Annotated in this window: 44 protein-coding genes (1 of these 44 cut by a window edge); 20 read left to right on the top strand and 24 right to left on the bottom strand. The window is 71.4% G+C overall.

Translation table 11 applies throughout. The annotated features are described in order from the left end of the window. Together K8556_RS26795 and K8556_RS26800 are read right to left on the bottom strand one after the other, a co-directional pair. Positions 1-752 carry the 5' portion of a PspA/IM30 family protein gene (locus K8556_RS26795; protein WP_223742940.1) on the bottom strand. The gene continues 286 nt to the left of window position 1, outside the view, so the window shows 752 of its 1,038 coding nt (coding positions 1-752); it begins with the start codon at positions 750-752; its stop codon lies off the left edge, out of view. Between the two features lie 85 nt (positions 753-837). Further along, a complete protein-coding gene (locus tag K8556_RS26800) occupies positions 838-1,464 on the bottom strand; it encodes a hypothetical protein (protein WP_223742941.1) in 627 nt (208 codons plus the stop codon). A gap of 260 nt (positions 1,465-1,724) precedes the next feature. Between K8556_RS26800 and K8556_RS26805 the strand changes: the two genes are divergently transcribed. Both K8556_RS26805 and K8556_RS26810 read left to right on the top strand, forming a co-directional pair. Beyond that, positions 1,725-2,543, top strand: a complete 819-nt coding sequence (locus K8556_RS26805; RefSeq protein ID WP_223742942.1) for a class I SAM-dependent methyltransferase — start codon at positions 1,725-1,727, stop codon at positions 2,541-2,543. 303 nt (positions 2,544-2,846) lie between these two features. After that, positions 2,847-4,166 (top strand): carbamoyl-phosphate synthase, encoded by a 1,320-nt coding sequence (locus K8556_RS26810; protein WP_223742943.1) that lies wholly within the window; start codon positions 2,847-2,849, stop codon positions 4,164-4,166. A gap of 7 nt (positions 4,167-4,173) precedes the next feature. Here the strand turns inward: K8556_RS26810 and K8556_RS26815 are convergent, their stop codons facing one another. From K8556_RS26815 to K8556_RS26825, 3 genes are all read right to left on the bottom strand, one after another. Further along, on the bottom strand, positions 4,174-5,619 hold the full coding sequence (locus K8556_RS26815) for a pyridoxal-dependent decarboxylase (RefSeq protein WP_370639971.1): 1,446 nt from the start codon (positions 5,617-5,619) through the stop codon (positions 4,174-4,176). Positions 5,620-5,644: 25 nt separating this feature from the next. After that, positions 5,645-6,496, bottom strand: a complete 852-nt coding sequence (locus tag K8556_RS26820; protein ID WP_223742944.1) for a glycosyltransferase family 2 protein — start codon at positions 6,494-6,496, stop codon at positions 5,645-5,647. Positions 6,497-6,760: 264 nt separating this feature from the next. Further along, the gene (locus K8556_RS26825; protein ID WP_223742945.1) at positions 6,761-6,931 is read right to left on the bottom strand and encodes a hypothetical protein; all 171 of its coding nucleotides are present in this window, start codon (positions 6,929-6,931) and stop codon (positions 6,761-6,763) included. Positions 6,932-7,109: 178 nt separating this feature from the next. On the opposite strand from K8556_RS26825, the gene K8556_RS26830 reads away from it, so the two are divergent. After that, a complete protein-coding gene (locus K8556_RS26830) occupies positions 7,110-7,919 on the top strand; it encodes an arginyltransferase (RefSeq protein ID WP_223742946.1) in 810 nt (269 codons plus the stop codon). Here K8556_RS26830 and K8556_RS26835 read toward each other — a convergent pair. Further along, positions 7,906-8,805, bottom strand: a complete 900-nt coding sequence (locus K8556_RS26835) for an alpha/beta fold hydrolase (protein ID WP_223742947.1) — start codon at positions 8,803-8,805, stop codon at positions 7,906-7,908. The genes K8556_RS26830 and K8556_RS26835 overlap by 14 nt on opposite strands. A 422-nt stretch (positions 8,806-9,227) precedes the next feature. Between K8556_RS26835 and K8556_RS26840 the strand changes: the two genes are divergently transcribed. Together K8556_RS26840 and K8556_RS26845 are read left to right on the top strand one after the other, a co-directional pair. Continuing rightward, positions 9,228-10,364: a glycosyltransferase gene (locus K8556_RS26840; RefSeq protein ID WP_223742948.1), complete on the top strand. Its 1,137-nt coding sequence runs from the start codon at positions 9,228-9,230 to the stop codon at positions 10,362-10,364. A 93-nt stretch (positions 10,365-10,457) separates the two neighbouring features. After that, positions 10,458-12,140, top strand: a complete 1,683-nt coding sequence (locus K8556_RS26845; RefSeq protein WP_223742949.1) for a glutamine--tRNA ligase/YqeY domain fusion protein — start codon at positions 10,458-10,460, stop codon at positions 12,138-12,140. Between the two features lie 66 nt (positions 12,141-12,206). Here the strand turns inward: K8556_RS26845 and K8556_RS26850 are convergent, their stop codons facing one another. Further along, a complete protein-coding gene (locus tag K8556_RS26850; protein WP_223742950.1) occupies positions 12,207-12,689 on the bottom strand; it encodes a GNAT family N-acetyltransferase in 483 nt (160 codons plus the stop codon). 114 nt (positions 12,690-12,803) lie between these two features. Next, positions 12,804-13,307: a DUF3592 domain-containing protein gene (locus K8556_RS26855; RefSeq protein ID WP_223742951.1), complete on the bottom strand. Its 504-nt coding sequence runs from the start codon at positions 13,305-13,307 to the stop codon at positions 12,804-12,806. A gap of 168 nt (positions 13,308-13,475) precedes the next feature. On the opposite strand from K8556_RS26855, the gene K8556_RS26860 reads away from it, so the two are divergent. Further along, the gene (locus K8556_RS26860; RefSeq protein ID WP_223742952.1) at positions 13,476-14,309 is read left to right on the top strand and encodes a 3'(2'),5'-bisphosphate nucleotidase CysQ; all 834 of its coding nucleotides are present in this window, start codon (positions 13,476-13,478) and stop codon (positions 14,307-14,309) included. Here the strand turns inward: K8556_RS26860 and mug are convergent, their stop codons facing one another. Next, positions 14,310-14,810, bottom strand: a complete 501-nt coding sequence (mug, locus tag K8556_RS26865) for a G/U mismatch-specific DNA glycosylase (RefSeq protein ID WP_223742981.1) — start codon at positions 14,808-14,810, stop codon at positions 14,310-14,312. Between the two features lie 194 nt (positions 14,811-15,004). On the opposite strand from mug, the gene K8556_RS26870 reads away from it, so the two are divergent. Both K8556_RS26870 and K8556_RS26875 read left to right on the top strand, forming a co-directional pair. After that, positions 15,005-16,264: a glycosyltransferase 87 family protein gene (locus K8556_RS26870; RefSeq protein ID WP_223742953.1), complete on the top strand. Its 1,260-nt coding sequence runs from the start codon at positions 15,005-15,007 to the stop codon at positions 16,262-16,264. Between the two features lie 71 nt (positions 16,265-16,335). After that, complete coding sequence (locus K8556_RS26875) at positions 16,336-16,644, top strand: hypothetical protein (RefSeq protein ID WP_223742954.1); 309 nt, start codon at positions 16,336-16,338, stop codon at positions 16,642-16,644. 19 nt (positions 16,645-16,663) lie between these two features. Here K8556_RS26875 and K8556_RS26880 read toward each other — a convergent pair whose 3' ends face one another. Beyond that, positions 16,664-17,038, bottom strand: coding sequence for a DUF423 domain-containing protein (locus K8556_RS26880; protein ID WP_223742955.1), 375 nt, complete (start codon positions 17,036-17,038; stop codon positions 16,664-16,666). A gap of 102 nt (positions 17,039-17,140) precedes the next feature. On the opposite strand from K8556_RS26880, the gene K8556_RS26885 reads away from it, so the two are divergent. Continuing rightward, complete coding sequence (locus tag K8556_RS26885; RefSeq protein ID WP_223742956.1) at positions 17,141-17,806, top strand: SET domain-containing protein; 666 nt, start codon at positions 17,141-17,143, stop codon at positions 17,804-17,806. A gap of 53 nt (positions 17,807-17,859) precedes the next feature. After that, positions 17,860-18,795, top strand: coding sequence for an acyl-CoA dehydrogenase family protein (locus K8556_RS26890; RefSeq protein WP_223742957.1), 936 nt, complete (start codon positions 17,860-17,862; stop codon positions 18,793-18,795). A 137-nt stretch (positions 18,796-18,932) separates the two neighbouring features. Here K8556_RS26890 and K8556_RS26895 read toward each other — a convergent pair whose 3' ends face one another. Then, entirely contained in the window at positions 18,933-19,640 is a 708-nt protein-coding gene (locus tag K8556_RS26895; RefSeq protein WP_223742958.1) for a hypothetical protein, read from the bottom strand. A 120-nt stretch (positions 19,641-19,760) separates the two neighbouring features. Between K8556_RS26895 and K8556_RS26900 the strand changes: the two genes are divergently transcribed. Then, positions 19,761-20,594, top strand: a complete 834-nt coding sequence (locus K8556_RS26900) for a hypothetical protein (RefSeq protein WP_223742959.1) — start codon at positions 19,761-19,763, stop codon at positions 20,592-20,594. 12 nt (positions 20,595-20,606) lie between these two features. Next, positions 20,607-21,917 carry a M18 family aminopeptidase gene (locus tag K8556_RS26905; RefSeq protein ID WP_223742960.1) on the top strand — a complete coding sequence of 437 codons (1,311 nt, stop codon included), beginning with the start codon at positions 20,607-20,609 and terminating at the stop codon, positions 21,915-21,917. A 76-nt stretch (positions 21,918-21,993) separates the two neighbouring features. On the opposite strand, the gene K8556_RS26910 is transcribed toward K8556_RS26905, so the two are convergent. Further along, positions 21,994-24,126 (bottom strand): M4 family metallopeptidase, encoded by a 2,133-nt coding sequence (locus K8556_RS26910; protein WP_223742961.1) that lies wholly within the window; start codon positions 24,124-24,126, stop codon positions 21,994-21,996. A 372-nt stretch (positions 24,127-24,498) separates the two neighbouring features. Here K8556_RS26910 and K8556_RS26915 point away from each other — a divergent pair, with 372 nt between their 5' ends. Next, the gene (locus tag K8556_RS26915) at positions 24,499-25,083 is read left to right on the top strand and encodes a DUF2378 family protein (RefSeq protein ID WP_223742962.1); all 585 of its coding nucleotides are present in this window, start codon (positions 24,499-24,501) and stop codon (positions 25,081-25,083) included. A 43-nt stretch (positions 25,084-25,126) separates the two neighbouring features. Here K8556_RS26915 and K8556_RS26920 read toward each other — a convergent pair whose 3' ends face one another. The 6 genes from K8556_RS26920 to K8556_RS26945 all read right to left on the bottom strand — a co-directional run bounded on the left by K8556_RS26920 (position 25,127) and on the right by K8556_RS26945 (position 32,475). Beyond that, positions 25,127-26,023 carry a formyltransferase family protein gene (locus K8556_RS26920; protein WP_223742963.1) on the bottom strand — a complete coding sequence of 299 codons (897 nt, stop codon included), beginning with the start codon at positions 26,021-26,023 and terminating at the stop codon, positions 25,127-25,129. A gap of 2 nt (positions 26,024-26,025) precedes the next feature. Further along, positions 26,026-27,213 carry a GNAT family N-acetyltransferase gene (locus tag K8556_RS26925; RefSeq protein WP_223742964.1) on the bottom strand — a complete coding sequence of 396 codons (1,188 nt, stop codon included), beginning with the start codon at positions 27,211-27,213 and terminating at the stop codon, positions 26,026-26,028. Beyond that, positions 27,210-28,478, bottom strand: a complete 1,269-nt coding sequence (locus K8556_RS26930) for a GNAT family N-acetyltransferase (RefSeq protein WP_223742965.1) — start codon at positions 28,476-28,478, stop codon at positions 27,210-27,212. The genes K8556_RS26925 and K8556_RS26930 overlap by 4 nt, the downstream gene beginning before the upstream one ends. Positions 28,479-28,524: 46 nt before the next feature. Next, positions 28,525-29,802, bottom strand: coding sequence for a sterol desaturase family protein (locus tag K8556_RS26935; protein WP_223742966.1), 1,278 nt, complete (start codon positions 29,800-29,802; stop codon positions 28,525-28,527). Between the two features lie 29 nt (positions 29,803-29,831). Further along, positions 29,832-31,133: an aminotransferase class I/II-fold pyridoxal phosphate-dependent enzyme gene (locus tag K8556_RS26940; protein ID WP_223742967.1), complete on the bottom strand. Its 1,302-nt coding sequence runs from the start codon at positions 31,131-31,133 to the stop codon at positions 29,832-29,834. Positions 31,134-31,461: 328 nt separating this feature from the next. Beyond that, positions 31,462-32,475, bottom strand: a complete 1,014-nt coding sequence (locus K8556_RS26945) for a serine protease (protein ID WP_223742968.1) — start codon at positions 32,473-32,475, stop codon at positions 31,462-31,464. Between the two features lie 168 nt (positions 32,476-32,643). On the opposite strand from K8556_RS26945, the gene uvrA reads away from it, so the two are divergent. The 3 genes from uvrA to K8556_RS26960 all read left to right on the top strand — a co-directional run bounded on the left by uvrA (position 32,644) and on the right by K8556_RS26960 (position 39,818). Then, a complete protein-coding gene (gene uvrA, locus K8556_RS26950; RefSeq protein ID WP_223742969.1) occupies positions 32,644-37,947 on the top strand; it encodes an excinuclease ABC subunit UvrA in 5,304 nt (1,767 codons plus the stop codon). A gap of 34 nt (positions 37,948-37,981) precedes the next feature. Further along, on the top strand, positions 37,982-38,542 hold the full coding sequence (locus K8556_RS26955; RefSeq protein WP_223742970.1) for a glutathione peroxidase: 561 nt from the start codon (positions 37,982-37,984) through the stop codon (positions 38,540-38,542). 130 nt (positions 38,543-38,672) lie between these two features. Then, entirely contained in the window at positions 38,673-39,818 is a 1,146-nt protein-coding gene (locus K8556_RS26960; RefSeq protein WP_223742971.1) for a chemotaxis protein, read from the top strand. A 6-nt stretch (positions 39,819-39,824) separates the two neighbouring features. Here the strand turns inward: K8556_RS26960 and K8556_RS26965 are convergent, their stop codons facing one another. From K8556_RS26965 to K8556_RS26985, 5 genes are all read right to left on the bottom strand, one after another. Continuing rightward, positions 39,825-40,400 carry a DUF4136 domain-containing protein gene (locus K8556_RS26965; RefSeq protein WP_223742972.1) on the bottom strand — a complete coding sequence of 192 codons (576 nt, stop codon included), beginning with the start codon at positions 40,398-40,400 and terminating at the stop codon, positions 39,825-39,827. A 127-nt stretch (positions 40,401-40,527) separates the two neighbouring features. After that, a complete protein-coding gene (locus K8556_RS26970; protein ID WP_370639972.1) occupies positions 40,528-41,025 on the bottom strand; it encodes a hypothetical protein in 498 nt (165 codons plus the stop codon). Further along, entirely contained in the window at positions 41,022-41,564 is a 543-nt protein-coding gene (locus tag K8556_RS26975; protein ID WP_223742973.1) for a zf-HC2 domain-containing protein, read from the bottom strand. The genes K8556_RS26970 and K8556_RS26975 overlap by 4 nt, the downstream gene beginning before the upstream one ends. Further along, a complete protein-coding gene (locus tag K8556_RS26980; RefSeq protein WP_223742974.1) occupies positions 41,564-42,136 on the bottom strand; it encodes a sigma-70 family RNA polymerase sigma factor in 573 nt (190 codons plus the stop codon). Before K8556_RS26980 ends, K8556_RS26975 begins: the two co-directional genes overlap by 1 nt. A gap of 150 nt (positions 42,137-42,286) precedes the next feature. Then, the gene (locus tag K8556_RS26985) at positions 42,287-42,763 is read right to left on the bottom strand and encodes a peroxiredoxin (RefSeq protein WP_223742975.1); all 477 of its coding nucleotides are present in this window, start codon (positions 42,761-42,763) and stop codon (positions 42,287-42,289) included. A 123-nt stretch (positions 42,764-42,886) separates the two neighbouring features. On the opposite strand from K8556_RS26985, the gene K8556_RS26990 reads away from it, so the two are divergent. The 4 genes from K8556_RS26990 (at position 42,887) to K8556_RS27005 (ending at position 48,675) form a co-directional block, all read left to right on the top strand. Further along, a complete protein-coding gene (locus K8556_RS26990; protein ID WP_223742976.1) occupies positions 42,887-44,056 on the top strand; it encodes a YcaO-like family protein in 1,170 nt (389 codons plus the stop codon). 164 nt (positions 44,057-44,220) lie between these two features. Next, positions 44,221-45,390, top strand: a complete 1,170-nt coding sequence (locus K8556_RS26995; protein WP_223742977.1) for a TfuA-like protein — start codon at positions 44,221-44,223, stop codon at positions 45,388-45,390. Positions 45,391-45,769: 379 nt separating this feature from the next. Next, the gene (locus K8556_RS27000; protein WP_223742978.1) at positions 45,770-47,644 is read left to right on the top strand and encodes a serine/threonine-protein kinase; all 1,875 of its coding nucleotides are present in this window, start codon (positions 45,770-45,772) and stop codon (positions 47,642-47,644) included. A gap of 143 nt (positions 47,645-47,787) precedes the next feature. Further along, entirely contained in the window at positions 47,788-48,675 is an 888-nt protein-coding gene (locus K8556_RS27005) for a DUF2381 family protein (protein ID WP_223742983.1), read from the top strand. Positions 48,676-48,689: 14 nt separating this feature from the next. Here K8556_RS27005 and K8556_RS27010 read toward each other — a convergent pair whose 3' ends face one another. Then, the gene (locus K8556_RS27010; protein WP_223742984.1) at positions 48,690-49,286 is read right to left on the bottom strand and encodes a DUF3396 domain-containing protein; all 597 of its coding nucleotides are present in this window, start codon (positions 49,284-49,286) and stop codon (positions 48,690-48,692) included. Positions 49,287-49,364: the final 78 nt, after the last annotated feature.

The raw sequence follows: 49,364 nt of genomic DNA on the forward strand, positions 1-49,364 counted from the left end.
TAGTGGCCCGGCGGCACGAAGAACGTGGCCATCAGCAGGGTGCCCAGCACCATCCGGCCCGCGTCGCCGCCGAAGTAGATGAGGGCGCGGGCCTGGACGGGGGTGAGGCCGAACCTGCCCGCTCCCAGCGCCGCGAGCAGCACCGCGCCCACGCCCATCCACGCCCACCGGCGGCGCTCCCAGCCCCGCCACACGAGCGCGCCCAGCAGGCCCGACAGCAGGAGGACCACGAACGTCGAGCGCTCCGGCGACACGTGGGTCACCCAGAGCGTGGGCGTGGCGCTGTAGCCGCAGAACCAGGCGGTGACGGCGTGCCCCAGCTCATGCACCGGCATGGTGAGGAAGGTGCGAATCAGGAAGTGGAAGAAGGGCGACTGGACCGCGAACCACGCGCCGACGAGCGCCACGGGGAGCACCGCCAGCCGCAGCCGCGCCTCCAGGGCGCCATCGCTCAGCTCACCGCCCGGGTGGAAGGTGATGCCCTCCGTGGAGGGCTCTGTCGCGGGTCGGGCCGCGGCCAGGGGCGACGCGAACGTGGGGACGGTGTGCGCCTCCAGCGCCTCGCGCAGGGCGGCCCGCTGGTCCTCGGCCTCCCGCTGCGCGGCTTCACGGGCTTCGCGGTCGCGGGCCTCGGCCTGACGGGTGGCGGCGCGTGCTTCCGCGCGCAGGTAGATGACGCCGCACGCCGGGCACTCGGGCCCCGCCACGCGGGGGGCGCCACAGCGGGGACAGGTCGCGGACGGAGGGCTCACGAACCCCACACTCTAGGTGCGCCGCGGATGGGACGAAAATCGCACCGCCGGGAACCCAGGAGGCTCCCGGCGGCGGAGCGCGGAACTAGAAGCCGTAGTAGCTGCTGTAGTCCGTGCCGAACAGGTCGATGACCGTGACGCCCCACGAGTGCACGATGATGACGATGATGGTCTTGCGGAAGCGCGTGAGGTTCCAGTCGTTGATGGTGTGCTGCTGGATGCCCACCGTCATCGGCGAGCCGTAGCCCGCGGGCTTCATCGCGGAGGGGAAGGTCTCGATGACCGTCGCGCGCTGCGCGACCTCCTTGCCGTCCTTGTCGATGAGGCTGGCGATGGCCTTGTACTTGCCCACCTGGATGTCTTCCGGCCGGGCGCGGACGTTCACGCGGTAGTGGCCCGCCGGGATGCCCGCCTCGGGCGAGTCGATGTAGACGAAGGCCGCGTCCACGCCCTTCGCGTACTCCGCGGCGGGGACCTTCTCGTAGCCCGCGATGCTCGTGGCCACGACGGTGGCCTGCTCCGAGGTGAGGGTGCCGATCTCCGCCTCGTTGAGCGACAGGCCCTGCTCCTTCGCGCCCCGCACCAGCTCGCCCTTGAGCTCGGTGCAGGCGGCCGCGGCGGCCGCCGCGTACGGGGACTCGCCCGCGAAGGCGGAGCCGGAGAGGAGGAGGGCGGCGACGAGGGAGGAACGCACGAAACGGGAGGTGCTCATGGGGGACGGGGAACCAATCTCTAGGAGGGGACTGCGGTCACGGATGTCACGGGACGTCGACACCGGCGGCTCCCCCTGTGCAGCGAAGATGCCAATCCCTCTCAGGGCCGTGTTCCCCCTGGCTCCAGAGGCGAGCCCGCCAGGCCCACGCCAGCGGGTGTGACCTGCCGTGTTACGGCGCGGGCCGGGCAATGACTTCCCGCGCTACAATCCGAGGGGAACCCTTGACGTCCCCGGCCCGGAGCGCCGAAGTCGTGCCCATGGCTCAGGAGCTGGATGCCCACACCCGGGGGAGGACCGCGCGAGGGCGCCTGCGCGCACTGGACGCGTACCTTTGCCACTTCGAGGCCCCGTTGCTCACGCGCGACGACGGCCCCTGGGCCCGCGCCGTCTTCGTGGACGTGGGCTTCGGTGAGCAGCCGTGGACCACGCTGGAGAGCGCCACCGCCTTCCGCGCGCTGAACCCGGGGCTGTCCGTGGTGGGCGTGGAGCTGGACCCCGAGCGCGCCTCTGCCGCCGCGCGAAACCACGCGGACGCACGCACGCACTTCCGCGAGGGCGGCTTCGCGCTCCCGCTGTCACCGGACGAACCCGCCCGCCTGGTGCGCGCCATGAACCTCCTGCGCCAGGGCCCGCCGGAGCGCATCCCGGAGGCCCACCGAGCGATGTCGCGGCACCTGCTGCCCGGCGGGCTGCTCGTGGAGGGCTCTTCCGACACGGACGGCGCGGTGCTGGTGGCGCACCTGCTGCGCCGGACGCACGAAGCGGAAGCCCCCACGCGCGAGGGCCTCCTCTTCCACACCGACTTCTCCCGGGGCTTCGCGCCGCTGCTCCTGCGCGACTGGCTGCCTCGCGACCTGCGCCGCCGCGTCCGCCCGGGCGACCCCATGCACGCCTTCTTCCAGGCGTGGGAGGCGGCATGGAGGGCCGCGCGCGCAGCGGGGCACACCGCGCCTCCGGAGGCCTTCGCCGAGTCGGCCGTGCGCCTCGCGCGGACGACCCCAGGGGTCTCCACCGACGCGTGGCTGCTGACCCGGGGCTGTCTGCGCTGGAGCCCGCCGGGCGGCACTCCGGCGTGAGCCCGGTCACCCCTTGGGGGTGCAATCGTTCAGGGGCCGGTCCCAAGCGCCCCCGGAAAAGGTATTCTGTCGGGAATTGAGCTTCCGGCGGCCCCCCGATTCGCCAGAGGCAGACGGCTCGACATGAACAGGCACCTTCTGACGCTTCTCGCCGCGGGGCTGATGGCAAGCACCTCGTCCGCCGCCGGCCCGTCGAGTCCCGACTTCGGGGGAGGGCGTCTGTCACAGCGCCCCCACCGCCAATCCCGTCGTTCCTCGGCGCGCCCTCGCCGCGAGGCCGACCCCGCGAAACTGGAGCAAGAGATGGAAGAGGCCGCCTACTCCGATGAGGCCCCCGCGGCCGTCATCGCGGCCCGGCCCCCCGCGTTGCTGTTCTCCGCCAACTTCTACGGCACCCTGGCCGCCGCCCGCTGTCTGGGCCGCCACGGCGTGGACGTGACGGTGGCGGACACCGGCCGGTTGGGGCCGGCCAGCTACTCGCGCTTCGTCAGCCGCCGCGTGCAGTGCCCGCCGGAGTCCCAGCCGGAGGCCTTCCTCCAGTGGCTGGTGGACTTCGGCCTGCGCGAGCCCGTCAAGCACGTGCTCTACCCGACGAGCGATGAGCTGGCGTGGCTCATCTCCGCGCACCGCTCCAAGCTGGAGGACCTCTTCCACCTCTACGACCCGGGCGTGGACGCGGTGTACGGGCTGCTCAACAAGCGCCGGCTCTATGAAGTGGGCACGGAGGTGGGCCTGCACCTGCCGCGCACCTGGTTCCCCCAGTCCGAGGAGGACCTGGAGCAGGTGCGCCGCGAGGCGAACTTCCCGGTGCTGCTCAAGCCCACCACGCAGATCCTCCACGCCACGCACCGCAAGGGGCAGCCGGTGTCCTCGCCGGACGACCTGGCGCGCGAGTACCGCGAGTTCGCGCGGGACACCTACGCGCCCATGCTCGTGAAGTTCGACCCGGCGGTGGTCAACCCCATGGTGCAGGAGTTCCACCCGGAGGCCGCCGAGGGCATCTACAGCCTCTCCGGCTTCGTGGACGAGTCCGGCGAGCTCTTCGAGGCGCGCGCCGCGATGAAGGTCCTCCAGCGTCCGCGCCGCCTGGGCGTGGGCGTCTGCTTCGAGTCCGCGCCGCTGCGCGCGGACCTGGTCGCGGGCCTCACCCGGCTGTGCAAGAAGCTGGGCTACCACGGCGTCTTCGAGGTGGAGTTCATCCAGACGAAGGACTCGTACCTCCTCATCGACTTCAACCCGCGCTTCTACGGGCAGATGGGCTTCGACATCGCGCGGGGGCTGCCCCTGCCGCTGCTCGCGTACCACGCGGCCACCGGGGACCGGGACGCGCTCACCCGCGCGGTGGAGGACGCGCGTGACGCCAGCGCCGCGCACGAGGACGCGGTGTTCTGCAACCGCATCGCGCTGGAGATGCTGCTCAACCTCCAGCGGCTGTCCGGCGCGCTGCCGGCGGACGAGGCCCGGCAGTGGCGGCAGTGGTTCAACACCCACAAGGAGACGGCGGTGGATCCGCTCATCGACCGGGACGACATGATGCCCGCGGCGGTGGAGCTGGCCACCATCTCCTATGGGGCCGCGCGCCACCCCCGCGCCTTCCTGCGGATGATGGTCTTCAACCGCTAGGGGACGCTCACCCCGCGGCGCGGGACGCCGGAGGCACCGGATCATCGAAGGTGATGAGGTCCTCGTGCGTCTCCGCCCGGCGCAGCCGCCGCACCTTCCCGCCCTCCACGCCCACGATGGCCGGCTGCGGGAAGGAGAAGGACGTGCCGAAGGGCACGAAGTACGCGCCCGCGTCCATGATGGCCAGCGTGTCGCCCACCTTCAGCTCCGGCAGCCGCACCGCGTGGTACAGCGTGTCCGCCGGGGTGCAGATGGGGCCCACCACCGTGTACGCCTTGTGTGACGGCGCGGCCGGCCGCTCGACGTGGAAGAGCTGGTGGTACTCGTTGCGCACGCATTCGGCGTGGTTGATGCCCATGTCGAGCACCGCCCACGTCCGCTCGCCGCCCTCCTTGAGCGCGTGCACGCGGCCCAGCAGGAGCTGCGTGTTGCCCGTCATCGCGCGGCCCGGCTCCAGGAAGATGCGCGGGCGCTCGCGGCCGTGCTTCGCGTAGTGCGCCTCCACCTGGGACACCACCTTCGCCACGTACCGCTCGATGGAGAGCGCCGCCGCGAAGTCCGGCGCGGGCAGGTCGCGCTGGAAGGTGAGGTTGAGCCGCCAGTCCCGCTGCTCGATGTGCTCCACCGTCGGCGTGCAGAGGCTGCCGCCCAGGTCCAGCACCTCCAGGTCCAGCCCCAGCTCGCGGTGCAACTCGTCCGCGAAGTCCAGCACCGCGCCGACGAAGCCCTCCAGCTCCGCCTCCGTGCGGATGAGCTCGCCCCGGTGCGCGTGCAGGCCCACCACGTCCAGGTGGCCGGAGGCCAGCGCCTGCCGGTACGCGGCCATCGCCTGGCCTCCCGCGATGGGCGTGCCGAACTGCGACGTCCATCCCGACATCGTCGTCACCCGCACCGCCACGCGCGGGCGCTTGCCGACCTCCGCCGCGTGGCGTGAGAAGACGTCCAGCTCCTCGCGGTGGTTCGCGGCCAGCAGGCCGATGCCCCGGGTGATGGACTCGCGGATGGACGCGTCCGACTTCACCGGGCCGTTGTAGACGATGCGCTCCGGCGCCACGCCCAGCTTGAGCGCGAGCCACAGCTCGTAGGCGGAGATCACCTCCGCGCCCACGCCGCGCGCGTGCAGCGCGGACAGCACGCCGGGCACCGGGTTGGTCTTGTACGAGTAGTAGACCTCGCAGCCGCCCGCCGCGCCCGGAGGCACCGCCTGGAACGCGTCCGCGTTGCGGTGCAGCGCCGCCATGTGCACCACGTGCAGCGGCGAGCCGTACTCCTCCGCCAACCGGGACAGCGACACGCCCTCCAGGAAGAGGCCCTGGCCGGGGCGCGACTCCAGGCCCCACGTCTCCGGGGGGAGGAAGGCCCTGGCGGGGGCCATCGCGCGCTGCACGACGGGCCCCAGGGTCTGCTTCAACTGGCGCTTGGCGGTTCCAACGAGACGATGACGCAGGCTCACGGGGAGAGGCCCTTTCAGGAGACGCTCAAGGCAGCTTGAGGGGAAGGTAGCGCGTGAGGCCGAAGCGGCCCTTCAGCGCGCGCGTGGCCACCTGCAGGAGCCGGTACTCCAGCTCGCCGTGCTCGCGCCGGTACTTGTTGTGGATGATGGCGTTGGACTCCGCCACGGACTTCTCCACCTTCGCGCCCGTCTTGCCCAGGTCGTTCATCAGCGACGGCTTGCCCACCCGGTAGTTGAGGATGGGCCGGTTCACGTAGACGTGGCCGTAGCGCCGGATGCCGCGCATGTAGAAGTCCACGTCCTCGTAGACGGGGATGTTCGGGTCGAACCCGCCCAGGGGCTGGAAGTATTCGCGGCGCACCATGCACGCGGAGTTCACGTACAGCGTGCCCAGGAACAGGATGTGCGCCACCGTCCACGCGCTGTTGGGCGTCATGGCCCCCACCTTCGCCACCCGCTCGAAGTAGGTGCTCTTGTCCTCCAGCCACTCCGGATCCTCGCTGAAGGGCACCACCCAGCCCACCGCGACGCCCGCGTCCGGCCGCGCGTCCAGCGCCGACACCATGGCCTTGAGCGCCCCTTCCGCGAGCAGGTCGTCGTCGTCCAGGAAGTGCAGGTAGCGGCCCTGGGCCAGCGTGGCGCCGTGGTTGCGCACCAGCGCGGGGCGCCCCTTGGACGGCACCTCCTGCTGGAAGTAGCGCACGCGGGCATCGCCAATGCCCTGCACCGCGTCACGGGCCGTGCCCTCCGCGGAGTCATCCAGGACGATCACCTCCACCTGGACGCCTTCCTGACGCAGCGCGGAGTGGATGGCCTCCACCACGTCCTTCTCGCGCTTGTACGTGGGCATCACGACCGAGACGTCGATTGATGACATAGGCCCCGGTTTATACCGGTGGCGCCCCACGACTGAGAAGCCAGCCGGGCCTCCGCGCACGGGGGGCCGCGCGCCCCGGACCCTGTGTCCGGGGTTACCCGCCCGCTGTCCGGGGAGGCGAATGGGGGCGTCGGTCTCGCGGTTTCTCGGAAGTTTCTACGGCCCCGTGAGGGGGCGGACCGGAAAGAATCACGGTCCGATCGCGACAGGGGTGCCACACCGTGGCTCCCCGACCGCAGGATTTTCGCCAGCTCCGCAGGATTTTCAGTAGCTGGCGACGGCGAAGTCGAACGCGTCCAGGTCTTCCACGGCGTCCTCCACGGCGGCGGAGTGGAGGGCGTCATCCTCCTCGAGGAACGCGTCGCCCCAGAGGGGGCCGTCCGCCTCGTCGGGGTCCATCGGCAGCCATCCGGGATGCAGTTCCTCGCGGGCCATGTGCGTTCCTCCCCTGCCGCAAGTGGTACGGCTCTCCAGCCGGGACTTGCAGCCGTTGTGCCACCTTCTGGATAAGGTACGGCCCACGTGGACGGGTCGTTTCCGACGAAGGGTGGGTCGGCGGACGGGCAGGCATGGCTTGACGCGGGAGCCCGGGGCCGACAGGAAGGGAACACCGATGGCCGTCCTGCTGGCACATGAAATCGAGACCCCGCGTCCGTGCAGCTACCTGCCGGAGCGGGAGGCGTCCCTGGAGACGCTGCTGATGCGCAACGTGACGGCGCAGGAGTACGAGCACCTGCTCGTGCGCGGGTGGCGCCGCTTCGGCCCGCAGTACTTCCGGCCCGCCTGCGCGTCGTGCCAGGAGTGCGTGTCCCTGCGCGTGCCCGTGGCGGGCTTCACGCCCAACCGCAGCCAGCGCCGGGCCCGCGCCGCGTGCGCGCACCTGCGCGTGGAGGTGGGCCCGCCGCGCGTGGACGAGGAGCGCCTGGCGCTCTACCGCGCGTGGCACGCGGAGCGCGAGTCGTCCCGCGACTGGGAGTCCTCGGAGCTGGGGGCGCGCGAGTACTCGCTCCAGTTCGCCTTCCCGCACCCGTCCGTGCGCGAGGTGGCCTGGTACGACGACAGCGATCCCTCCGGCCCGAAGCTGGTGGGCCTGGGCCTGTGCGACGAGACGCCGCGCGCGTGGAGCGCGGTGTACTTCTTCTACGACCCGGCCTACGCGCGGCTGTCCCTGGGCAAGGCGAGCGTGTTGTTCCAGGTGGAGCTGGCGCGCGAGCGGGGCATCCCCTACGTGTACCTGGGCTACCGCGTGCTGGCGTGCGATTCGCTGCGCTACAAGGCCGGCTTCCGCCCCCATGAGCTGCTGGAGGGCCGCCCCGCGCTGGACGCGGCGCCGGTGTGGAGCGCCTCGGCTGACACGGCGGAAGCCGCGGCGGACGCGCCAGCGCCGGAGCGGGTGGGCCCGGAGGCCGTCAGGAGCCGCTGAGCAGCGCCGCGTCGAAGAAGTCGCGCAGGTGGCGCGCGTACGCCTCCGGGGCCTTCGTCGCGTACTCGCCGTGGTGCGCGCCGGGCACCACCCAGTAGGACTTGGGTTCGCACGCGGCCTGGAAGAGCGCGTCCTGGAGGAACGCGGGCGCGTACGGATCCACGTCGCCGTTGATCAACAGGAGCGGCCGGCCCTTCAACCCGCACAGGCGCTTCATGGGGTCCACCGCGTCCACGTCCACGCCGGACAGGCGCAGGGTCCAGAGCACCGGCTGGACGCTCAGCGGCCCCCACCTGCCGTAGCTGTAGCGCGTGTCCGCCTCCAGCGACGGGTACGCGCCCGCGGCGGCCACCGCCTTGAGGCGCTCGTCCTCGAGCGCGCCCAGCATCGCGGTGGTGCCGCCCATGGAGAAGCCCAGCACGCCCAGGCGGGACGGATCCACGTCGTCGCGGTGCGAGACGAAGTCCACCGCCGCGCGCAGGTCCTCGCGCTCGCGGTCGCCCCACGTCACCAGGTCACCGTCGCTCTCGCCGTGGCCGCGCGAGTCGAAGAGCAGCACGCCGTAGCCCGCGCGTGAGAGCACCTCCGCCTCGAAGAGCATCTGCGTGCGGTTCTCCGCGAACCCATGCATCACCACCACCGCCGCGCGGTTGCGCGAAGGCAGGTACCAGCCGCGCAGCGACAGGCCGTCCCGCGTGCGCAGCACCACGTCCGTGCGCTCCGCGAGCGCGCCTTGCGCCACCGGCTTCAGCGGTTGGCGCGCGGGGTGCAGTACCGCGCGCGCGGTGCGGACGTTGCGGTACGCGATGACGGCCGCCACCGCGAGCACGCCCAGCAGGGCGAGCGCGATGAAACGGGCGGGACGGAGGCGGATGGGTGTCTTCACGAGGATGGATTGTGAGCCTATACCCGGAATCCAGTTCCTGGCAGGTGGCCCCCGGGCTCGTTGAGTCCCCAAGCAGTGGACCCCGCCTCCTGACGCGCCCGGCGTCCGTTGACGCGTCAATGCGGGGACTCGCCCGGCAGCAAGCCCTGCGGGTGTTTCAACGATGTATCAGCGCGCCGGTGAAGGCCGCGGCTTCGGCGTGGCGTTGGTGCATCCGGGAGATCCACGGAAAGGGCGGCGTGCAATTGTCTCCTGGGTGGCGGCGCCGGGTGACCTTCGCTACCTATCGCAAGGTGCGTGGGCTATTGATCACTCCGTCACTCCAGGGGAGGGCTCGCCGGACACTCGGACGCCGGGCGGGAGGTCAAAAAATCGTTTCTTACCGGGAATCCCAGACATTGGAACCGCAGGCGCGGCAAGAGATGGCGGTTCCGGCCCCCGGGCGGCGGCGCGTGTTGTTCACGCTCGTCTTCATGGGGACGGGGGGCATCGAGCGCTCCGTGTGCAACGTGTTGGCGGGCCTGGACCGGGAGCGGTTCGATCCCTCGCTGTTCTTCCACCACGGGCCGCCGCCGCCGGACACGCGCGGGCGCATCCCCGCGGACGTGCCCATCTCCTGGGGCGTGGGCGTGGAGGCGTACCGGCGCTGGGAGCTGCCCCGGATGCTCTGGCGGCTTTTCCATGAAGCGCGCAAGGCGGACATCATCGTCTCCGGGCAGGAGGGCAGGGCGGCCCTGCTGGCGCGGCTGGCGGGGGCCCTGCTGGGCAAGCCGGTGCTGGGGATGGTGCACTTCGACTGGGGGGCCTTCCACCGCGAGCAGCCGAAGCGCCAGCTCTGGGGATTGAAGGTGCTCTACCCGGGCATGGACCGCATCGTGGCGTGCGGCTACGACTCCGCGAAGGCGTTCGCGGAGCTGGTGAACGTGGACCGCGAGCGGCTGGAGGTCATCCCCAACTTCGTGGACGCGGAGCGGATCCGCGCCGCGGCGGACGCTCCCCTGCCCGCGTGGGCGGTGCCGGTGTTCAAGAAGCCGGTGGTCATCGCGGTGGGGCGGCTGGAGCCGCAGAAGTCCTTCGACATGCTCATCCGCGCGCACGCCCGGATGCGGGCGGCCGGGGCGGACACGCACCTGCTCATCCTGGGAGTGGGCTCGCTGGAGGCGGAGCTCCGGGCGCTGGCCGCGGAACTGGGCGTGGCGTCCTCCGTGTTCATGCCGGGCTACGCGGACAACCCGCACGCGCTGATGCGGCGGGCCACGGCGTTCGCCCTGTCCTCGCGCTTCGAGGGGCTGCCCATGGTGATGCTGGAGGCGCTCGCGCTGGGCTGCCCCATCGTCAGCACGGACTGCCCCTCCGGCCCCGCGGAGGCCCTGGACGGGGGGCGGGCGGGGGTGCTGGTGCCCATGGGGGACGACGCCGCCATGGCCCAGGCGCTGGGGCGGGTGGTGACGGACGCGAAGTGGCGTGACGGGCTCCGCCAGCGGGCCCTGGACCGGGCGGACGAGTTGTCCGCCGAACGGGCGCTCAAGGCCTGGGAGTCGTTGCTGGCCGGGGTCTGAGCGGGCTGGCTCCCGAAGGATGAGGCCGGGCGGGGGGGCAGGTCAGGAAAACCTTGCTCCCCTTGTCCCGCTTCCAAGAGGATTCGCACCATCATGACGACGACGAACGAGACGCAGGGCCTCAACTTCCTCCAGGAAGTCGTTGAGGAAGACCGGCGGACGGGGAAGCACGGCGGACGCGTGCACACCCGCTTCCCGCCCGAGCCCAACGGCTACCTCCACATCGGCCACGCCAAGTCCATCGTGCTGAACTTCGGGCTGGCGCAGCAGTATGGCGGCAAGTGCAACCTGCGCCTCGACGACACCAACCCGCTCACCGAGGACACGGACTACGTGGAGTCCATCCAGCGCGACGTGCGCTGGCTCGGGTTCGACTGGGACGACCGGCGCTTCTTCGCCTCCGACTACTTCGACCGGCTCTACGCCTTCGCGGAGCAGTTGATCTCGCAGGGCCAGGCCTACGTGTGCAGCCTGTCGCCGGAGGAGATCAGCCAGTACCGCGGCAACTTCACCACGCCGGGCCGTGACAGCCCGTACCGCACGCGCACGGTGGAGGAGAACCTGGACCTGTTCCGCCGGATGAAGGCGGGCGAGTTCCCGGACGGCAAGCACACGCTGCGCGCGAAGATCGACATGACGTCGTCGAACCCCGTGCTGCGCGACCCGCCCATCTACCGCATCCGGCACGCGCACCACCACCGCACGGGCGACACGTGGTGCATCTACCCGCTCTACGACTTCGCGCACTGCCTGTCGGACGCGATTGAAGGCATCACGCACTCCGTCTGTACGCTGGAGTTCGAGAACCGCCGCGTGCTGTACGACTGGATCGTCGACGCGCTGATCAAAGGCGACCGGCCCTACCAGTACGAGTTCGCGCGGCTGAACCTCACCTACGCGGTGATGAGCAAGCGCAAGCTGCTCCAGTTGGTGCAGGAGAAGCGCGTCTCCGGCTGGGATGATCCGCGCATGCTGACCATCAGCGGCCTGCGCCGCCGGGGCTACACGCCCGCGTCGCTGCGCGACTTCGCGAAGCGCATCGGCGTGAGCAAGTCCGACAGCCTCATCGACATGGGCGTGCTGGAGCTGTCCATCCGGGACGACCTCAACGAGACGGCGCCGCGCGCCATGGCCGTCCTGCGTCCGCTCAAGGTGGTGCTGGAGAACTACCCGGAGGGCCAGACGGAGGAGCTGGAGACGGCGAACCACCCGAAGCGCGAGGACATGGGCACGCGCAAGGTGCCGTTCATGCGCGAGCTCTACATCGAGGCGGACGACTTCCAGGAGGTGCCGGAGAAGGGCTTCTTCCGCCTGGCGCCGGGCAAGGAGGTGCGCCTGCGCTCCGCGTACTTCATCAAGTGCGAGAAGGTCATCAAGGACGCGGCGGGCAACATCACGGAGCTGCGCTGCACCTACGACCCGGCCACGCGCGGTGGCGACTCGCCGGATGGCCGCAAGGTGAAGGGCACGCTGCACTGGGTGCCGGGCAACGCGCCCGAGGCGCAGGTGCGCCTGTTCGACCGGCTCTTCTCCGTGGAGCAGCCGGACAAGGACGAGACGAAGGACTTCAAGGAGTTCCTCAACCCGAACAGCCTGGAGACCCTCACGGGCGCGCGCGTGGAGCCGATGCTCGCGGAGGCGAAGCCGGGCGACCGCTTCCAGTTCGAGCGCCTGGGCTACTTCTGCGCGGACGCGGTGGACTCCAAGCCGGGCTCGCCCGTGTTCAACCGCACGGTGACGCTGAAGGACTCGTGGGTGAAGGAGCAGAAGAAGTAGGGCGCTCCGCCCCTCGCTGATGCTTCAGGGAGCCCCGGGTGGAAGCACCCGGGGCTTCGTCGTCTCTCACGGGGGCGCTTCGCGGGTCATCTCCACCATGGTGGGACGCCAGCCCAGCCGCGTGAACAGCCGCTGGGCGGCTTCGTTCTTCGCGGCGGTGCTGAGCACGACGCGCGGGGCCCCCAGCTCCGTGAGCCGCCGCACCATGGCCTCCGCGAGCAGCCTGCCGGTGCCGGTGCCGCGCGCCGCTTCCTCCACCCAGATGTCGTGCAGGGCGCCGTGCTTGTCGAGGAGCATGTTCCAGTCCACGCCCTCCATCCGGCCGTAGCAGTAGCCGACCACTTCGCCGCCCAACTCGGCCACGAGCACCACGGCCTCCTGCGGACGGCGCGCCTCCTTGCCCAGCCACCAGCGGTAGCCGGACTCCACGTCGTCCGGGACCATGAAGCGCCGTGGGTCGAAGCCGTGGTGCTGGCGCGCGAGCGCCGCGCCCATGCGGCCCAGCGCGGGCGCGTCCGAGTCCTTCGCGGGGCGGATGGTGACGGGCATGCGGTCTCCAGGAAGCGGGTGTCCGCTCCAGGTTGCGCATCGTGGGCCGCGTCTGTCGAAGCCTTCCGGAGGAAAGTGCTCAGCCGGCCACGCGGAGGGGCGGCCCGGCGTTGGCTAACGGGCCTTCGCGCGCATCTGCGGCGCCGCGCGCCTGCCCTCGCCCAGGCCGGAGCGGGCCAGCTCCAGCAGGCCCCAGCCGGCCACCAGGGCGAACACCGCGCCGACCGCCGTGACGATGTAGTTGGCGAGGCCCGTGTCGCCGCACTGGAGGCACGCCACGGACGGGTCGCCCGGCTCGTAGTGGAGCGTCACCGGGGCACCGGTCACGTAGTGGCGCGACACCGCCTGCGCGTCCGCGAGCGCGCCGGCGCCGTGGCCGTCGAAGGCCACCGTGTCGGAGGTGTAGGGGACGCCGTTCACCTCGTAGCGGTAGCTCACCTCCGGGCGGAAGCTCACCGCGCGCTTGCTGCGCAGCGTCTCCACGCGGGAGCTCACCACGGTGCCCTGCACGGTGGGCCAGTCCTTGCTCACCTTCGAGCGGTACACCATCCGGCCGCCCGCGAACGCCAGCGCCACGCCGATGCCCAGCAGGGCCAGCCCCATCAGCCACTTCATCATCGTTCCAGTCCTTGCATGCCTCCCGCGCGCTGCCCGGGGTGGGGGAGGCGAATCCCCCTGGGAAGTGCAGCCACCGGGCCAGGGCCTCCGCCCCGGAGGGAGGGGGCCGCGCGGCGGGGCAGATTTCCCCACGGGGGGCAAATCGCCCCAGTAGACTCTCCGGCCTCCATGCCCGCACTCGCCCAAGAGCTCGAAGTGGCCCGGCGCATCGCCCGCCAGGCCGGTGACATCCTCCTGCAGGTCTACGCCACGGACTTCTCGGTCACGGACAAGGCCGGAGGCGCCGGGCCCGTCACGGTGGCGGACGAGCGCGCCAACGCGTTCATCGTGGGCGAGCTGCGCAAGGCCTTCCCCGCGGACGGCGTGGTGGCGGAGGAGAAGGAGGATGTCTCCGACGCGAAGCGCTTCAGCCGCTGCTGGTTCGTGGATCCGCTCGACGGCACGCAGGAGTTCGTGAACCGCAACGGCGAGTTCGCCATCCACATCGGCCTGGCCGTGGAGGGCCGGGCGGCGCTGGGCGTCGTCTACCGCGCGGTGGGGGACGTCCTGTACTCCGGCATCGTGGGCGAGCAGGGCTATGTGGAAGACCCCCAGGGCCGCCGCGCGCTGCGCGTGTCGGACGTGGCGGACCCGGCACACCTGCGGCTCGTGGTGTCGCGCTCGCACCGCTCGAAGACGACGGACGCGGTGGTGCGGCGGCTGGGCATCACGAAGGAGACGGAGTCCGGTTCGGTGGGGCTCAAGTGCGGCCTGCTGGCGGAGGCCCGCTGCGACCTCTACGTGCACGTGAGCGACAAGAGCTACCGCTGGGACAACTGCGCGCCGGAGGCCGTCATCCGCTCCGCGGGCGGCGTGCTCACGGACCTGGCGGGCAACGCGTACCTCTACGACGGCTCCGAGCTCCAGAACCGCCGGGGCCTGCTCGCGTGCAACGCCGCCGCCTTCGACAAGGTGCTGCCCGTGGCCTCGCAGGTGGCCCGCGAGTCCGGCCTGCTCAAGTAGTCAGCGCGTCCCGGCCGCGCGGCGCAGCTCGCCGTACAGCCGCGCGAGGTCCGGGAGCTGGTAGCTGGCGTTGAGCCCGCTCGGGTTGGGCAGCACCCACAGCCGCGTGTCGCCCAGCGTCTCCTGCTGCGGCCCGAACCTGGCTTTCGGCCGCGAGAAGGCGGTGCGGTACGCGCCCAGCCCCAGCACCGCGAGGTACGCCGGACGGTAGCGCTTCACCTTGCGCGCCAGCGACTTCGCGCCCTCCGCGTACTCCTCCGCGCCCAGTTGGTCCGCGCTCGCCGTGGCCCGGTCCACCACGTTGGTGATGCCCAGGCCCAGCGCGAGCAGCTCCTGCTGTTCCGCCGGCTTCAGGAGGCGCGGGGTGAAGCCGGACGCGTGCAGGGACGGCCAGAAGCGATTGCCCGGCCTCGCGAAGTGCACGCCCACCACCGCCGAATAGAGGCTGGGGTTGATGCCGCAGAAGAGCACGCGCAGCCCCGGGGCCAGCAGGTCCGGCATGGTGCGGCCGGTGGCGGCGGACAGCTCGTCCTTCGTGGGGCGGTGGAGCTTCATGGCGTGGGCAACCCAGGGCGGAACCTAGCGGGTCGGGTGCCGCCTCGCACGTCCATGCGCCTGGACGCAGCCCGGGCAGGGAAGGGGACGGATGCCTTTCCCGGCGACAGCGCCGGGCCCTCGGGGCAGAGTGGCACCTCGTGTCCGCACCGACATCGTCCGCGCCCTCGCGACTGACGCCCAGGCACTGGCTCGCGCTCGCGGTGGCCGTGTCGCCGCTGGCGCTTTACGCCTTCTCCCCGCGCGAGGGCGACCTGCCGCTGTACTTCCGCACGGCCCGCGCGTTCCTGGACGGCGCGGTCCCCAACCGCGACTTCCGCTTCGAATACCCGCCCTACGCGCTCCTGTGGTTCGTGCCCGCGGCGTGGGTGGGCGGCGGCGTGCGCGGCTTCATCCTCGCGTTCGGACTCCAGCTCACGCTCGTCGACGCCTTCATCAAGGGGTTGCTGCTGTCCGAGGGCGTGCGCCGGTGGGGCACGGCCTGGCGCGCGTGGGCGCCGTTCGCGGCGTACTCCGTCGTCAGTTGGCTCCAGAGCGTGCACTACCTCAAGCGCTACGACCTCATCCCCGCGGCGCTCGCGCTGGCGGCGTTGGTGGCGCTGATGCGCGGGCGTGAAGGCTGGGCGGGCGCGGCGCTCGCGGTGGGCACCGTCACCAAGCTGTACCCGGCGGTGCTCGTGCCGCTGGCCCTGGCCGTGTGCTGGCGCCGGGGCGCGAAGCCGGCGCGGGCCCTGCTCACCGGCCTGGTCGCGGGCGTGCTGCCGCTGGTGCCGCTGAGCTTCATGTGGCCGTGGTGGCGGTTCGCGGCCTTCCACGTCGAGCGGGGCCTCCAGGTGGAGTCCTTCAGCGCGGGCCTGCTCTGGGCCGCGCACCTGCTGGGGTTCGCCCACGTCCAGTGGGTCCACGCCCCCGCAGCCTATGAGCTGCACGGCGCGGACGCGGAGTGGGTCCGCGCCATCACCCGCCAGGTGTGGGTCGCGGGCCTGCTGCTGGCCGTGGCCGTCTCCGCGCGCGCCGCCTGGCGCAGGCCCCCGGCGCACCTGGAGGACCTGGCCCGGCTGACGCTGGTGCCGCTGGTGGCCTTCGTCATCCTCAATCCGGTGCTGAGCCCGCAGTACCTCATCTGGCTCACCGGGGCCGCCGCGCTCGCGCTGCTCTCCGGAGCGGTGGCCCCGTCCGCCGTGCTGCTGGTGGCCGCCGCCATCACGCGCGGGCTCTTCGCGGGCAGCACCTACAACACGGGCTGGCAGCCGTCGTTCACGCTGCTCCTCATCGCGCGCAACGCGATGGTGCTCCTCGCGGGGCTCGCCTGGGCCCGCGAGGCGTGGCGGTGGGGACACCCGGGCGCCACGGCGCTCGCGGAGGCGAAGGACGCACCCGCGCCGACACCGCCCGCCTGAAGCCCGGCCGCCTGCCCGGCGTGGACCGGGGCACCGCTGCGAAGCCCGGGGCTCGTGGTTACAGGGAAGGCATGGCCCGTCCGGTGAACGTCAACGCCCTGCTGCCCGTGGAGGTGGACTTCCAGCGCGAGCGCGCCTCTGGGTTGCGCCGCTCCGGCGACAAGCTGGAGGACGCCCTCGCCCTGGTGGCTCAAGCGGAGAAGGAGCTGCGCGCCCTTCACGGCCTGGCGCGGGTGGAGCGCTACGCGGCATACCGCGCGCTCTGGAAGGAAGCGGAGCGGCTGCGCTGGAACCTCACCGTGCAGCGCGAGGCCTGCGGCCTGCGCAACCACCGCGACCTGGACCTCATCTACCCGCTGCCGCCCCTGCTGCGGGAGTGACGGCCAGCGGTCCGCCGCTTCACGGCGAGGCGCGCCACGCGGCCACGGCGAGGAGCGCCCAGCCCGCGAGGAAGCCCAGGCCGCCCAGCGGCGTGATGGCGCCCAGCACGCGCACGCCGGACAGGGCCAGCGCGTACAGGCTGCCGGAGAACAGGACGATGCCCGCGAGCATCGCCCAGCCCGCGGACTCCAGGAGCGCGGAGGGGCGCACCGTGCCCAGGAGCCCCACCGCTACCAGCGCGAGCGCGTGGTACATGTGGTAGCGCGCCCCGGTTTCGAAGATGACCTGCAGGTCCTGGGCGAGCCGGGCCCTCAGCGCATGCGCCCCGAAGGCGCCCGCCGCCACGGACAGGAAAGCGTTCACCGCGCCCACCACGATCCACCACCGCATCATCGAGTGCCTTTCTTCGCGCGCTTGACTGCGGCACGCTACACCGCGCTCCACGGCAGCGTCCTGGTTGAACACGCACCCGCCCCAGCCGCGCCCCTATCCGCGATGACGACTTCCCCTTCCTTCCAGCCGACCCCGTCGATCCCCTTCGAGCTGCGCCAGTCCCCCATCCAGGGCACGGGCGCCTTCGCCACCCGCCGCATCCGCAAGGGCGCGCGCATCATCGAGTACATCGGTGAGCGCATCACCCAGGCCGAGGCGGACGTCCGCTACGACGACGAGTCGATGGAGCGCCACCACACGTTCCTCTTCAACCTGGACGACGACACGGTGCTGGACGCGGGGACCCTCCACAACGAGTCGCGCTACATCAACCACTCGTGCGAGCCCAACTGCCAGTCGCTCATCGACAAGGGCCACATCCACATCTACGCGCTGCGCGCCATCGAACCGGGGGAGGAGCTGACGTACGACTACGCGTACGAGCGCACCCCGGAGATGGACGCCGAGGCCGAGGCGCTCTACGTCTGCCGCTGTGGCACGCCCTCCTGCCGGGGCACCATCCTCGCGCCGGAGAAGAAGGCCCCCGCGCGGCGCAAGAAGGCCGCGTCGAAGGCCAAGTCGGGCTCCAAGTCCAAGGCCGCGTCGAAGTCCAAGTCGACCTCCAAGGCGAAGTCCGCCAAGAAGTCGAAGGCCGCGCCGCCGGCCGCCGCGAAGAAGAAGCGGGGCACCCGCCGCGCGAAGTCCCCGGGCCGCCGCGCCGCGAGCTGACGGCCCCGCACCGGAAGCGCGCACGCTCCAGGGCGGAGCATTAGACTGGGGGCGTGAAAGACGTCCTGCGCTTCCTGCTCACCGAGGCCCCTGACTCCCCTTCGCTCGACTCCGTGGAAGCCTGGTGGCGCCGGCACCTCGCGGTGCTGCCACGCTTCCAGGTGCCCGCGGACCTGGCGCTCGCCAGCGGCTTCCGGATGGACCGGATGGGGTTCGCGTTCTCCTCCGGTTATCAGGCCGCGCTGCGCTCGCTCTTCCCCCAGTTGCCGAAGGACAAGCGCGCCGCGCTCTGCGCCACGGAGATGGGCGGCGGGCACCCGGGCGCCATCGAGGCGAAGCTCACGCCGAAGGGCGCGGGCTGGACGCTCGACGGCGTGAAGACCTACGTCACGCTGGGCACGCACGCGGAGGTGCTGCTGGTGGTCGCCTCCGAGGGCCGGGACGCCCAGGAGCGCAACCGCCTGCGCATGGTGCGGCTGGACGCGCGCGCGCCCGGGGTGACCGTGGAGCCGCTGCCGCCGCTGGGCTTCGTGCCGGAGGTGCCGCACGCGGCGCTGCGGCTGGACGGCGTGGAGGTGGGGCCCGAGGACGTGCTGCCCGGGGATGGCTACACCCGCTATCTCAAACCGTTCCGCACGGTGGAGGACTGCCACGTCAACCTGGCCGTGCTGGGCTGGCTGCTGAAGGTGGCCCGCCGGTGCGGCTGGCCGGTGGCGCTGCGCGAGGAGCTGGTCGCCATCGCGGTGATGATCCGGGCCCTCGCGCTGGAGGACCCCAGCGACCCGGCCGTGCACGTGGCGCTGGGCGGCGCGCTCGCGCAGATGCACCGGGCGCTGGAGCGCTGCGAGGTGGCCTGGGAGGGCGTGGACGTGGAGACGCGCGAGCGCTGGCAGCGCGACCGGCGCCTGCTGGACCTGGCGTCCAAGGTGCGCGCGAAGCGGCTGGAGGTCGCGCGGCAGCGGCTGGCCGGTGGCGCGGGCGAGGACTGACGAAGGGCCCGGCGCTCCGCGCGGAAGCGGTGTGCGCGCGCCCCACGGCACGGCCCCTGTCCCCAACGCGAAGCCCGCGAGGGGAGGGGCTCGAGGCCTCCTCCTCCGCGCGGGCTTGGGGTGCGGCGGATTGGGGGTCAGTACCGGCCGCCGCCCAGCGCGGAGACGATGGCGGACAGGACGCGGTTCTCCACGCCCCAGACGGCCTTGTTCATGCCCTTCACGCCCGCGCCGCGCATGTAGTCCGTGAAGTCGTGCAGGGCGGTGGAGCGCTGCATGCGCTCGGTGCTGGCGGCGTAGAGCAGCGGCGTGTTCGGCGCGCCCGTGAGGCCCAGGTCCGGGCAGGCCTCCGACAGCGCCGCGCGGTCGATGCCCGTCACCGCGGACAGCATCGCCACGGTGAAGTGGTGCACCGGCAGCTCGCGCGCGTTGGGCACGCGCTCCAGCACCTTCGCGCGCGTCGCCGGGTCCGTGGCCAACTGGGGCAGCGTCACCCGGGACATCTCCAAAATCTGCTCGTTGGTGACGTGCTTGTTGTCCAGGATGGCCCGGTCGAACAGGCTCTGCGGCGTGTCACCCTTGATGGTGATGTTCACGTCGGACAGGCGCTGACGCATGGTCTGGATGGCGCGCCCCACCTCCGTGTTGGGGCCGCCGCGCCACGAGCCCGGCGTCGCCTGCACCGGCGCCATCGTCGCGCGGGCCCGCGCCAGCTCCGCGCGGTTGAGCACGTCCGCGCGTGACGCCTCCGTGACCTGGTTGGCCCGGGCGGGCTGGGCGGCCGGCGCCTGCGTGCGGGCCGGGGCGACGGAGGGGGCGGCGGGACGGTTGCGGATCTGCGTCATGGAGGCACCTTCTACCCTGGATGTCGGAGTAACGGATTATCGCCGGCAGAGCAGGGGAGTTGCCTTCCCATGCCCTCCCCAGCGCGTGCGTTCCGCCCCCGTCCCGGTATGGTGCGCGCCATGTCCCCGCGCCTGCCCACCCAGTTCGCCGACCTCCTCACCCCCAAGGGCCGCCGCATTCTCGAAGGCCGAGACTCCGAGACCCGCGGCGCGCTCCTGGACCCCACGCGGCCCTTCATCGCGCTGCAGGGCGTCATCGACGTGAAGAAGGCGGCCGAGGCCCGCGACCTCCTGGACGCCGCGCTGCGTGACACGCTCGTCACCATGGAGGACCCCATCCCGGAGGACTCCATCTCTGGCATGGTGGAGAACTACACGGAGGCGCTGCCCAAGACGGTGCGCGTGCGCACCGCGCTGCTGGAGAGCCGGCGCTCGCGCTCCTGGCGCGCGGCGGAGGCCGTGGGGCTGAGGGCGCTCTTGCGCTCGGACACGTTCGCGGCCTTCGCGGCGACGGTGAGCGGCCGGCCGCTCAAGCGGGGCTGGGGCATCCAGGTGCTCTGCTACGGCCCGGGCGACTACACCGGCCCGCACAACGACCACCACCCGGAGGAGGCGGACGCGCGCCACGGCTACGTGGACATGCACGTGAGCCTCACCCTGCCCGCCGTGGACCACCAGTACTTGGTGTACGCGAAGGACGGGCACTTCTCCGAGCTCACCCGGGTCAGCACCGTGGGCGGCGTCACCGTGTACCGGCTGCCCTTCTGGCACTACACGACGCCGCTGTCCGCGAAGCCGGGCCGGGAGGACGCCGCGCGCCGCTGGGTGCTCCTGGGCACCTTCCTGGACGCCGCTCCCGGGACGCGCCCCTCCTCCACCGTCCTGCCGGCGGGCGCCCCGCCGCCTGTCCGGGCGGTGACAGTCGGACGTGGCAGCGGGGCCGGACGGCGTTAGCGTGCCGGGCCCATGAGCCCGACCGATATCGACACGCAGGCCAACGACCTCCTCCAGTACATCGACGCGTCGCCCACGCCGTACCACGCCGTGCGCGAGACGGCGCGCCGCCTCACCGCCGCGGGCTTCCGCGAACTGGACGAGCGCGAGTCCTGGTCGCTGAAGCCCGGCGACAAGGTCTTCGTCATCCGCGGCGACACGAGCATCGCCGCCTTCCAACTGGGCACGAAGCCCGTGGACACCACCGGCTTCCGGCTGGTGGGCTCGCACACGGACTCGCCCAACCTGCGCCTCAAGCCCAACGCGCCCGTCAACCGCCACGGCTACCAGCAACTGGGCGTTGAAATCTACGGCGGGGTGCTCCTGCACACGTGGACGGACCGCGACCTGTCGCTCGCGGGCCGCGTGGTGACGCTGCACGACGGCCGCCCCCGGCACCACCTGGTGGACTTCCGCCGGCCGCTCCTGCGCGTGCCCAACCTGGCCATCCACCTGAACCGCGGCGTCAACACGGAGGGCCTGAAGCTCAACCCCCAGGAGCACATGGTGCCGGTGCTGGGCCTGGAGAGCGCGGGCCCCGCGGAGCTGAAGGCGCTGCTGGTGGAGGAACTGGGCCGCGCGGGCGTGAAGGCCGCCGCGGACGACCTGCTGGGCTACGACCTGTGCCTCTATGATTTGCAGCCGTCCACCCGCTCCGGCCTGCACGGGGAGTTCCTCCACGCGCCCCGCCTGGACAACCTGGCGAGCTGCCACACCGGGCTCACCGCGCTCCTGAAGGACACCGGTCCGCGCGAGGCCACGGTGGGCGTGGTGCTCTACGACCACGAGGAGTGCGGCAGCCGCAGCGCGCAGGGCGCCGCGTCTCCGTTCCTCAAGGACCTGCTGGAGCGCATCGTCCAGGGGCACTCGGATGGACGCGCGGACGCGTTCCACCGCGCCATCCGCCGCTCGTTCCTGGTGAGCGCGGACATGGCGCACGCGGTGCACCCCAACTACGCGTCCATGCACGAGCCCAGGCACCAGCCGCAGTTGGGCGGCGGCCCGGTCATCAAGACCAACGTCAACCAGTCCTACGCGACGGACGGCGAGTCGTGGGCGCACTTCGCGGCGCTGTGCAAGGAGGCGGGCGTCACGCCCCAGCACTTCGTCACCCGCACGGACCTGGGCTGCGGCAGCACCATTGGCCCCATCACCGCGGGCCAGTTGGGCATCCGCACGGTGGACGTGGGCAACCCCATGCTGTCCATGCACTCCATCCGCGAGCTGGCCGCCGCGTCCGACGTGGCCCGCATGGTGGCGGTGCTGACGCGCTTCTTCGCCTGAGACGAAAAGGAAGAGGCGGGCCCGGTGGTGACACCGGACCCGCCTCGGGTGTTTCAGGAAGCTCTCGGCGCGGGGACTAGTTCACGCCCACCGCGGTCCAGGCGTCCTTCACCTTCGCCACCTGGTTGGAGTCCGCGCCGTACAGGTCGGTGGCGGCCTTGATGGTGGCCTCACGCGCCTGGGCGAACGTCGTCTTCGGCGTCATGTACGTGGTGAGGGCGCGGCCGAAGATCTTCAGGCCGTCCTCCATGCCGATGCCGCCCTTCACCTCCAGGCCGGAGGTGCGGTTCTTGCCGCCCTCCACGAGCAGGTAGAAGGCGTTGTTGGAGATGCCGCTGGAGCCGTGCACCTCCGTCTGCTTCGGGTAGTTCTTGTAGTTGTCGACCGAGTAGCCGTCCTTGGTCGGGTCGTTCATGTAGCGCAGGCCGTCCTCGTCGGTGCCGTTGTTCGGCGTCCAGGCGGCCTCGCCCACGGTCCAGTTCCACTTGGCCTCGGGGTTGTTCTTCGCGGCGTACCACTCCACGCCCGTGCCGATGATGTCGGAGAAGGACTCGTTCAGGCCGCCGGACTCGCCGCTGTAGATGAGGCCCGCGGTGCGCTCGGTGAGGCCGTGCGCGATCTCGTGGCCCGCGATGTCCAGCGTGGTGAGCGGGCCGGACTGCTTCCCGTCGCCGTCGCCGTAGCTCATCTTCTCGCCGTCCCAGTACGCGTTCACGTAGTTGTTCTTCACGTGCACGTAGTTGACGAGCTTCTCGCCGGCGCCGTCGATCGAGTCACGGCCCAGGACGTTCTTCAGGAAGTCGTAGGTCATGGCCGCGCCGTAGTGCGCGTCGATGCCGGCCTTGGCGCGCGCCGGGTCGGTGGCCTCGCCCCACTTGTCGTTGTTGTCGGAGATCTTCGTCTGGCCGGACGCGGTGGACTTGTTGTTCGCGTCGTAGGTCACGATGCCCTTGCCGCGCGTCGAGTCCTCCAGCGAGTACGTGCCGTCCGCTTCCTTCTTGGTCTTCAGGTCCACGTGGCCGCTGTACATGGACAGGTCGTCCGCGACGCCCGTGGGCGGGTTCTGCGGATCCGTCGGCGGAGGCGTGGTCTCCTTCGCGGTGATGTTCAGGCTCCAGTTGTTCAGGGTGCCCGTGTCACGCGCGGCCTTGTCCTCGACCGTGATGGTCCACTCGCCCTTGGCGCTCTCGCCCTTGAAGGCCTCCGAGAGGTCGAACGAGCCGGCGATGTCGTCCTTGGAGCCGCCCTTGCGGTCCTGCAGCACGGCCGTCTTGCCGGAGGGGCTGGTCACGGAGACCTTCAGGTCGCCGCTCCAGGTGTGCTTGATGTTCAGGTCGACGGACAGCTTGTCCACCGTCACGCCGTCCGGGATGTTGATCTTCGACTGGACCTGGCCCTTGTCCGGGATGGCGACGTTCGGGCTGGCGGTGCCGTTCACCTGCAACTGCGCCGCGGCGGACTTCGACCAGCCGCCGATCTTGTTGAAGCTCTCCAGCACCTTCCCCGTGTTGGCGTCGATGATGTAGTTCTGCTTCTTGGGCTTCTGCTGCCCGGCGATCTGCTGGATCTCCACCTGGTAGGCGGAGTGGTACTTGCCTTCCGCGTCCTGGTAGATGACGCGCTCGGAAGAGGGCTGCTTGTCGGCCTTGCCGCCCAGCTCCTTCTTCGCGATGTCGATGGCCTGCTGCGGCGCCAGCTTCGGCTTCTGGGTGCCCAGGCCCGCGGGGATGGGGTTCTGCTCACCGGTGACGCTGGACACCTTGCCGTCCGCGCCCAGGTGGCTGATGAGCTGCTCGCCGAAGACCTTCACGCCCTCGTGCATGCGGTCCAGGCGGACGTGGGTCATGCCCAGCTCGTCGACCTCCACGCTCTTGGGGGCCAGCGTCGGGCCGGCCTTGTTCGCCGCCAGCAGCGACGAGGCCGTCATCGGCGGGGTGAGGGCCTTCAGGGACGTCTGGATGGCGGCCTGCGCCTCCTTGCTGTCCAGCGCGAGGCGGCCGGGCTGCGCGGAGGCGGCCCCCGTCGTGGAAGCCTGCGCCGTCGTCGCGGCGGCGGCCGTGGGCTGCGCGCCAGCGGCGGCGCCCGTGCGGGAGACGGACTCGAAGCCGTCCTTCACGCGAAGGACGTTCTTCGCCTTCGCCGGCGCGGAGGTGTCGGTGGTGGGACGGAGGGAAACGGGCGTCGAACCTTCGGTGCGGCGAATGGTCATGGATCACTCACACTGCAAGGGGGATGAACAATTCTCGCACGATGAACTCCGAGAGTTTCCGATGGGTTGAAGAAGTTAACGCGGCAGCCCAGGAATCAGGGGATTGGGCTGGTGGACTTCCGGTGAATCCAACGGTTGACACCAAAAATTTGCTTTCAGTAAGGGTCTATTGCGACCCGAAGTCCCTGAATCCCTGAGGCGAGCCGTCACGGATCAGCGCGAGCGGCGCGGGAAAATGCGGGGGAAATCATTGGAAAAGTCCACAACAGCGGCAACCAGGCGGGCAGGCCCGGCGCGTGGAGGCTGATACACTGAGACACGGTTTCCCGGCCGGGATGGTGCGGGGGCTGGACCCTGGGGGGGTTGAAGACCATGGAGCCGTGGAATCATCCGGAGACGCGGCAGGCGCCAGGCCTGCCGCTGCTGATGGTGCGGGTGCCTCGCCGCAACTTCGAAGGGCTGTTCGAGCACGCGCTGAGGCCGTCCGGCCCGTTCGCGCAGGCGCTGCGGGACGTGGGCTACGACCCGGACACGGTGGAGGAGCGCCTCCCCCTGGAGGTGTGGCGCGCGTCGCTGGCGGTGGCGCGGCGGCATGCGTGCCCGGGCCTGGCCAACGAGGACGCCAACCGCGTGCTGGGCACCCACTACGTGGAGGGGTTCGCGCAGACGCTGGTGGGGCGCATCTTCGCGGCGGCGGCGCCGCTGTTGGGCGCGGAGCGGTGCCTGGCGCGGCTGCCCACGTACCTGCGCGCGGGCCGCGAGGACATGAAGCTCACGCTGGAGCCGGTGCGCGCGCGGGAGTGGAGGGCGCGCGTGGTGGACGCGGATCCGCTGCCGGACTTCGTGGCGGGCGTGGTGGAGCAGGTGCTGCGCCGCACGCGGGTGCTGCCGCGCGTGGACGTGCTGGAGCGCACCGAGCACACCTATTCACTGCGGATCCGCTGGGACGAGGCCTGAAGCGGCGCGCTCCCCGCCGGAGGATGGCCCCGGCGGGCAGGGCTCAGGAGGCCGCGGTCCCCAGGGGCGCCTTGGCCACGGGGAACACGTCCCGCGTCGTCGGGTCGGTGGGGTCCTCGAAGCGCAGCAGCCGGCGGAAGTCCTCCGCGCGCCAGAACACCTGTCCCGCCGCGTGGAAGCGCTCCAGCTCCTCGCGCGTGGGCCAGGAGCGGTAGGGGAAGCGGGCGCGGCTCACGTCGATGGCGAGCGAGGGGGGCGTCCGGCCCTGCTCGAGCGCCTCCAGGTGCCGCGCGAGCAGCGGCACCCCCGCCGCGGTCGCCTTCACCGTCAGCGCCAGGTGGGACTCCGCGCCGGTGCGCGTGAAGGCGGACTGGCCATGCACGTCCCCCGCGTCGATGCGCGCGGTGGTGCGGTGGAGCGTCGTCCCAATCTCCGGCACGCCGTGGAGCATGGCCTGGAAGATGGAGTCCACGCCGCGGAAGTCCGGCAGCAGCGACGGGTGGAGGTTCAGGCAGCCGTGGCGCGGCAGGCCCAGCAGCGGCTCGCGGAGGATCTGATCGCACATGCTGGTGACGAAGAGGTCCACCTGCTGCGCTCGCAGCGCCTCGACGGTCTCCTCCCCGGAGAAGTCGTCGCTGACCCTCAGCGGGATGCCGTAGGCGCGCGAGAGCTGCTGGAAGCTCATCAGCCCGCCGCGAGGGGCGCCGAAGGGCAGCGAGCCCCCGAGCCCCGCGAGGACGTTGTAGCCGGTGAAGCGCGCGCCGAACTGCCGCAGGAAGACGGGCAGGACCTGCGCCGGGGTGTAGCGCTTCTTCTGGAAGCGCAGGCCCCCGGCGGACAGCAGGATGCTCGTGGGCACGAGCCCCCCGCGCCGCACCAGGGTGTTGGCGAAGGCGAGGGACATGATGGACGGGATGCAGCCGTAGGCGAAGCGGATCACGGTCACGCCGCCTTGTGGGAGGGGGGCTGGTCGCCTTCGTCGGACGTGGAGACGCGGAAGCGGCGCCGCTCCTGGGGCTGCTTCTCGCTCAGCAGCAGCGGCAGCAGCGGGTTGATGAGCGGCCGCAGCCAGGGGGACTGCAGGCGCGCGGCCATGGTCATCCCCTCCAGGTCCGCGCCCACGGTCTGCTTGACGAAGTAGCTGGTCAACCCCAGGTCCGCCACCCGGCACCCGTGCAGGGCCGCGTGCTCCAGCTCCTTCCAGAGCAGCAGGTAGTACGCGGGGGTGCCCTCCGTGCGCGCGTAGTCCATGCCGATGAGGAAGGGGTTGTGCACCCCGCCGCCCGTGCCCGTGAGGATGAAGGCGATGAGCTCGCCCTCCTTCGTGCGCAGCGTGAGGAAGCTGCTGGTGGCGGGCATGCGCTCGGCGAGGGTCTCGAAGAAGGCGCGCGGGAAGGGGTTGCGCTTGAACTCCGAGGCGCCCTCGTGGACCTGGAGGTAGAGCGGGTAGCACGCGTCGATGAGCGGGCGGAAGTCCCGCACGCGCTCCACCTGGAACCCCAGCGCCTCCGCGTCCTTCAGCTTCTTGCGCAGGTTCTGCCGCGACTTCTTCTTCAGCCGCTGGAAGTGCTGCTCGCTGCTCATCCCGTCGAGCGTCACCATCGCCATGGGGTGGTTGGCCACCGGCTTGAAGCCCCGCTCCAGGAACCACGACTGCAGCCGCAGGTCCTCCGGCAGCCCCTCCATGAAGTCGCGCACCAGCAGCAGCGCGGAGTCCGTGCAGACCGTGTCGCAGGCCTCCAGCAGCGCCTGGGCGAAGTCGTGCTCCGACAGCTTGCGCGCGTCGTACCACCAGTGCCGCTGCGCCGTTTCGAAGGTGCCCACCATGCCCAGGCCCAGGGACAGGAAGCCCGGCATCACCCGGCGCACGCCCTTGGCCAGGGCGCCCACCCGGTCCGGCATGAGGAGGGTGAGGTCCAGGCGCTCCTCGGTGATGACGGCCAGGCCGACGACGTCCTCGCCCTGGGACATCACCAGGTAGCCGAACTTCCGCTCCGGGAACGAGTCCTCCAGGCACGACAGGAAGGCCGCGCTCTTGAAGGGGTGGCCCTGGGCCAGCTTCTCGTCCCAGAGCGCCTGGGGCACCTGCTGGATGCTGGGGACAATCCGCGTGGTGGTGGCCGTGCTCATTCCTCGCTCCCGTCGTCCAGCCGCTCGAAGTGGATGCCGTGACGGGCCAGGCCGTCGTCGTTCTCCTTCATGTCCCGGAACACGCGCTGCGAGCGCGGCAGCGGCGTGGGCGGGAACAGCTCCGCGCCGAAGCGCTTCAGCAAGGCGTCCAGCACCGGGTTCGTGTGGTGGACGGCCAGGTAGAGCCGGTCCACCACCGCGCCGATGCTCGCCTTGACGGCGTAGCTCGTCTGGCCCAGTTGCACCACGGCCTTGCCGTGGGCCTCCAGCACCTCCACGATCTTGTAGATGCTGTTGAAGTACAGCGCGCCCTCGTCCCTCATGCGGTAGTCCAGCCCCAGGTAGATGGGGTGCACCCACTCGTCGTCCTTGAGGAACAGCTCGAAGGACACCAGCTCCTCGCCCTTGAAGCACAGGAGGGCGAAGACGCGCTCGCCCATGAGCGCGGGCAGCCGGGCGAAGAAGTCCACGCTGAGCGTCTCGAAGCGGATCTTCGAGCGGTTCAGCACCTGGAGGTACAGCGGGTGCATCTGTGCGGCGTAGCGGGAGAAGTCCGCGACCTGCTCCCAGCGCAGGCCCGCCTCCTGGACGCGGGCCATGCGGTTGTTCATGAGGGAGCGGTACTTCTTGCGCAGCCGCTCCCGGTAGGTGCTCTTCCCGGGCTCGCCCAGGTAGAGGTAGGTGGTGGCGGCGCTCTCCACGAAGGAGAAGCGCGGGGACAGCACGTCCCGCACCTCCGGCAGCAGCCGGGTGGTGAGCTCCTTCATGAAGACCAGGCCCAGCTTCAGGTGCCGGGCCCGGGCCACCACCTCGTCGGAGATGGCCCGCAGCACGGCGTCACGGCGCGGCTTCGGCAGGTCCGGGCGCACGCCCAGCAGGTCCTTGCAGATGGCGATGGGCGTCCCGATGACGAAGGCGTTGAGGAACAGGAAGCCCGGCAGGACGCGGCGCACCTGGGAGACGACCTTGTTGACGTTGTCCGGCGCGATGACCGTCAGCGACATCCGGAAGCGGAAGCACGGCACGACGGCCAGCACCTCGGACGCGCTCCGGACCTGGAGGTAGTGGAACTGCACGTCCTCCAGGCTGGCGGCCTCCGTGGCCTGGTGCAGCTCATAGGCCTGCATCACGTCCGAGGTCGGGAAGCAGGTGTTCCAGGCCTCCCGGCCGATGTCCTGGATGGAGGAGACCCAGCGGAATTCGAGCGGCCCTGGAGGGGCGTGGGGCGCGGGGGCGCTCCCGATGGCGGTGGCGGACGCGGTCATGACGTGTCGTGCGAAGGAGGGACGGAAGAGAAGAAGGGGAGGCGGCTCAGGCGGCCAGCGCGCCCGGGGTCCGGGAGGCCTGGGACGCGCCCTCCTGGAACACGGCGCGGAAGCGCAGGAGCCACAGCGAGCCGAGCACGGGGTGCAGGAGCAGGGGCAGCGCGCCCGTCAGGGGCAGGCCTTCCATCAGCGCCAGGGCGGGGACGAACAGCGCCACGCAGGCCAGCCGCGCGCACTCCATCCGCCAGGCCCAGGGGCGCGAATCCATCAGCACGCCCAGGGTCCAGGTGCTGACGAGCACCAGCCCCAGCGCCAGGACGCGCGCGGCCACGCCCAGCGTGTCCAGGTACCACGCCACCAGGAGGATGCCGGTGGCGAGCACCAGGAACTGCGCGAAGCAGTAGGCGGCCACGGGCCAGGGCAGCCTGGGGTCGTACTTCTGGAACGTGGCGGACGGCCCGTCGTCCGCGTGGCGGAAGCGGTCCGCGCGCAGGGAAGGGGGCGTCCAGCCCGGACCGCGCACGACGCACAGCAGCTTGTCGGACACCCGCTCGCAGGCGGCGGCCTTCTGGAAGAGCTCGCCGAAGTAGTGGAAGTGCGCGGTGAAGGGGTTCCACGAGCGCAGGCCCGCGCGCAGCCCATAGACGGGAGGGTGCTCCGGCAGCTCCGGCTGGTAGGTGCCGAAGAGCAGGTCCCACACGACCAGGATGTTGCCGTAGTTCTTGTCGATGTACGGCGTGTTGCGGCTGTGGTGGACGCGGTGCTGGGACGGGGTGACGAGCACCTTCTCCAGGAAGCCCAGCGGCGGCACGTAGGTGTTGTGGATGGCGTACTGGAAGACGAGCTGGAGGCTGGTGATGCCCAGGAAGACCTCCGGCGAGATGCCCAGCAGCGCCATGGGCACGAAGAAGGGCCACGTGGTCAGCTCGCCCAGGGCGCTCTGGCGCACCGCCAGGCCGAAGTTCATGTCCTCGCCCGAGTGGTGGACGACGTGGATGCCCCACATCCACGCCATGGTGTGATGCAGGCGGTGCGCCCAGTAGTAGAAGAAGTCGTAGGACAGGAACGCCAGCACCCACGTCCACGCGGAGTCGTTGGGCAGCGCGAAGAGCGCGTGGTGCCGGTGCACGTAGCCGTAGAAGACGAACGTGGCCCCGGCGATGACGACGCTGCCCAGGACGGTGAGCAGGCTCATCGTCACGTTGGTGATGAGGTCGTTGAGCCGGTACGCCGGCCGCCGCCGCAACACCCCCACCCCCAGCTCCAGGAGGATGGGGGTGAAGAACACCGGCAGCCCGTAGAGGAGCTGTTCCTTGAGGTCCATGGGCGCGAGTCCTGGGAGGGGGGCGTGCGTCAGGTGCCGGTGGGAGACAGGGCCGGGTCCTGCTGCTGGAGGCCCAGCTTGCGGCTGCAGCGGTCCAGGGTGTCCAGGAAGCGCTCCAGGTCCGCCTGCCGCAGGTTGGCGCTGACGTTGATGCGCAGCCGCGTCCGGTTCTTGCTCACCGCGGGGTAGCCCACCGGGTTGACGTAGATGCCCTCCTCGTGGAGCAGCCGCGTCAGCTCGAAGGTCTTCTCGTAGGCGGGCATCAGCACGGGGATGATGGGGGACTCGCTGTTCATGCAGTCCAGGCCCATGGCGCGGATGCCGGTCCGCAGGACGTTCTCGTTGTGGTGCAGCCGCTGCTGCAGCTCGGGCTCCTCCTGGAGGATGCGGATGCCCTCCAGCAGGCCCGCGGCGACGGGGGGCGGCAGCGAGGCGGAGAAGATGTAGCCGTTGGAGCCGAAGCGCAGCAGGTCGATGGTGGCCTTCGCGCCGGCGGCGAACCCGCCGATGCCCGGCAGGCCCTTGCTGAGGCTGCCGGTGAGCACGTCCACGCCGTGCTGGAGGGCGAAGTGCGCCGGGGTGCCCCGGCCGTTGGGGCCCATGGCCGCGGTGGCGTGCGCGTCATCCACGAGCACGAAGGCGTTGTAGGACTCCGCCAGCGCCACGATGCCCGGAAGGTCCGCCACGTCGCCGTCCATGCTGAAGACGCCGTCGGTGATGATGAACTTGCGCTGCTCGAAGGGCAGCTTCTTCAGCATGCCTTCGATGCTGCGCAGGCTCTTGTGCCGGAAGGTGCGCACGTCCGCGCCCGACAGCTTCAGCCCGTCGATGATGGACTGGTGGTTGAGCATGTCCGACAGCACGACGTCGCCCTCGCCGCACAGCGCGGACAGCACGGACAGGTTCGCCGCGTAGCCGCTGCTGTAGGTGACGCAGTCCTCGAAGCCGAGGAACTCCGCCAGCGCGCGCTCCAGCTCCAGGTGCAGCTCGCAGGTGCCGTTGAGCAGCCGCACGCCGCTGACCGTCGTGCCGTAGCGCTTGAGGGCCGCCTCCGCCGCGGCCACCACGCGCGGGTGCCCGTTCAGGCCGGAGTAGTTGTAGGAGCCGAAGTGGAGGACCTCCCGGCGTCCGCGCGAGGCCGCCTCCCGGCGGGTCGGGCTGAGGCTGACGCTCGCCTCGCGGCCCGGGATGCCGTGGAACACGCGGCCGATGACGTCACAGTGGTGGTTGTCCACGTAGTAGTGGACCGCCTTCTGGACCTCCTGGAGCCGGGCGGAGCCCACGGTGAGGTCACGGTTCTTCACGACACGGGGAGGGGCGGCGATGTCCATGGATGTTGCTTCCCGGGCCACGGCGCATGGGTCCCCTGCCTTCGGGCGCTCCCCTCCCGTTGCGCGCCGTGCGGCGAGCGCCACGGGCGGTGGGAAGCGAGGCCTCGACGGCGGTCCGGGTACGGGGAGCCGCTGCGCGTGGACGCTTCAAACGCAGGTGTGAGTGCGGGGGTGTACCGGATGGCCACGCCGCCGAGCCCCGGGTCGGGTGCTCGCCGCAGTCCCCCACCGTGGCGACTTCCAGTTATACAATGATAACCAGATTGTCAAAGGCTGGATGTTTATTTTGTTTTTACTGGAATTGACCCGGATGTATCGGGGTGCGCCCCTAGTTGAGGTACGTCTTCGGCGGGGGGCGCCTGCTGGCGGGGGGGGGAGGCGCCGGGCGGGACTGGCGCCACCGGCCGATGACGTCCATCAACCCGTCGAACGTGTCTCGCAGGGCCCAGGCCCGGTCCTCCACGTCCTTCAGGGCCTCGCAGCGCAGGAGGCCGTCGCGCAGCGCGCGCTGGACGCCGGGGCAGTCGTCGCGCTCGTCGATGAGCTGCTCGGCGGTGTGCGCGTAGAGGCGGTAGCAGCCCTCCACGTCGCCCCGGTTGTAGGCGGGGGCGCCCACGTTGATGGCCTGGCCCAGCAGCGAGGCCACGGACTCCACGGCCGGCGTCGCGCAGCCCTCCAGCAGGCCCACGGGATGCTGCGGCACCTGTCGCACGCGCATGGCTCGCTGCCGGGGCGCGTCCAGCGCGGACAGCGGGCGGGGCGGGCCGGGCGTCTTGAGGAGGGGCGCGATGTAGCGCACCGGGATGACCAGCCCCAGCGCGCGGCCGTTGGCGAGCGCCGCGGTGGCCAGCCCCACCACCTGCCCGCGCGCGTCCAGCACCGGCGAGCCGGACGCGGCCTCGGGCAGCGTGCGGGACAGCTCCAGCAGGGTGAGCCATTCGCCCAGCACCTGCACCGCGCGGACCTCCAGCAGGCGCGGTTCGGGGGCGCGGTCCGCGTGGGCCTGGATGACGTGCAGGGACTCGCCCTCCGAGGGCAGCGTGGCGGGGCCCAGCGGGAGGGGGGGCACCAGGTCCGGGACGGAGAGGCACAGGAGGGCCAGGTCGCGGCGCTCGTCCACGGCCGCCACCTGCACCACCGGGGAGCGCAGGCCGTCCGGCAGCACGGCGGTGATGGCGCGGGCGCTGGCCACCGCGTGGAGGCTGGTGACGACGTGGCCTTCGGGGGAGATGACGAAGCCCGTGGCGGTGTGACCGCCCAGGTCCAGCAACACCAGGGAGGCACTCGTGCGCCGAAGGGCCTCTTCGGCCCGCGCACGGCGTACCTGGACGTCATCGGACATGGCCACCCCCGTTCGGCCGGCATTCCCACCGGGATGCGTTGGATGTGACCGGCCGCATCACGTTGTATCAGCCTGCCCGCTCCCCACCCAACCCACCCGGGCGGTGCGATGTTGGCCGTCATGTTGTGATTGGCGCGCGACTGTCCGGTCGTTAAACCTCCGGCCGGCATGCACAAGACCCACCTCGTCGGCGCCCGCACCCACAACCTCAAGGATCTGTCCGTCGACCTCTCCGAAGGGGAGTTCGTCTGCGTCACCGGCGTGTCCGGGGGCGGCAAATCGAGCCTCGCGCTGGACACGCTCTACGCGGAGGGGCAGCGCCGGTTCGTGGAGAGCTTCAGCCCGTACGCCCGGCAGTTCCTCGAGCGGCTGGAGCGGCCGCCCATGGACGCGCTGGAGCCGGTGGCCGCGGGCGTCGCGGTGGACCGCCGCGCGCCGGTGAAGAGCTCGCGCAGCACGGTGGCCACGCTGGCGGACGTGGAGCCGTACCTGTCCGCGCTCTTCACCCGCGAGGCGATGCCGGTGTGTCCGGACTGCGGCCTGGAGGCGGTGCGCACCGACGCGCGCGTGGCCGCGCAAACCGCCCTCCGCGAGCACCCGGACGCGCAGGGCGTCTTCACCTACCCGGTGCGCATCCCGGACACGGCCGCCTTCATCGACGCGCGGGCCCGGCTGCTGAAGGACGGCTACCACCGGCTGATGGTGCAGGGCGAGGTGAAGGAGCTGGAGACGCTCAAGCCGGGCGAGGCCACCGACCCCGCGGGCGTGGCGCAGGTGGTGGTGGACCGGGTGAAGCTGACGGACGCGAACCTGTCCCGCGTCACGCAGGCGCTGGAGGACGCGTGGGCGCGCGCGGACGGCGAGGCGCTCCTCTTCCTGCCGGAGACCGCGCCCCAGAAGCTGCGCCGGGGGCTGGTGTGTCCGAAGTGCGCGCGGGAGTTCGAGCTCGCGAGGCCGGGCCTCTTCAGCTACCAGAGCCCGGTGGGCGCGTGCGCGCCGTGCCGCGGCTTCGGGCGCACCATCGGCATCGACTGGGGGAAGGTGATCCCCAACCCGGGCTTGAGCCTGGCGCAGGGGGCCATCCGCCCGTGGTCCAGCCAGTCCACGAGCTGGGAGCGGGAGATGCTCCAGCGCTACTGCAAGCAGAAGGGCATCCCCTTCGACAAGCCGTGGGAGAAGCTCACCGCGGCCCAGCGCGAGGCGGTGCTCCAGGGCGAGGGTGACTACGACGGCGGCCGCGTCTACCCGGGCGTGCGCGCGTGGTTCCGGTGGATGGAGGGCCGCACGTACAAGATGCACGTGCGCGTGCTGCTGGCCCGCTACCGCGCGTACACGCTCTGCGAGAGCTGTCACGGCGCGCGCCTCAACGAGCAGGCCCGCGCGTGGCGCGTGGGCGGCCTGGACCTGCCGGCGTGGCACGGGCTGGAGCTGACGGACGCGCTGGCGCGGCTGGACGGGCTGAAGACGCTGACGGGGCAGGGGGACCTGGCGCGGCGGGAGCTGTCCGCGCGCCTGCGCTATCTCCAGCGCGTGGGCCTGGGCTACCTCACGCTGGACCGGCCCGCGCGCACGCTGTCCGGCGGCGAGGCGCAGCGCGTGTCGCTGACCGCGGCGCTGGGCACGTCGCTGACGGGCGCGCTGTTCGTGCTGGACGAGCCCACCGTGGGCCTGCACCCGGGGGACGTGCCGCCGCTCACGGAGGCCATCGCGGAGCTGGCGGACCGGGGCAACATCGCGCTGGTCATCGAGCATGATCCGCTGATCATCCGCTCCGCGCACCGCGTGCTGGAGCTGGGCCCGGGCGCGGGACGCCATGGCGGCACGCTGTGCTTTGACGGCACCCCGGAGGCGCTGGCGAAGCGGCAGGACCTGCCCACCGGCCGCATGCTGTCCGGGGGCGCGGAGGCGCCGCGCACGCCGCGCACCCGCACGGGCGAAATCGTCATCCGCGAGGCGCGCGAGCACAACCTGAAGGACGTGTCCGTGCGCGTGCCGCTGGGCGTGCTGTGCGCCATCACCGGCCCCAGCGGCTCCGGCAAGAGCACGCTGATGGACGAGGTGCTCTACCGGCACCTGGCGCGCGGGCTGGGCGTGAAGGACGTGGAGGCCCCCGGTGACGTGGCGGCGGTGGAGGGTGGGGCGCAGGTGGAGGCCATCACCTTCGTGGACCAGTCCCCGCTGGGGCGCACGTCGCGCGGCAACGCGGCCACGTACACCAAGGCGTGGGACCGGCTGCGCGAGCGCTTCGCCTCGGAGCCGGACGCGGAGGCGCGGGGCCTGACGTCCGCGCACTTCTCCTTCAACGTGGACAAGGGCCGCTGCGAGGCCTGCTCCGGTGAAGGCTACGAGACGGTGGAGATGCAGTTCCTCGCGGACGTGGCCCTCCTGTGCGCGGTGTGCCGGGGCCGGCGCTTCAAGGAGGAGGTGCTCGCCGTGCGCCACCAGGGCTTCAGCGTGGCGCAGGTGCTGGAGATGACGGTGGACGAGGTGCTCCAGCACTTCGGTGACGACTCCGCGCTCAAGCGCACGCTGGGGCCGGCGCAGCGGCTGGGCCTGGGCTACCTGCCCCTGGGCCAGCCCCTGTCCACGCTGTCCGGCGGCGAGGCGCAGCGGCTGAAGCTGGCGCGCGCCCTGGCGAGCGACGCGAAGGGCACGCTGTTCCTCATCGACGAGCCGAGCGCGGGCCTCCACGCGGAGGACGTGCGCCACGTGATGGCGTCCCTGCACGCGCTGGTGGACCGGGGCGCGAGCGTGCTCGTGGTGGACCACGACGTGTCGGTGATGAAGGGCTCGGATTGGATCATCGACCTGGGGCCCAAGGGCGGCCGGGACGGTGGCCGGCTGGTGGCGGAGGGCACGCCCGCGGACGTGGCGAAGGTGAAGGGCAGCGCCACCGCCGCCGCGCTGAGGGGCGAGGGCAAGCCGCTGGCGAAGGCGGTGAAGCTGCGCCGCCCGGGGAAGGAGGCGCCGCCCGCCATCGAGGTGGAGCACGCGCGCGAGCACAACCTCCAGGACGTGTCCTGCCGCATCCCCCTGGGGAAGATGACGGTGGTGACGGGGCCCAGCGGCTCCGGCAAGAGCTCGCTGGTGTTCGACGTCGTCTTCGCGGAAGGCCAGCGCCGCTTCCTGGAGACGCTGACGCCGTACGCGCGGCAGTTCCTGCCCACGCTGCCGCGCCCGGACGTGGAGCGCATCAGCAGCATCCCGCCCACCGTGGCGCTGGAGCAGCGCACGTCGCGCGCGGGGTCCACCAGCACCGTCGCCACCGTCACGGAGGTGGCCCACTACCTGCGGCTCATGTACGCGAAGATTGGCGAGCCGCACTGCCCGCATGACGACACGCCCATCGGCGCCACCACGCCGGCCGCGCTCTATGCGCAGGTGCTGGCGACGAAGGGCGACGGGCAGGTGCTGGCGCCCGCGGTGCGCGCGCGCAAGGGCACGTACCTGGACGTCTTCACCGCGGCGGCTCGCGCGGGCATCACCCAGGCCATCGTCGACGGGGCGCTGGCGTCCACGGACAACCCGCCGCGGCTGGCGAAGACGAAGGAGCACGACATCGACCTCGTGATGTACGAGGGCAGGCTCGCGAAGCTGCCGCGCGAGGTGTTCGACGCGTCGCTCAACTGGGGCAAGGGCGCGGTGAAGCTGCGCGCGGGCAAGGCGGAGACGCTCCTGTCCAGCGAGCGCACGTGCCCGAAGTGCGGCACCGCCGTGCCGGAGCTGGATCCGCGCTGGTTCTCCTTCAACACGAAGCAGGGCCGCTGCGAGTCGTGCGAGGGCACCGGCGTGCAGGGCGGCGCCGCCGCGATGGCCGAGGGCGAGACGGCCCCGTGCCGCACGTGCGCGGGCACCCGCCTGTCCCCGGTGCCGCGCGCGGTGCGGCTGGAGGGCGCGCGCTACCACGAGGTGGTGCAGGCGTCCGTGACGGCCACGCTCGCGCGCGTGCGCACCTGGAAGCTCAAGGGCGACCGGGCGCTCTTGGGGGAGACGGCGCGGCAGGAGATGCTGCGGCGGCTGGAGTTCCTGGAGCGCGTGGGCCTGGGCTACCTGTCCCTGGACCGCAACGCCGCCACGCTGTCCGGCGGCGAGATGCAGCGCTTGCGGTTGTCCGCGCAGTTGGGCGCGGGGCTCACCGGCGCGATGTACGTGCTGGACGAGCCCACCATCGGCCTGCACCCGCGCGACACGCACCGGTTGCTCGACAACCTTCGCGCGCTGGTGGAGACGGGCTCCACGGTGCTGGTGGTGGAGCATGACTCGGACACCATCCGCGCCGCGGACCACCTGCTGGACCTGGGGCCCACGGGCGGCCGGGGCGGCGGCCACATCCTGGCGGAGGGCACGCCGGACGTGGTGCTGGAGTCGGACTCGCCCACCGCGCAGGCGCTGCGGGCCGCGCAGGTGCGGCCTCCGTCCGGCCGGGGGGAGCCGAAGGCCTGGGTGGAGCTGAAGGGCGCTCGCGCGAACAACCTCCAGCGCGTGGACCTCAAGCTGCCGGTGGGGCGGCTCAACGTCGTCTCCGGCGTGTCGGGCTCCGGCAAGAGCACGCTCATCCGGCAGGTGCTGTACCCGGCGCTGCGCGACAAGCTGGGGCTCGTCACGGCGAAGGCCGGCGCGTTCGACGCGCTCAAGGGCACGGAGTCCATCAAGCGGGTGCTGTCGGTGGACCAGTCGCCCATCGGGCGCACGCCGCGCTCGGTGCCGGCGACGTTCCTGGGCATCTGGGACGAGCTGCGCCGCGTGTTCGCGGCCACGCCGGAGGCGAAGATCCGCGGCTTCGGGCCCGCGCGCTTCTCCTTCAACACGGCGAGCGGCGGGCGCTGCAAGGTGTGCGAAGGGCAGGGCGCCATCTCCCATGAGATGTCCTTCCTGCCGGACGTCGTCACGCCGTGCGAGGCCTGCAACGGGGCGCGCTTCGACGCCGCCACGCTGGAGGTGCGCTACCACGGGCTCACCGTGGGCGACGTGCTGCGCCTGTCCGCGGACGAGGCCAAGGACGTCTTCCGCGCGCTGCCCAAGGTCGCCGCGCCGCTGGAGTGCCTGGCGGACCTGGGCGTGGGCTACCTGCAACTGGGGCAGGGCTCCAACACGCTGTCCGGCGGTGAGGCGCAGCGGCTCAAGCTGGCCGCGGAGCTGACGGCCACCTCCCGCCACGAGCCCACGCTGTACGTGCTGGACGAGCCCACCACCGGCCTGCACCTGGGCGACGTGGAGAAGCTGATCACCTTCCTGGGCCGGCTGGTGGACCGGGGCGACACGCTGGTCGTCATCGAGCACCACCCGTCCGTCATCGCCGCGGCGGACCACGTGGTGGAGCTGGGGCCGGAGGGCGGCGAGGGCGGAGGCCGCATCGTGGGCGAAGGCACGCCGCGCGAGGTGGCGAAGCTCAAGACGCCCACGGGGCGCGTGCTCAAGTCGGTTTTTTCCACTGAAGAACCCCGGGCGCGCGCCGCCTCACGCGGACGGTGAAACGATGCGGCCCTTCCGGCATCCTGCACGCGCCATGAGAACCTCCCTGCTGTGCACCGTCGCGACGGTGCTCTCCCTCTCCACGGCGGCCTCCGCCGCGGACAAGACCGAGAAGAAAGCCATGTCCTTCCACCAGCTCTCCGCCAACCGGCTCGACGGAAAGCCCGAGAAGCTGTCGGACTTCCAGGGCAAGGTCGCCCTCGTCGTGAACACCGCGTCCGAGTGCGGCTACACGCCGCAGTACAAGGGCCTCCAGGCGCTCTACGACAGCTACAAGGACAAGGGCGTGGTCGTCCTGGGCTTCCCGTCCAACGACTTCGGCGGGCAGGAGCCGGGCACCTCCGAGCAGATCGCGAAGTTCTGCGAGCTGCGCTTCAAGGTCTCCTTCCCCATGTTCGAGAAGGTGAAGACCAAAGGCGAGGGCCAGTCCCCCGTCTACGCGTTCCTCGCCAGGGACCACGGCGAGCCCAAGTGGAACTTCCACAAGTACGTGGTGGGCAAGGACGGCCAGGTGAAGGCCGCCTTCCCCAGCAGCGTGACGCCGGACAGCCCGGAGCTGAAGGCCGCCATCGACAAGGCGCTCGCGGAGAAGTGACCCCGGCGCGGGAGCGCGCGCATCCGGCGATGCGCGCGCCCCGGGCTCACCGTCGGGTCCATGACGGTGGCGTCACCCCCGGGCCCTGCTCGGCGGTGGGGCAGGACGTGCGCAGCTTGCGGGCCGGCCCATGGCTCCGGCTCCTTCCCCCATCCGCGCGGTGACCGTGGTGCTGCTCGCGGCGCTGTGCGGTGGATGCGCGTCGCTGGAGCCCCAGCGCTCGGAGCTGGCCACGCGGGTGGGACGCTCCGACCTGTCCGTGGCGGTCATGCGCACGCGGGTGCGCGACCTGGCCCGGCGCTTCTCGGGACTCATCGAGGCCATGGCGGACGACCTGGCCGCGCGCTCCGGTTCACCGCCGGTGGCGTCGGCCATGCTGCGCTTCAAGGCCAACGCGGTGCCCGCCGTGCAGAGCGCGCTCCTCCAGCCGGACCCCATGGCCGCCCTCATCGACACCTGGGCGCTGCTGGCCCAACTCGAGGACTCGCTGCCGCGCGCCGCGGTGGGCGCATCTCCGGAGCTGCTGGCGCAAGCCCATGACTCGCTGGTGGCGCTGGAGTCCGAGGTGGAGGCCGAGTGGCGCGTGGTGACAGGCCGCGAGGACGTGACCGCCGCCCGCGACCAGGTGCACGCCTGGGCCGGGGAGCACCCGCTGACCGGGCCGCTCGTCACGCGCGTGTCCACCACGGCCCTGCTGGCCTCCCTCACGGACGTGACGGGCGGGGGCCTGCGCTCCACGGCCGCGGGCCTCGTCGAGGACACGCGCGACCTCACCGCGCGCGTGGACCTCTACGCGACCAGCCTGCCCCGGCAGGCGCGCTGGCAGGCGGAGCTGGTCGCCACGGATGCCCTGCATGCTCCCTCCGTCCAGGCCGCGGTGGCGGAGCTGGGGCGCACGGTGGACCTGCTGGACAGGGTGGGCGCGGTGGCCGCGGACACGCCCGCGCTCATCGAACGTGAGCGCCGCGCGGTGCTGGCGGCCTTGCGCTCCGAACGCCTGGGCCTCCAGGAGTTCGTCACCGGTGAGCGGCAGGCGGTGCTCGCGGACGTGGGCCGGGAGCGGCAGGCGGTGGTGGACGCGCTGCACGCCGAGCGCGTGGCCACGCTCCAGCAGTTGGACGGCCTTGCGCGCGGCTGGGTGGACCACGCGTTCGACCGGCTGGGCCCGCTGGTGGACCGCGTGTTCCTCTGGCTCACGCTGCTGGTGGTGCTGCTGGGCGCGGGAGGCCTGCTGGGGGGCCTGCTGCTCACGCGGGCGTGGCGGCGCGCGCGCTGAAGGCGCCTACTTCTTCTCCTCCAGCTTGGGCGGGAACTTCTCCAGCATCTTGTTCACGCCTTTTTCAATCTTCTCGCCGTTGGCCTGGGCGCTCGGGCTGTCTCCCAGGTTCGCCTGGGCCGTGCCGCGCCAGACGAGCTTCTTCTCCTTCGCGTCCACCACGTCGAGGATGAGCGTGCCCACGTCGTACTGGCGCACGTACGTCTGCGAGGGCCCGTAGTACGAACCCCAGAAGGGGTCCCACGGGTAGCCCCAGTAGTTGTCCACCGTCTCCGCGGACAGCCGCGTGTCGATGGCGCCCTGCCAGCCGATGAGGAAGTCCGGGTTCTCGCTCGCATCCACCTTCTGGTAGCCGCGGGACTGGAGGTCGCGGTCCACCGCCCCCGTCACCTGGGCGCTGGTGATGTCGTTGTTGATGCGCGAGTCGTTCCCCTGCTGGGGATGTGACAGCCACGCATAGGTGTGGAAGTCGTTGATTCGCTGGGCGGCGGCGGGGTCGTAGTTGGTGCCGACATCGACGCCCGCGCAGGACGCGAGCCCCAGGCCCACGAGCACGGGAAGAACACGGGACAGCAGACGCATGGCGGACTCCGGAAGGAGGGGCGTCCCTTGGGGAAGGGACACGGTCAACGCCACGACGTTGGGTATGGCCCCCGGGGATGACCGCCCGTGCCCGCCCGTCCGCCTCCGACTCGCGGGAGGGGCGGCCTCAGTCGCCGCGCGATTCCTTCGGTCCCCTGGCCTTCAGCCCCTTCAGGCTCTCCGAGCGGGCCATGAGCACGGCCAGCCGGGCGCGCTTCTCCGGGGACAGGTCCTTGGCGAGCGCCTGGTACAGCTCCCGGTCCAGCGCGGCGATCTGCGCGCGGGCGTCGAAGACCTTCTGCGCCGCCGCGTCCACCTGACCCAGCGCCGCGCTGTCCCCCCGCGACGCCAGGTGGAGGATGCGCGCCGAGTCCCGCACCTGCTCACGCAGCGGGCGGCGCCGGTCCTCGAAGCGGCGCAGCGTCTCATCCATCTTCAGGGCCTGCGCGCTGTCCAGCTCCAGCGTGTCCGCCAGCTCCAGCACCTGCCGCAGCCGGTGCCGCTGCTCGGCCCGGGCCATGCGGTCGGCGTCGCGCGCCCCTGGCTCCCGGGGCCCGGGCTGCGCCAGCGCCAGCATGGGCAGCGCGAACACGAGCCCCCAGGTCATCCGCTTCATCGTCTTCACAGTGTCTCTCCCAGGTCGAAGTCCCCGTCCAGGTCGGGGTCGTCCCACGACAGGTCCTCGTCCAGGCCGTACCCCGAGCCTTCGTCCTCCAGCGGCTCCAACCCGGCCCACGCCTCGAAGGCGGCAAGCGTCTCCGGGTCCACGTCGTCGCGGGCGCTCACGGACGGCTGCGCGGCGGCCGGCGTCTTCACCGGGTGGGGTGCCTTGAGCCGCTCCAGCGCGGAGGGCCCCAGCATCAGCGCCACCACTGCCGCCACGGCCGCGAGCGACCCCAGCGCCCGGCGGCCCATGCCCCGGCGCGTCTGCTCCCGGCGCCAGGCCGCCAGGGTCCTGGCCCCCAGGCCCTCCTGCGCGCGCACCTCCACGGGCGTCTGGGGCGGCAGCGCCACCAGGCCCAGCAGCTCGCGAGCGGAGGCCACCTCCGCCTGACAGGCCGCGCAGGACTCCAGGTGGGCCTGGAAGCGCGCGGCCTCCTCGCCCTCCAGCGCCTCCGCGGCGTGGAGGCTCGCCTGCTCCTCGTATTCCACGCACGCACCCATCACCGCGTCTCCCCGGCCACGTCGGCCTTCAAGCGTTTCACCGCGTGGTGGAACTGCACCTTCGCGTTGTTCTCCGTGATGCCCAGCGTCTCGGCGATGTCCTTGAACGGCAGCCCGCCGTCCACCCGCAGCGTCAGCACCTCGCGCTGACGGCGGGGCAGGGCCAGCACCGCCTGGCGCACCCGTTGGCCCTGCTGGGTGCGCTCCAGCGACGCGTCCGCGCCCTCGCTCATGTCCGCCGCCACGTCATCCGTCACCGGCTCCACCAGCACCGGCCGCCACCGCAGCCCCTGGCGCGCGTGGTTCTTCGCCAGGTTGAGCGCCACCCGCACCAGCCACGAGCGGAACGGCGTGGGCGTGGCGGGCGTGAAGCGCGCGAACACCCGCCGCGACGCCTCCAGGGCCCGGAGGAACGCCTGCTGCGTCAGGTCCGCCGCGTCCTCCGCGCTCACGGTGTAGCGGCGCATCAGCGAGAAGACGAGGCCCCGGTGCCGTTCGAAGAGCTGGCCGAACGCCGTCGCGTCCCCCGCGAGGAAGGCCCCGCACAGGGCCTCGTCCGAGAGAGCGCTCACGGCCCCACCGGGCCGCACCAGTCCTAGGACCCGTCCGCTCACAGGGGCTTGAACCCTCCAGGGGCCGGAAGGTTATTTTCCGGCCCGTTTTTCGCCCCCAGGGATGTGCGCGGGACGTCCGGTACCGGGCAGGCGGGCGGGCGCGAGGCCTCAGGCGGAGGCGGTGTCGCCGCCCGGGGTGGGGTGGGCCTGGAGGTACTTCAGCACGTCGTCCAGGTGGCGGTAGACGCGCACCTCGTGGTGGATGACGTGCTCGACGACGCCGTCCGCGCCGATGATGAAGGTGACGCGCCGGTCGATGTTGAGGACCGGCCACAGCACGCCCCAGGCGCGGCTGATCCGCCGCTCCTCGTCTCCCAGGAGGGCGAAGTGGATGCCCTCCTGCTCCGCGAAGTCGCACTGGGTGGTGAGCGTGTCCACGGAGACGCCGACGAGCTCGGCGCCCAGGGCGCGGATCCGCTCGTGGTTGTCCCTGAAGGCGCGGTTCTCGATGGTGCAGCCCACGGTGAAGGCGCGAGGGAAGAAGAAGAGCACGACGCGCCGGCCTCGCAGCTCCGACAGGCGCACGGTCTGACCGTGGCAGTCGGTCGCGGCGAAGTCCGGTGCGGGTTCTCCGACGGCAATCATTCGATGCGCGCTCCATCCCGAGACGGCGGGGGCCGCCCTTCCCCTACCACGTTTTCCCCGCCATCCCATGCCGCGCCGCGCCGGGTGTCCGCTCCCCGGAGAATCTGGCTAAGGTGACCCATCGTGTCGCCTGCCTCGACGGACCCTGTCCCCCCCGCATTTCTCGATGCCCTGGCCCGTGCCCTGGGGGTGACCCGGGTCGCCCGGGTGACCGGCCTGGACCGCACCGGCGTGGAGGTGGCCTGCGCGGTGCGTCCAGGTGGGCACGTGCTCCAGGTCTGTAATGGCAAGGGGTTGACGTTCGAGGCCGCGGCCCGGGGCGCCCTCTTCGAGACCGCGGAGCTGTGGGCGGCGGAGACGGTGCGGCCGGAGCGGCTGCGCTGGGGCTCCCGGACGGAGCTGGAGCGGGAGGGCGACACGGTCTGGGGCGTGGAGGCGCTCGGGTCGGCGGGCGCGGTGGTGGCGCCGAGGCTCGCGGGGCCGGCGGTGCGGCTGGCGTGGTGCGAGGCGCGGACGCTGGACGGGGGCGAGCGGGTCTGGGTGCCGGCGCAGGGGGTGTACTGCCCGCCTTCGGGGACGGTGGAGCTGGGGCCGGTGTCGGTGGCGTGGACGACGAATGGCTCCGGCGCGCATCCGGAGTCGGAGCCGGCGCTGCTGCACGCGCTGCTGGAGGCCACGGAGCGGGATCAGCTCTCGAGGGCGCTGCCGGAGGGGTGGTCGGAGGAGGGCGTGGTGGGGCGGATGCTGCGGCCGGAGGCCCTGGAGGACGGGGCGCCGCGCACGGCCGCGTTGAGGGACGCGCTGGGGGCCCAGGGGTTCCGGGCGTACCTCTTCGATGTGACGCCCGCGCCCCGGACGCGGAGGAGGGTGGGGCTGCCCGTGGCGGCGGCGGTGCTGGTGGACGCGGACGAGGGACCGGTGCCGCTCACGGCGGGCTATGCGTGCGCGATGGACCGGGACGAGGCGTTGCTGAAGGCCTTGCTGGAGGCCGCGCAGTCGCGGCTGACGGACATCCACGGAGCCCGTGAGGACGTGGCGGCGGCGGACCGCGAGGCGGCGCTGGGCTTCGCGCAGGCCCTGTCGGAGGTGAGGCCCCGCCGAGCGGTGGACGCGATGCCGGACGTGGCGGACCGGCGCGCGAGGACCCACGCGGCGAAGGTGAGCACGGTGTTGTCGCTGCTGGGCGAGTCGGGATTCACAAGGGTGGCGGGAGTGGCGCTGGACGCACCGTTGCCCGGGCTGCACGTGTGGAAGGTCGTGGTGCCGGGCATGCGCGTGTCGGAGCTCCTGTGAAGCGGCGATCAGGTGTGAAGGGTGCCGGGGGCCAGGGCGTCCCGGATGACGCGAGCAAGCCCGCGCGTGCAGGGGCGCGCGTGAAGCGCAGCGGCACCGGGCCCGTGGAGCCAGGTGCCCCGGCAGCCGGGACCGACGCGGGGCGTGCGCGTGAAGGCGCCCGCGTGAAGCGCCGGCCGGACGACCTGGTGGTGTTCCTGGGACCTTCGTTGCCCGCGGCGGAGGCGCGGCGGATCGCGCCGTGCACGGTGTTGCCTCCCGCGCGGCAGGGGGACGTGTGGCGGGCGCTGTCGCTCAAGCCCCGGGCGCTGGTGCTGGTGGACGGCGTCTTCGAGGCGCAGCCGTCCGTGTGGCACCACGAGCTGCTCGCGGCGCTGGAGGCCGGAGTGGCCGTGTTCGGCGGAGGCAGCATGGGCGCGCTGCGTGCCTCCGAGCTGTCCGAGCACGGCATGGTCGGCGTGGGCCGCATCTTCGGCTGGTATCGCGACGGCGTGGCGGTGGACGACGCGGAGGTGGCGCTGCTGCACGCGGACGCCGAACACGGCTGGCGCCCCCTCACGGTGCCCCTGGTGAACGTGCGGCACGCGGCGGAGCTGGCGCGAAAGGCGCGCGTGCTGGGGCGCGCGGGGGCACAGGCCCTGGTGGACGCGGCCGCGGGCATCTTCTACCAGGAGCGCACCTGGACCCGGATCCGCGAGGCCGTGGAGCCCGCGTGGACCCGGCCCGTGCGCGACGCCTGGGACGCCTGGTTCGCGGGCGGCGTGGAGGACCTCAAGCGGCTGGACGCCATCGAGTGCGTGCGCGCGGGCGCGGAGTTCGTGAGCCGTGCGCCTCCGCCGCAACCTGGAGCGCGGCGCAATCCTTCGTCGCTGGTGCGGCGCCGGCGCCTGATGGAGGACGTGACGCGCGTGGGCTCGCGCGCCGTGGACTCCGGGCGCGTGATGGAGTTGCTGCGCGGCGCGCCGGATGCGGATGCATGGGCGCAGGCGGGCCTGCGGCGGGCGTTGCTCGCGGGCTGGGCGCGTTCGCTGGGGCTCGCCGCGACGGAGGAGGAGCTCGCCGCGGAGGAGGCCGCGTGGTGGACCGAGCGGAACGTTCGTGCCTCGCGCCGTGAGGCCTTCCTCGCCGCGAACGGGCTCGACGCGCTGGAGCTGCGCCGCCTGTGCGAAGCCCGCGCGCTGGAGCGCCTGGCCTTGCAGCACGCGTCGCGGCTCCTGCCGGATGGCCCTTCCTGGGACGAAGCCCTGGCCTCCGAGGCCCGCCTGGGAGGCCAGTGGGAGCAGGCCGCCCGCGCGCTGGCGGAAGCCGACGACACGGCCGACGAAGGCGGATAGCCGGCCCGAAGACGGGCCCCGCGCAATCCCAGACAGGGGATGCCGTCACATCCGGACAGGCTGAAAGCTGTTTCACGAACCTCGGGCTGCCTGGCGGGTTGGACGCCCGTTCAGGGGCGACCCCCCTGCTGCGTCACGAAAAAACGTGACAGCCCCGCAGGGCCAGATAGGGTCAACCCCGGAGGTTGTCCGCATTGAACACCGCTCCCTGGGTGGTTCCGCCAAGCAGGTCCGCGCCGTCGTCGGCCGGGCATGCTCGCGGATTGCGGGGAATCCGACCTCTGCGGTGGGGTGTGGCAGGGAAGTCGCCCTCGCCGGTCCTGAAACCCCGGGTGGCCGTCCCCACCTCCCAGGTTGTGTCACGGCATGAGTCAGAGGCATGAGTACACCGCTCCACCCGGACCAGCTTGAAGTCGGCCACCACGTCGGCCCTTGGCGAATCGTCGGGACGCTTGGCGCGGGAGGCTTCGGGCGGGTGTTCAAGGTGGAGCGGAGCGGGAATGTCTACGCGCTGAAGCTCGCGCTGCGTCCGGCGAACCAGCACGCCAGCGATGAAGAGGACGTCAACGGGCGGCTCGCGCGGGAGGTGGCGGCGCTGCTCGCGTGCGCGCCGCATCCCAACCTGCCGCGCGTGCACGCCGTGGATCGCTGGCCGGAGCCACCGGACGGCTACCTCTTCCACGTCACGGACTTCGTGGACGGCGAGACGTTCCACGAGTGGCGCTGGAGGGTGAAGCCCTCCGCCGCGCACCTGCTGACCGTCTACACGGAGGTCGTGCGGGTGGTGGCGGATCTCCACCGCAGGGGCGTGCATCACCGCGACCTCAAGTCGGACAACCTGCTGATCCGCCGCCTGGATGAGCGCCCCATCCTCATCGACCTGGGCACGGCGCGCATCCCGGGAGCCTCCACGCTGACCGTGGGCGTGGCGCCCGCGTCGCCGCACCTCCTGCCGCCCGAGTGCGTGACCTTCCTGCGCGAAGGCTCCTGGAAGTCCGGAGCGAACTTCGATGCGGGCATCCCGGGCGACCTGTACGCGCTGGGCGCGCTGCTCTACGAGTCCCTGACGGACGGCTACGCCTTCGACCCACGCCTTCCCTACGAACGGCTGCTGCCCGCCATCGAAACAGTGGTGCCGCGAGCGCCGAAGGACATCAACCCCAAGGTCCCCTCCAGCCTGTCGGACATCGCGATGCGGCTGCTCTCCAAGCGCCCCGAGGATCGCTACTCGGGGACGGAGACGCTGCTGCAGGCGCTCTGGGACGCCGCGAAGGACAAGCGCCACGCGGACTGGAAGGTCTCGCTGGACGTCCCCGCGGCTCCAGATGAGGCCGGGCTGGACCGGGGCGTCGTGTCGCTGTCCCAGTTCCCCGGGAGCGCTCCGCCGCCGACGGCGCAACCCCGGGAGTCAGCGCCTTGGGAACCGTCCTTGCCCGCGCAGGCCGTCGAGCCGAAGCGGCGCCGCCGCAACGGCGCGGTGCTCGCCCTGGGCGCACTCCTGCTGGGCTTCTTGATCTTCGGGCTGGCGCGGCTGACGCCGGCCCGTCCTCCACCTGTTGTCGCGCCTGTGTCTGAGAAAGGAAGTCCGTCCGTGACACCAACCCCGAGTCTTCCCGATGCCGCCGTGCTCGCGGTGGCGTCTTCCCCGGATGCGGGTGTCTCCGCTGCGGTGGAGCCGACTCCGCCCGTGTCCACCGCGGTTGCGCCTCCCTCTGTGAAGCCCCTGCGAGCGGACGGCGGTGTCATGCGGAAGATCGCTGGAGCGGCCGTTGCGGCCTGCGTGGGCGCGTCATGCGCGGGCGGCAGTGCCAACGCCCCCAGGGATCGGAGCGAACCGTGCCCTGCGGGGGCCAAGGAGGCCATGCTGGAGTTGAGGTCCGGCCACATGGCGTGGGATGGCCTCTGGCTGAAAGAGTCGCAGCGATTCGAGCTGGAAATCCGTGAAGGACCCATCCAGGGCATCGTCCATAATGCGGCGGCGAGGCGCGGTGCCTTGCCGATAGGGACGGTCGTGAAGGGCCGCGCGGTGTTCGATCCGCTGATCACCCGACTGCTCTTCACGCAGGCCATCCTACCTGACGGGAGGGTCTTCCCCATCTGCATGGAGTACTTCGACGTGGACGGCACTCAGATCGGCCATGCGGTGAACTCGCAAGGCTACAGTCCGGACACCCCCACGACCCGGTGGATCCCGAACCAGTTGTACGGTGTGGTTGGGGTCAAGCGGCTCAACATATACTACGAGCCCAGGTAGCAGGCACTTCGCCAGGTCGATGCCTACTCGTGGAGGTGGGTCATCCGCGAACGGCGGGTCCGCGTAAAGCCCCGTGATAGAAGGGAGCTTCTGTTGCCCCGGTTCGAGGAGCCCTCCCCACCGTGCCCTCCTGTCTGTTCGTCGTGCTTCCGGTTCTTCTCTGGTCGACCCATGTATTGGCGGCTCCTCCCGTCGGAAACGACGCGGTTGAGGGGACGCTCCGGATGGAAGTGGGAGCGGATGGCGTGGGGACGCGCCCCATCCACATCGGGCCAGGGGTGAGCACGACGCTCCTCTTCGATACCGACATCCAGCAGGACCAACTGAGCCTGGAGTCACGAGCCCAGTTCACACGGGTGAGCACGGGCAGTTCCGTGCTCGTGCTCGTGCCATCCAATGACTTGCAGGGGGGAGGCAGCTTGAAGCTGTCCATTCCCTTCAAGGATGCGGGCTCGGCGCTTCCCTCCAGGTTGTTTTTGACCTTGGTGGTGGGTTCAGGCGCCGTGGATCGGCAGGTGGAGATCTACCGACGGGTGCGTTCCGCGGAGTCGTACCACCAGGAAGTGCAGCAACTTCGCGCGGAGATCGAGCGCTTGCGGCAGGAGCGCGTTTCCTCGGGCGGGAGCACGCGTGAGCCGATGGGGCTTCGGGGGCTCCTGATAGGCTCGACGTCACTTCCTGGCATTGGGATCAATAGAAAATGGGAGCCCGCCAACTGCAGGCGCCCGTGTTCATTCCAGATGGACAGGGGCGCGGCGTTCACGGCAGGCCCGAGGCGAGCCGTGCAGATGGTGCTGCGAACGGCCGACAAGAAGCCGTGGACCATCGGGAGGGCCGTGCTGGTGGACCGGAGGGGAAGGGAGTGGCAATCCTTTCCGCCCTTTCAGACCGGCCCCATTGCCGCCGAGTCCGAGGCGACATTGATTCTGGAGTTCGATGTGAACAACGCGGAGCTGGAGGGCTATCAACTGATCGTCACGGATGTAGATGGCATCCGGACGGTGCATTGGAGTGGCGTCAACTTCCCCTGAGCCCGAAGCCCCGCTCAGTCCAGGAACCGGCGCTCCCATCGACGCTGGCCTTCGGTGTCTCGCCAGGGGCGGGAGTCGCCCTGGAAGTACAGCCAGGGCTCCAGGACGCGGGCCAGCTCACGGTAGGCCGGTAGCACAGGGCTCTGCGTCACGTCTCCCGCGTCGGGTTCACTTCCCAGGGTGATGACCGCACGCTCACCGGACAGTGACTGCACCGTCGTGCCAGGACTCTTGAGCCGTCCACGAAGGGCCTCCACGCCGCCCAGTTCCGTGAGCACCGGCGGCCCCAGGAAGTTCAGCCAATGGACACCGCGGATCCGGTCGCCCAGGTGCAGGGACGCGGACTCATCGGGAACATCCATTCCGGGATGGCGAAGGCGTTCGCGCTGGATCCATTGATCGACCTCCAGCAGTCCGAGCTCTGCGTTGAACGCAAGGCCCGCGTGCCCCGAGGCGAACGGGAGGTCCGCTGAGAGTTTCAGTGCCAGCTCGCGAACGGCGTCAGGCCCGTGTGATTCCAGGAACTCCGTGGGGAGCCAGAATGTGACGGTGCTCGACAGCCGCGATGCATCAGGGGACCCGGGATTCTCCCTCCACTGGCCTTCATAGATGGTAAGCGTTCACGGGGTGGTGCTCGCCTGCGGGGTCAGTGAGGCAGCGAACGGTGGGCCTCACCACGCTCGACGTGG

The sequence above is a fragment of the Corallococcus sp. AS-1-12 genome (genome assembly GCF_020036995.1).
In the GTDB taxonomy this organism is placed as follows: domain Bacteria; phylum Myxococcota; class Myxococcia; order Myxococcales; family Myxococcaceae; genus Corallococcus.

Excerpts from the sequence above, each read along its gene's own strand:
- K8556_RS26800 (WP_223742941.1), bottom strand. The coding sequence starts at position 1,464 with ATGAGCACCTCCCGTTTCGTGCGTTCCTCCCTCGTCGCCGCCCTCCTC.
- K8556_RS26805 (WP_223742942.1), top strand. The coding sequence starts at position 1,725 with ATGGCTCAGGAGCTGGATGCCCACACCCGGGGGAGGACCGCGCGAGGG.
- K8556_RS26810 (WP_223742943.1), top strand. The coding sequence starts at position 2,847 with ATGGAAGAGGCCGCCTACTCCGATGAGGCCCCCGCGGCCGTCATCGCG.
- K8556_RS26820 (WP_223742944.1), bottom strand. The coding sequence starts at position 6,496 with ATGTCATCAATCGACGTCTCGGTCGTGATGCCCACGTACAAGCGCGAG.
- K8556_RS26825 (WP_223742945.1), bottom strand. The coding sequence starts at position 6,931 with ATGGCCCGCGAGGAACTGCATCCCGGATGGCTGCCGATGGACCCCGAC.
- K8556_RS26830 (WP_223742946.1), top strand. The coding sequence starts at position 7,110 with ATGGCCGTCCTGCTGGCACATGAAATCGAGACCCCGCGTCCGTGCAGC.
- K8556_RS26840 (WP_223742948.1), top strand. The coding sequence starts at position 9,228 with ATGGCGGTTCCGGCCCCCGGGCGGCGGCGCGTGTTGTTCACGCTCGTC.
- K8556_RS26845 (WP_223742949.1), top strand. The coding sequence starts at position 10,458 with ATGACGACGACGAACGAGACGCAGGGCCTCAACTTCCTCCAGGAAGTC.
- K8556_RS26850 (WP_223742950.1), bottom strand. The coding sequence starts at position 12,689 with ATGCCCGTCACCATCCGCCCCGCGAAGGACTCGGACGCGCCCGCGCTG.
- K8556_RS26855 (WP_223742951.1), bottom strand. The coding sequence starts at position 13,307 with ATGATGAAGTGGCTGATGGGGCTGGCCCTGCTGGGCATCGGCGTGGCG.
- K8556_RS26860 (WP_223742952.1), top strand. The coding sequence starts at position 13,476 with ATGCCCGCACTCGCCCAAGAGCTCGAAGTGGCCCGGCGCATCGCCCGC.
- mug (WP_223742981.1), bottom strand. The coding sequence starts at position 14,810 with ATGCCGGACCTGCTGGCCCCGGGGCTGCGCGTGCTCTTCTGCGGCATC.
- K8556_RS26875 (WP_223742954.1), top strand. The coding sequence starts at position 16,336 with ATGGCCCGTCCGGTGAACGTCAACGCCCTGCTGCCCGTGGAGGTGGAC.
- K8556_RS26880 (WP_223742955.1), bottom strand. The coding sequence starts at position 17,038 with ATGATGCGGTGGTGGATCGTGGTGGGCGCGGTGAACGCTTTCCTGTCC.
- K8556_RS26885 (WP_223742956.1), top strand. The coding sequence starts at position 17,141 with ATGACGACTTCCCCTTCCTTCCAGCCGACCCCGTCGATCCCCTTCGAG.
- K8556_RS26895 (WP_223742958.1), bottom strand. The coding sequence starts at position 19,640 with ATGACGCAGATCCGCAACCGTCCCGCCGCCCCCTCCGTCGCCCCGGCC.
- K8556_RS26900 (WP_223742959.1), top strand. The coding sequence starts at position 19,761 with ATGTCCCCGCGCCTGCCCACCCAGTTCGCCGACCTCCTCACCCCCAAG.
- K8556_RS26905 (WP_223742960.1), top strand. The coding sequence starts at position 20,607 with ATGAGCCCGACCGATATCGACACGCAGGCCAACGACCTCCTCCAGTAC.
- K8556_RS26910 (WP_223742961.1), bottom strand. The coding sequence starts at position 24,126 with ATGACCATTCGCCGCACCGAAGGTTCGACGCCCGTTTCCCTCCGTCCC.
- K8556_RS26915 (WP_223742962.1), top strand. The coding sequence starts at position 24,499 with ATGGAGCCGTGGAATCATCCGGAGACGCGGCAGGCGCCAGGCCTGCCG.
- K8556_RS26925 (WP_223742964.1), bottom strand. The coding sequence starts at position 27,213 with ATGAGCACGGCCACCACCACGCGGATTGTCCCCAGCATCCAGCAGGTG.
- K8556_RS26930 (WP_223742965.1), bottom strand. The coding sequence starts at position 28,478 with ATGACCGCGTCCGCCACCGCCATCGGGAGCGCCCCCGCGCCCCACGCC.
- K8556_RS26935 (WP_223742966.1), bottom strand. The coding sequence starts at position 29,802 with ATGGACCTCAAGGAACAGCTCCTCTACGGGCTGCCGGTGTTCTTCACC.
- K8556_RS26940 (WP_223742967.1), bottom strand. The coding sequence starts at position 31,133 with ATGGACATCGCCGCCCCTCCCCGTGTCGTGAAGAACCGTGACCTCACC.
- K8556_RS26945 (WP_223742968.1), bottom strand. The coding sequence starts at position 32,475 with ATGTCCGATGACGTCCAGGTACGCCGTGCGCGGGCCGAAGAGGCCCTT.
- uvrA (WP_223742969.1), top strand. The coding sequence starts at position 32,644 with ATGCACAAGACCCACCTCGTCGGCGCCCGCACCCACAACCTCAAGGAT.
- K8556_RS26955 (WP_223742970.1), top strand. The coding sequence starts at position 37,982 with ATGAGAACCTCCCTGCTGTGCACCGTCGCGACGGTGCTCTCCCTCTCC.
- K8556_RS26960 (WP_223742971.1), top strand. The coding sequence starts at position 38,673 with ATGGCTCCGGCTCCTTCCCCCATCCGCGCGGTGACCGTGGTGCTGCTC.
- K8556_RS26965 (WP_223742972.1), bottom strand. The coding sequence starts at position 40,400 with ATGCGTCTGCTGTCCCGTGTTCTTCCCGTGCTCGTGGGCCTGGGGCTC.
- K8556_RS26975 (WP_223742973.1), bottom strand. The coding sequence starts at position 41,564 with ATGGGTGCGTGCGTGGAATACGAGGAGCAGGCGAGCCTCCACGCCGCG.
- K8556_RS26985 (WP_223742975.1), bottom strand. The coding sequence starts at position 42,763 with ATGATTGCCGTCGGAGAACCCGCACCGGACTTCGCCGCGACCGACTGC.
- K8556_RS27000 (WP_223742978.1), top strand. The coding sequence starts at position 45,770 with ATGAGTACACCGCTCCACCCGGACCAGCTTGAAGTCGGCCACCACGTC.